Raw genomic sequence first — 57,671 nt, 5'->3', positions numbered from 1 at the left:
GCATTGGGTTTGATTCTTTCAAGGAATCAATCCGATCTTTAAGTTTTTCCGAACTAATTTGTGTCTGTTTGGAAACGACTTCAATTTCTTTTTCATCATGCGGCAGGAACTCATGAAGTGGCGGATCCAATAGTCTGATCGTAACCTCTTTATCGCGGGCCAACTTATAAATTTCGTAAAAATCCCCCTGCTGCATTTGAAGAAGTTTTTTCAAAGGGTCCTTTCGGCCAGCAGCATCTTCAGCCAAAATTAAACGACGCATTTGCAACAAGCGTTCCGGTTTGAAAAACATGTGCTCGGTCCTGGTTAAACCAATCCCGTCGGCATCGAAATCCAAAGCTTTTTGAAAATCCTTTGGTGTATCGGCATTTGTATAAACACCCATTTTGCTGGCTTCTTTTGCCCATCCGAGCAACACGGAAAGTTCGCCTTTGATCGTTGCATCAGTGGTCTTGATTCTGCCTAAATACAAGTTTCCGCTTGTGCCATCGACCGAAACCCAATCGCCTTCGTGAATCAATTGATTCTTAACCTTAGCAACTTTTTTTGATAATCGACTTCTAATTCGTGAGCTCCAACGACCCCAGTCGAAGCCATCCCACGTGCCACAACAGCTGCGTGCGATGTCATACCGCCCCGCGAAGTAACGATTGCCTGACTGACAATCATTCCCTCGATATCTTCCGGAGACGTGTCGGCACGCATCAAAACGACCTTTTTATTATTATCGCTAGCTTGTTTTGCGTCTTGGGCTGTGAAATAAACTTGTCCGCTTGCAGCCCCAGGAGAAGCTGGGAGTCCAGTTGTGAGAATCTCGTGTTGTCGAAGATCCTCTTCTTCAAATTCCGGATGGAGCATTTTCGAAACAGATTCCGGTTCAACCCTAAGCAAAGCCTCTTTTTTACTAAGCAAACCTTCATTAACCTGATCGACGGCAATTTTAACAGATGCCGTCGGTGTTCGTTTGCCACTACGAGTTTGAAGCAAATACATTTTTCCGTTCTCGATCGTAAATTCCAGATCCTGCATATCACGATAATGATTTTCCAGCTTTTTTGCGATATCCAACAATTGTTCATACAAGATTGGCATTGATTCCTTTAGAACAGAGACTGGTTTCGGTGTCCGAATGCCTGCAACAACATCTTCTCCTTGAGCGTTAAGCAAATATTCTCCAAAAAGGCCTTCCTCGCCAGTTGATGGGTTTCTCGTGAAAGCAACTCCCGTTCCTGAGTCCTCTCCATAGTTGCCAAAAACCATTTCCTGAATATTTACCGCAGTTCCGAGATCTTCTGAAATATTATTTTGGCGACGGTAAATCTGTGCCCGATGGTTATTCCAAGAATCAAAAACCGAATTAACAGCTGCTAGAAGTTGTTCTTTTGGATCCTGAGGGAAACCACCATGATCGTAATTTTCGTAAAGATTCTTAAACTTGGCTACAATTTCCTTCAAATCATCAATTGTTAAATCCAGATCCGATTCGTAATTATTGGCAATTTTCGTATCCGTCAAAATTTGATCAAAATCATCCTCCGGAATTCCATCGACAACGTTACCGAACATAGCCAGTAAACGCCGGTAGCTATCGTATGTGAATCTTTCATTACCGGTTAATTCTGCCAATGCAATAACCGTTTGATCATTTAATCCAATATTTAAAATTGTATCCATCATTCCAGGCATCGAAATAGCAGCGCCTGAACGGACTGAAAGTAGTAATGGATGATCTGATCCATTGAATTGTTTGCCCGTCAGCCTGCTTAAGGCACTTAGTGACTGATCAAGTTCTGCCAGAAGCTGTTCACTTAATTCCTGTCTGTGTTGGTAATCGTGACAGGCTTCAGTTGTAATCGTGAAACCGTGTGGAACTGGCAGATCCATATTGGTCATCTCGGCCAAACCGGCGCCTTTCCCTCCCAACAAGTCGCGCATTTTCATATTGCCTTCTGAAAAGTCATATATTTGTTTAGCCATATATTCGCTCCTTTTGAACAAATAATACGTATTATTGGTTCAATATATAATGTATAATATATTCAAAAAAATAGCAAGCGCTTACATTAAATTTATATCAAAAAGCCTTTAAACCGGTCTTATTTCTTAATATGACCTGAATATTGCTTTAATATTTTTTTAAATATGACGTATTTTATAAAAAATTAATGCTTAACAAATATTATAAAAAAGAGACAAAAAAGTCCCTTTTTATTTTATTTAAAATTCAAATTCAATTGTTTATTGTTTTCATACCGATTTCGATGAAATGTTGAAAAATTCTGTTTTTGGTTATTTTCCCAATCGCATGACGGCTTGACTGTTTCTCTACCACGGGCAAAGAATCAACCTTATGAAGTAAAAGCAATTTCCCGGCTTCGATAACCGACATATCAGGAGTTGCTGTAATAATATTCGGCATTCTCGTCATTATAATGCTGGCCATCATTGACTGAACATTACTATTATTCAAACTGGCTCGCAAAAGATCTTTTCGGGAAATTAAACCAACCAAATCACCTTTTTCATTGACAACATATAGAGAACCAACATCTTTTAAAAATAATTTCCCGACAGCCACCTGAAGTGTGTCACTAGCCTTAATTTCGGTCGTTGGCAGTAAAATCTCAGAAATAGGCGTCTGATAAATATGATCGTAATCAAAGTTCAATAATTGGTTGCCCTTAAACTCATAACCCACTTTTGGACGGGCATTCAAAATTTCAACCGAAGTTAGAAAACGCAAATCCGGTCTAATTGTCGAAACACTAAGTTCTAAATTACCAGCAATTTTTTCACTGGTCAAAGGGCTGGTTTGTTTCAGCATATTAATAATGCGAGTTTGTCGTTTCGTAAAGTCCATGCTAATAACTCCATAAATATTTTTAATCAAAAATTAGATTGCGATATTACAAGCATAACCGATCCACCTGTTTAATACATACTAGTTATAGCATTAGTGCGTTCTTCATAAAGATTCGAACTGTTTTTTTATTAAACATAATTCTCGGATTAAAAATTCATCCTTCGCTGATGCGCAAAACACAGGCGCCCTGCATATCGCCGTGCGACAAATGGCGCAGCGCTTCATCGGCTTTTTCAAAAGGATACTCAGTTGTTTTTGGATGAATCTTCAATCGATCGGCCAAAGTCAGGAATTCTTCACCATCGCGACGTGTATTACTTTCAACACTAGTAAGAACTTTTTCATGAAACAAATGATTCTGGTAGTTCAGCGAAGGAACATCGGTTAAATGGATACCGGCTAGTGCTAATGTCCCGCCGGCTGCCAAATTTTCCAAAGCTTTCGGCACGATATCGCCAACCGGAGCAAAAAGAATTGATGAATCCAAAGAGACCGGAGATGGGTCGTAAACGCCCTGGGCCGACGCCGCACCTAGTTCCAAAGCAAAACGCTGTGCGTCTTTTCCACGCGTGAATACGTGGACTTCAATACCTTGAGCAATGGCAATCTGAGCTGCCAGATGAGCAGAACCACCAAAACCATAAAGACCTAGGCGGCCTCCGGCCGGAACATTTGCCCGACGAAAAGCATGATAGCCAATGATGCCGGCACAAAGCAGCGGCGCAGCAGTGACCGAGTTAAAAGCAGACGGAATCCGATAAGCAAATCCTTCTGGAACAGTCACATATTCGGCATACCCTCCATCATGATCCCAACCAGTATAAAGCGAATTAGGACAAAGATTCTCTTTGCCGGATCGGCAATAAGTACATACGCCGCAGGTCCAACGCAACCAAGGAACTCCAATCCGATCGCCTAAATTAAAACGACCTGCTTGTGGGCCGTTCGCGACGACCCGCCCAATAATTTCATGGCCGGGAATTACGTGGGGATGATGAACCGGAAGATCACCTTCGGCAACATGCAGATCAGTGTGGCAAATACCGCACGAAATAACCCGAACCAACACTTCACTGGTTTTAGGGACCGGAACCGGATGTTTTACAAAATGAATGGGCGATGGCGAGCTATCAATTGGCGCTGGGCTAGCCACTTCCCAAGCCCGCATTTCGCTGGGAATTCTTTCAGAACCGCCAACATCAACAGATTCTTTTGAATTAAAAGTATTTTCAGGTTTCATAAGCATAACCTCTTTTTCAAATAAAACATCAACAAACTCATTTTGGCTTGAATTCATTTTAAATTAAGCCTAACGGTTCATACACATACATAATATATGCAATATTATGAAAAAACAAAAACAGTAATTATTAAACTAGACAAATAATATTATCGTTATGTAAGTTTAAAAAAAGAACTAATCAACAAGATTAGTCCCTCCAAATAGATATTTCAAAAATTATTATTCCAGTTAACCAATTAATCAGTTACAAAACATCATGGATGGTCACAACGCCAACAACTTTTTCGTCGTTATCAATAACTACCAAGTTTGAAATTCCATGATTGGCCATTAACTGCCAAGCGGTTCTATTACGCTTTTCCTGATTGATACTAACGAAGCCTTTCGTCATATAATCAGAAGCTACTGATTTTTTAACAGATTGAACCGACAGGAATTTCTTTCTAATATCTCCATCGGTAACAATCCCAATCGCCTTGCCGCTATCTTTATCTTTGACCAAAGTCATTCCGATACCATAATCGCTGATCTGATAAATAACTTCGTTAATCGGCGTGTCTTCGTTGGCATAAGGAACCTTTTCATGCATAACATGTTTAACTCTTTGCAGCAATAGCTTCCCAATTGTCCCACCAGGATGATACAAAGCGAATTGATTTCTATTAAAGGAAATACTCTTTTCCATAGCTGCCAGAAGAGCATCCCCAAATACCAGTGTTGCTGTCGTCGAACTAGTTGGAGCAAGCCCGGTAGTATCAGCTTCTTTAGAGACGCCAAGGTCAAAAGCCAGACCGGTATTAGTTGCCAAAGTGGAATCCAAATTGCCGGTCAAAGAGACTGTTTTAAGACCCTTTGGATAAATCGTCTGCAATGCAAAAAGAGTCTGGACAACTTCCTGTGTTTCGCCACTATTCGAAACGAAAATTAACAAATCATCATCTGATATCCGGCCAAGGTCTCCATGATAAGCTGTTCCGGCATCGACTGTAAAACTATGAATTGAAACAGATGAAAGCGAAGCAGAAATTTTTTCGGCAATAATTTGAGATTTGCCAATTCCAATGAACACAATCCGGCCATTGGTGTCGTTAATCAGATCGACCAATTTGTCAAATTTATCGTCTAAACGTTTAGCCACGCTTGCAAGCTCAGCCGATTCCTTTGCAAATACATCACGAGCGATCTCATAATAAGCCATCAGCGGACCTCTCCTCTTGGCTGGCCAGGTGTTCTTGAAAAATATGATTGGCAGAGACTAAAATCGGTTCAATCTTGCTCAAATATAATTGATTATCGGCATCGGAGATAGCTTCCGGCGGATTAGGATGAACTTCGGCGAAAATGCCGTCAACGCCGATTTCCAAGGCAGCCCGCATCAATGGAAAAGCATAATCCCGATTGCCACCGGAATGATTGCCATGAGCACTTGGAACTTGAACAGAATGAGTCGCATCGAAGATGATTGGAAAACCGGCTTCCCTCATCTCGATCAGACCGGTCATATCAACAACCAAGCGATGATAACCAAAGCTGGTTCCCCGCTCCGTGATCAGAATCTTCGACGTAATTGGGTCGATTTTGGAAGTTGCCGATTTAATATCTTCAGGTGCCATGAATTGGCCCTTTTTGATGTTAACGACTTTTCCGGTTTTTGCAGCCGCCAACAACAAATCGGTTTGTCGACTCAAAAATGCTGGTATCTGTAAGACATCGGCAACTTCGCTGACTGGCTGACACTGATATGATTCGTGGACATCGGTCACAATTGGTAAATCAAAATTCTTTTTGATCCTTTCCAAAATCGCGAGGCCCTTTTCCAAGCCGCTGCCTCTGTCGGAATCAGCGGAACTCCGATTGGCCTTATCAAAGGAAGACTTAAAAACATAATTGATATGGAGCTTTTCGGTAATTTCCTTCAGTTTCTCGGCAACTTGAGCGCAAGTTTCATATGATTCAATTGCACAAGGACCCGCTAAAAGAGTCAATTGAGAATCTTTAAAAGCAAAATCTTTAAAAACGGTAGAAATTTTTTCTGTCATAAACTTCTCCTTAAAATAAATTTTGAAAAGATGATCTTTCCTTCAATTTGAAGGAAAATGAAAAACAGTATGAAATTGTTAATTTTATACAAGTATACAGAAAAAAGATTAAATAAAAATTACTATTTGATTTCACGGAGTGGTTGCTTGCGTATTTCGAAAGAAAAAAATATTTTCCTAGGAAACGGTCAGAACCCAGATTAAACAACTATTTGCTAATTAAAAAAATTTTTCCAGGCATCATTGACTGCCTTATGACTTTTATCCCAAGGAAAAATCTTCGCAACGCCAAGAACGTGCGACTTTTTGACAAAACCAAAATATCTACTATCTTCAGAAACTGAACGATTGTCCCCCAAAACAAAATAATTGCCCTTTGGAACTTTAACAGCTTTTCCATCAATCCAATGAGATTTTCCGGAAACAAAAGCCGATTTGCCCGATGACAGATATGACAAATCCCAGTTCCCGGTTCCTGTAGTTCGGTTATAACGAGAAATATATGTTTGAGATATTTTTTTGCCGTTAACATAGATATTTCCGTTGGAAGCTTTAATTTTGTCGCCCGGGACACCGATTACACGCTTGACATAATATTTTTCTCTGGCTTTAATACCGGGGTCCTCTTTTTTAGCATTAAAAATAATTACGGAGCCGCGATGTATTTTTTCCAGCTTGAAAGCCCAAACTCTCTGGCCGTTTTGGAGGTTATTCAACATTGAATCGCCATCGACTTTAACCGGAACCAAAAAAAACGAATGAATTATAAATGCCAGTAATAACCCAATCGTTATCGGAAAAATCCATGAAAATATTTTTTTAATTTTACCCATAATAATCCGCCCAGTCTTTCTAACTAAATAGGCTACTACAAGACCTTGATCATTAAAAAAAAATTTTAAGAATATCCAAAGAAATCATATTATTTTTGAGTTGATTCAATCGGATTTTATATTGGAAAATTTAATCTTCTTTGTTGGTAATTGATATTTGTAATATCTGATTTAAATTATTATAATGGATTGATGTAAGCGCATCCATTGATGTTGCTTACAGTAATTTACACTTTCAATTTTTTATGTTTACATCAAAAAACGTTTATGCCCACCCACTTTTTGGGGCATTTTTTTAACTCAAAAATACTAGTCGATTAATTAGGAAGGCCTATTGACAAAAAAGCTGCCAAAAAAAAGGAATCGATCAGCGAGATCTCCGGAACAACAGCTTATGCGTGAAATTGAAAAAAAGATAAATTACAACAGTCGCAAGGAGGACAAGAAGCAAGTAGAGGGAAAAAATCGAAATAATAAAGACCCACACAGCATTGTTTTTCAATAACAGCGAATAGGTATCGTGGATTCCCTCATAATCAAACAATAGGTGCTTCGTGGCATCCAGAATCGTCAATAATGTAGTGATAAAAAAACCATATTTAAAACTTCTTTTTAGTACTTTAATTTTCATCGGTAAAAAATAATCTTAATAATTATACAAAAAAATAATGCTTAATATAAAATAAATCATAAAAGCGATCTGGACAAAAAAGTTCTTAAACAATTATCAATCGTTTGATATAACTATGAATTAAAAAACAGCCACAAATATGACTGTTTTTTAGAGAAAACTAAATTTTAAGAGAAGAACTTATACGAGGACGTTGTTATCAACGCCAAAGTTTATTATAATACATAAATGTAAGCGAATACAACAATGTTGCTTACAACTTCTTTCGATTTCAAATTACTTGATGTTTGAATTTGTGATTCTCTATTTTAAATAACTGCAATTGATGATAAAGATCGTGGTTATATTAATACTCTTATTGGATTGTAATTAATTAAAACTCCCGATTACTTGGATCGGGAGTTTTTTTAACTTAAATACTCAATGTGTATACGAATTTCGTTTTTAATATTTGACCAATAATCAAGTTATTCATTTTGCATCGTAAGCTTCTTGGAATATTTTAACGATATCCTCTTTAGTACCTTTACGTGGATTGGAAAATGCATTGCCGTCTTTTAAGGCATTTTCTGCCATTAAGTCGAAGTCTTCGGGTTTTGCGCCGATATCTTTAATCGAGTGTGATATACCAACATCTTCAGATAGCTGTTTCATTGCTTTAATTGATAATTCGGCGGCGTCTCTGGTTGACAATCCATCAGTATTTTCGCCCATAATCCGTGCCAGTTCGGCAAAACGTTCCGGATCGGCGATTAAATTGTATTCTTCAGCATAAGGAAGAAGCAACGCACAGCAAACACCATGTGGGGCATCATACTGGCCACCCAACTGATGAGCCATTGCATGTACATAACCGAGATTGGCATTATTAAAGGCCATTCCAGCCAACATCTCGGCTTCGACCATTTTGGTACGAGCTTGAAGATTGTGTCCGTTAGCAACAGCTTCACGTAAACTGCTTTCAATTAATTTAATCGCCTGAATGCATTGTGAATCAGTAATCGGATTATGATCAACCGAAACATAAGGTTCAACTGCTTGAACAAAAGCATCCATACCAGTTGCAGCTGTTAGTCCCTTTGGAATGTCTAACATCAATGTCGGATCATTAAACGACACAAGAGGAATATTTCTCCAGGAAACAACAACGAATTTGAGGTGCGTCTCTTCATTAGTGATAACAGCATGCCGGGTCAATTCCGAACCAGTCCCGGCTGTCGTGTTAACAGCAATCAACGGAGGCAGCGGATTTTTCAGCGTCTCGATGCCGGCCAATTTTGTAATGTCGTCGCCATTCGTCATAATGATGCCGGCACCTTTTCCGGTATCATGGGCTGATCCACCACCAACCGTAATAATTGAATCAGCGTCCTCCTTCTCGTACAATGTTTTGACTTCTTTAATGTTATGAATTTTTGGGTTCGGTTCGACTTCGTTATAAACAACATAATCGACACCGGATTTTTTTAAAGAAGCAAGTGTTTGAGCAACAGCACCATTTTTTAAATTCTCAAGAAACTTATCAGTTACAATAACCGGTTTCTTCATTCCCAGCATTTTTGCACGTTCGCCAATTTTTGAAATGACCCCCGGACCAAAGAAATTAACACTGGGCATCAAAAAATCATATGCACGCTCTACCATATTTTTAAGCCTTCTTTCTGGGATGGATAATACTATTTTGTGTTATTCATGATAAATATATCACAAGGAAACTTTTCGGTTAAATCAAAGGTCGTGAATGAATATTTATTGGAATATTTTTATTTAAATATTTTTATTTTTTAATTAAAATAATTTATTTTGGTTAAAATTAAAGTTGCTGAGTTCTTTGATCAAAAACAAATAAAGCTTATTGACGAGAAAAGCCTCATAGCTTTCTTAATGAATGATTAGCAAAAATAAAGGAGAACGGGTGTTGAATGGACAAAAATATAAACCTAGATCGTGCGATCGAACTTGCAATTGCATTGATGAACCTCAATTCTAATTTTCAGCAAAAGTATGATTCAATCGAGTTGACAAGAGAAAGCGACATAATGGAGCTTGTGAGGATGTTTAAAAAAGACTTGGACAACATGTCCTGAAAAAGTATTTTAAATCTAAAATCTCACTGACCAGCTAATTTTCAGGCAGAGTGTATAACGAACGCTTGGAAATATTAATTTTGAATTTATTTGAATAAATTATTTCACCCGTGACTAAACGAGCGGCAAAAACAAAATTTGTTTTCGAATAATCCAAACCGGTGAACTTTGCTGAAATAGATTTTTTAACGGTAGAAAAACTAATGTCTACGAAAAATCCGTCCAAACCGTCTAGTGAAAAAGGAACATAAACCATTTTATTAGCCGTCTTGGATATTCTTTCACCCTCAACAAGGAGCGTTCTAATATTTAAAACAATTTTATTTTTTGGAATAACTTTATTATTTTCCGATTTTGGTTCGACGATTAAATAGAGTCTATCAAAAAGAATTGGTACACCCTTCTCCTTTTTCAAGAGAACCCTTATATAGTTAGTTTCTCTTTTGCCATCATCACTCAAATTTTTTTTTGAAATTTTGCCGTTTTTAACCAGCAGTTTCCCTTTAAACACGGGCAGCCGATTGAAGGAAAAAGCAATAGCAACGAATAAAATGATGATCAAAAGTATAAATAATGTTTCTCTTAAAAACTCGTTGGAAAAATTTTGTAGTATAAATTTAATTATTTTAGTTAAAATTAGCCTCTTTTTACTATATCTAAATTAAAAACTTTATTCTCATTATGCCAAAATTTCTGCATGAAAATTTAAAATTAAATGATTCTTGAAAACAAAAACTTCAAAATTCGGTTTCAAGATTCAGGCCTAAGATTGTGTGCTTGAAAAACGTTTTCAAGTATAATGAGATGCAGCAATCATAGTTCTTGATGAAATACGAAACGTCTGATGACAGCACGCTATATTGAAATTTATCAACAATTCAAAACAGATATTATTCAGGAAAAGTACCCTGCCAATTCTTTTTTGCCGAGCGAAGCAAAAATAGCCAGTCAATTTTCCTGTTCTCGGGATACCGTCCGCAAAGCTTTATCACATTTGGAAGAGGACGGTTTTATTCAAAAGCAGCATGGCCGCGGATCACAGGTTTTGCAACATAGTTTAGTCAACTTTCCAATTTCTGGTTTAACAAGTTTCCAAGAATTAAAACAGGTTCAAAGGTTGGATGCAAATACAAAAGTTGTGTTGCTTAAGAGACTTCAATCAACGGCTATGAACCGACAAACGACTGGTTTTCCGGCCAAAACCAAACTATATCACCTCATTCGCGTCCGTTATATTAACGGTTTGGCCAGTGTCATTGACGAAGATTATTTCGATCGGAGCGTGGTGCATAATTTAACAGCTGAAATTGCTGCTGGTTCAATCTATGAATATTTAGAAAACACAGAGAAGCTTACTATTTCATATGCTGAAAAATCAGTGACAGCAGAATTAATCAGCAAGCAGGATCGCTTGTTAATGCCCGATCTTCCCGAACGGGAGAACCGTTTAATCCAAGTCGAAAGTCGTGTCCATTTAGCCGACACAACATATTTTCAACATACGATCAGTAGACACCGACCTGATAAATTTCAATTTAATGAATTCTCCCGACGCCAAAAAAAATAACGAAAAACCCGCTCTTAAAAGATCGGGTTTTATTTTAATATTTAATTGCAAGTGTCTCGTATGGCTTAAGAGTTAACTGCCTAGCAATCCTTTTATTCGAATAATTCGACAATATAATTTTCCCGCCAAGAGACTCTAACGGCAGTGATAAAGTAATTTTTTCTTCACCAAAATGGTTGATTACAAGTAATGAATCTTCCTGAAATTGTCGTTTAAAAGCAATTATTTCGGGAATGTCTGGAAAGAAAGGTTGATAATCCCCTTTAGCAATAACTTTTTCTTGTTTTCTCAATAAAATAAGTTGTTGGTAGAAACTAAACAATCCATTCGGGTCAGACAGATCCTTAGCAACATTGATATCTTTATAATTTCCATTAGCCAACCACGGCTTGTGTCGTGAGAAACCAGCATATTTTTCTGAATTCCATTGCATTGGTATTCTAGAATTATCACGTGACTTGCTTTTAACGATTTGGAAAGCTTCACTAGCTGAGGTCCCTTTTTTCAATAATTCTTTATAAGCATTATGGGATTCGACATCGACATAACTATCGATAGATTTGAAATCCGGGTTTATCATACCGATTTCCTCACCCATGTATATATATGGAGTGCCCCGATTCAAATGAACAACGGCAGCCAACATTTCCGCTCCCAAACGGTAATATTTCGGGTTGGAAACGAAGCGGTTAATCGCACGTGGTTGATCATGATTGTTCCAAAACCAAGCAGGCCAGCCGTTACCATCCGATAAGCCCTTTCCCCATTGATGCAGAACCTGTCGCAATTTTTGAAAATCATAAGGTATTTTGGTCCATTTATCGCCATTTTGATAGTCGACTTTTAAATGATGGAAAGTAAATGCCATCGACAGTTCGTGACGATCCGGTGCCGTGTATTCAACTGCGTTTTCAACGCTAGTTGAGCTTAGTTCGCCGACCGTCATAATATTATTTTCTTTAGCAAAAACGTCTCGATACATATTTTGCAAGTAATCATGGACGATTGGTTTATCCGTATACATAGTTTTACCGTCCCCGCCAGTCGGATCGTCTAATAATTGCTGATCCTTGCCAATTACGTTGATTACATCGAAACGAAAAGCTTTCACGCCTTTATCAAGCCAAAATTTCAACACATGATTTACTTCCGAAACAACTTCCGGGTTCCGCCAATTCAAATCCGCTTGGGAAATATCATATAAATGCAGATAATCCAAGTCAGTATCCCCAAACGATGCCCAGGCGCTGCCGCCAAATTTGGACTGCCAGTTATTTGGAGCGGAACCGTCAGCTTTTTTGGGTCTAAGAATATAATAAGCCTGATATTTTTTGTCCCCGGCCAAAGCTTTTTGAAACCATTGATGAGTTATCGAAGTATGGTTAAATACCATGTCCATCATAATGCTAATATTATGCTCAGCCGCTTTGGAAACAAGTTCCTTAAAATCATTCATTGTGCCAAAAATCGGATCAATCGCACGATAATCACTAATATCGTATCCATTATCGCGTTGAGGGGAAGGAAAAATCGGATTCAGCCACAAATAGTCAATTCCTAATTTGGCTAAATACGGTAAATTTTCAATAATTCCCTTCAAATCGCCAATACCATCATTGTTGCTGTCTTTGAACGATTTTGGGTAAACTTGATAGACAACTTTATTTGCAAAGTCAGACATAGTTCCGTCCTTCATAAATTAGTTAACTGCCTCCTTAAAGACATTCTTTCTCTCGACGTTTCTTACCATGTCAACGTCGTTATCCTTGAATCCCCAGAAGTAAACAGCTAGGAACGAAACAACCGTCGTTACAATACTTGCAATTACGAAAATCCAAATATTATTCGGGTTTGTCTTTGAGAAGAAGGAAGGAAAACCAATCCAGGATCCCGTGAACCCATACATATTTATTTTCATTAATCCAGCAGTAAAGGCACCAACAGCACTGCCAATACTTGCCATCCAAAAGACACGCCCGTATTTCAAATTAATACCATACATTGCTGGTTCTGTTACTCCGGCAAAACCAGATAATGCACCGGCAAAGGCCAGGTTTTTAAGATCTTCTTTCTTTGATTTTGCCCAAACGCCCAAAGCTCCGGCTCCTTGCGCAATCATTGTGAAATTAACTAATCCGTTTAAAACAGAATGTCCCGTCGAGGCAATATCGTTGGAAATAAGTGGAATAACCATCCAATGCAGACCGAAGATAACCAAGCACTGATAGAAAGCTCCGATAACCAATCCAGCAATTGCTTCGTTAGAAGTAACCAGAAAGTTAATCACAGCAGCCAAACCAGCCGAAATAAGAGAAATAACCGGGCCGACTATAGCTACAACAACTGTTGTAACAATAAACAGTGTGAATAAAGGTTGGAAAATCGAGCGTAAACTAAGCGGCAAAACTTTCTTCAACCAATTTCCGACCGGGCGTGCCAGCCAAGCCGCGAAAATAATTGGAAAAATTGTGTAAGAATAATTCGGAATGTGAATCGGCAAACCAAAGAAGGTTGCATTTAAAGGAATTCCAAATAAACTATTTATTCCCTTTGTCGAGGCCGCTGCAATCGCAATTACGGTTGGATGTACGAGTACACCACCGATGGCAGCGACAGTAATCGGATCGGATTTCAACTGCTTAGCAGCCGTGTATCCGACTAGAATCGGCAGGAAATAAAAGGTCGAATCGCCCATCGCGTTAATCAAGATATAAGTTGTTGATTTAACATCAATCCAACCTAAGTTAAATGTAAAAAGGGTCAAAAAACCTTTTAAAATACCGGAAGCTGCCAACAATCCAATGATCGGAATCATTGAGCCTGTGATCGTTCCAATCAATAATTGAAAGCCGTAGACAATCCAGCCCCAAGGATTAGTTGGCCGCTTTTTTCCTGCTGAAGCCTGCGTCTCGGCCACTGCTTGATTAGTCGCATTTTCATCGACAACTGATGTACCCAATTGGGCTACCACCTGATCATAGACATCCGTGACAGCAGGGCCGATAACAATTTGATACTGGCCAAGCGCCACATTGTAAACGGCCCCTGCTACCCCAGGCAAACTGGAAATTTTTTCTGTATCGGCTTTCTTTTCATCTTTTAAATAAAATCTTAATCGAGTAATACAATGAATAACTTTGTCAACATTATCCGCTCCGCCAACACCATCGATGATATCGGCAGCCAATTTTTTATAATCTTGCTTTGCCATAATAACCTCTCAAATAAAAATTACTTACTTTTAGCCCAACCAATAGACTCTCCGTGATCGGAAACTCCGTAATCGACAGAAAAATCGTCAAGCAAGTCCTTGGAATTAGTAATCAAAACCATTGTTGTTAAAGGAAAACCAGCTTTCTTGATTTCCGACCAGTCAACTTCGGCGACTTTATCGCCACCGGAAACAATATCGCCTACTTTGACAAAAAGTTTGAAGGGTTCCCCATTCATGCTGACCGTATCGATACCCATATGAAGCAAAACTTCCAAGCCGTCGGCTCTTTTAAATCCAACAGCATGTGGTTGAAGGACGGTGACCTCACCAGAGACAGGTGCTACAACTAGCTTGTCTTCCGGTTCGACAGCAAAGCCTTCGCCCATCATCTTCTGAGCAAAAACAGGGTCAGAAACAGTCGATAAATTGACAACCTTTCCGTTTACGGGAACATACAATTTTTGATCATCAACTAATACTTTTTTCTTTTTTCCGAAACCCAGCATCGTTACCTCCTTCACTTGTACGTACAACTTTGCCTTACTCCTTAATCATAATCAATCATTGAACTTTTTGCAAGTGTTTACATAAAGCGTTTTCAAAAAAAGCTTTCAGCAATGTTTTTATTTTTGAGATTTTTTCAATAAAAAAACATCTCAATTAAGAGATGATTTTCAGTAGTTTCAAATTCAAATTTTTCACGAATTCTCGGGGAAAGAAATAATTGATTCTGACTCTTTCTAAATTATGTTAAATAAGGCATTAAATTCTTAAGCACGATCTCAAAGCCGGCTGGCAGCATGTGTACTCCGTCAAAAGTTAAGTCGGAACGTAAATGGCCTTCGCTATCAGCTAGTCCTTCATTAACATTGATAAACTGATAGCCATTTTCCTCAGCTAATTGACGAACTTTTTCATTTGCTTTTTGCAGATCGCTGTTGCTTCTGTCATCAAAATCAGTGCCAGTGCCTGACATCGGATAATAAGCCATCACAAATACTTTGCTGTCTGGCAGTTTTTCTTTTATTCGTTTTAAGATGTTGTCGTAGTTTTCCAAAAAAATTTTTTCTGGTACATTAAACCCGACGTCATTTGATCCAATGTTGATAAAAATTTTACTGGGTACCAAATCAAAGATAAGTGTGTCGGTGTGTTGAAGCAAATCCGCTGTCGTTGTGGCACGAACACCACGATTGTAAATTATTTTGTTCAAACCGAGATCATGATCCTTTTGCATTTTCTCAATGGGAAAAAATTCCATTAATGACGAACCAACAAAATCAATCTGTCCTTTTTTTGCTTTTTTGTTATTTTCGGCATATTTCTTTCGAAGAGAATCTTGGAATTCTGTAATTCGGGGATCTAATTTTGTTAGTTTCTGTGTTTCTTTTTTCATTTCAATTACCTCTTTTAAATTATTTGGTAACAAATTGTTCAGAAACATACTCAGCATATAGCTCATGACTTTTTAACAATTCTTGGTGAGTACCAGAACCAGTCACTTCACCGTGTTCGATAAAGTAAATCTTGTCGGCGTCGACGATTGTTGACAAGCGGTGTGCGATAACCAAGGTTGTTCGATTTTTCATCAATTGTTCAAGGGCACGTTGCACCATTGCCTCCGATTCGGAATCCAAACTTGCTGTTGCTTCATACAACATCAAAATCTTAGGATTCCGCAAAAAAGCACGAGCAATTGCCAAACGTTGACGTTGGCCGCCGGAGACTTTTACTCCCCGTTCGCCGACTTGTGTATCCAATTTTTTGGCATGTTGTCAACGAATTTATCTGCATAAGCTAATTGCAAAACTTCCCACAATCTTTCATCAGAAAACTCTTTTTTTAATCCGTAGGTCAAATTATCGCGAATTGTACCAGCCATAATTGATGAATCCTGTGATACAAAGCCGATTTGCGAGCGCCATGAGTTGAGTGAAATATTTTCAATATTGTGATTACCAATATTAATAGTTCCCTGATCAGGCTGATAAAAACGTTCAAGTAATTGAAATATTGTTGATTTGCCACCACCTGAAGGACCGGCAAAGGCCACAATCGTATTCGGTTTTGCCTCAAAGGATACATTGTGTAAAATCGGTTGATCGTTTTCATAGGCAAAATCAACGTGATCAGCTGTTAGAGTGAGTCCCTCGACATCAACGCTTTTTCCTTTATTAAGTTCTTCAACCGGCTCATCCAACAAGTCAATCAAGCGATGTGTCGCACCTTGTGTCTTGGCAAAGGTCGAACCAAAGGTACCCACGCTTACCAGAGCAGGCATAATCTGAAATAGATACATAATGAAACTAAACAATGTTCCCATAGACGACTCGCCCTTGGCAACACGTAAAGAACCAACAACTAAAATCAAAGCAAACAAACCCATCATTACCATTGTCATGATCGGTCCCATTACACCATCAACAATAGCTTCGCGCCGCCCGAATTTAAACAAATTTTGAATTTGATCAACACCGCGTTTTAAAACATGCTGTTCAGCGCCGGAAGATTTCACCAAACGCATTTCGGCAAGAGTTTCTTGTGATCCACCTGTAAAATCAGCCATTGCATCCTGAGTACCACGGCCTACTTTTGAACCCAAAACCATGACCGGCGCTACTAATAGAGCTGTAACCGGTACAGCAATAAATATCCAAATTGCCATGTGCCAATCAGTTGTGAACATCAAAATAACCGCACCAACCATTGAAATCATACTTGTCAAAAAGTTTGGCAATGTATTAGCAACTAATGTTTTCACCTGCGAAGTATCACTTGTTAAACGGGAAGTTGTTTCTCCGGATTTTACACTATCAAAATACGGCATTTTGAAAATAACCAATTTATCCCAAACGATTTCGCGTAAATTACGCACCAGTTGTTCTCCTGCCACACCGGTCAAAAAATTACCAATGGCCGATACAATGGCGCCGCCAATAAACAGGGCCAAAACAAGCGCTATGGTCGTGCTATCAAGATGAATATTTTTTAAGCTTTGGCCGCTAAAGGAATTAATTAATTTTCCCGAATATTTTGGCGTCATTAAATTGAAGACCACGCCAATAACTGAGAACAATAGCCCCGGTATCATCCATTTGAATTGTGGATGCGCTATTTTAATAATTTTCCAAAGGCCCGAAATCTTTGCTTTTAGCGCTTTCTTACTTTTGCGGCTAGTGGATGTCGTACGCATGCTAAGCGTTCTTTCTGACATTAGTTTTTCTCCTTTGCTCTGACCGAAAATAGTTAAGACAAACTCTTGTCATTGCTAAAATTGATCGAATCCGACAGAACTATTTCATTTATATTCAATGGAATAGTCATGTTTTTTGTTGGTATTACTTCTTTAATTAAATACCCTCATTATCTTCATCGTTAAAAGGTCTTTGTTGTTGATGCTGCCGCATTTTTTTAAGATATCCAGTCTGATTTTCATGAAATTTTCGTGCATTGCTAACATTCACAAAATGATCGAAACCAAAGCGCATGTGTTTATCCATTTTGCTGCGCATATTGTCCAGATACTCATCCGACATTACGTGCTCGTTTAATTTACGCAAACTTTCGCCGAAGCGTTGGCGCTCATCGTCATCAAAAACATCAAATAATTCTGTCTGGAAATCACTTTGTTTATCTTCTAACAACTCCAATCGTTTACGACCCTTGGAAGTTATTTTCACACGAACCACCCGTGCATCGCTCTCATCTCTAACACGCTGAATATACTCGTCGTTCTCTAGTTTTTTAATAATTTGCGTCACCGAAGCCGGTCGTATTGCTAAAATATCAGCGATCGCTCCGGCAGTTAAATTATTATCCGTTTCCGCTAAAACTCTTAGTAAACGTCGACTGTTGTCTGGTCGCTGGTTGCCACCATGACCATAAAAGCTCCGGGCTGCAAACCAAATGGCGGGTTGGCGTGCCAATGTTGCCAGTTCTTCAAAAATCTCCTTATTATTCATTTTTCCGCCTCACAATTTATCTAATTAGTTAGTTTTATATTTTCTAACAAAATAAATTCTATATTTATTAGTTAGTTTTGTCAATATTAACTAACTAACTATAGAAAAGTACTTGCACTATTTAATTAAGCAAAAAAACTCTTATTCCAGTTCCAGATTATTAGAATAAGAGCAATAAAATCTTTCTTTTCTGACCTGAATCTAATTCCGGTTAATCGGATTTGAAAACTCGATCAAAAAATTTTAAGAATAAGTGGCTACAAAACATATACCATCGAGTAATCATCAATACCCAGTCTAGAATTATGATAGCGCGGACCAAGGTCTTTAAAACCATTTTTAAGATAAAAACCGTGAGCACTGGTTCTCGCGTTGGTTTTAATTTGCTTATAACCACGATTTCTTAAATCATCTATTGCGTACTTTAAAAGTCGAGATCCTAGGCCTTGTTTTTGAAAATCTTTTTTGACCGCGAAAGCTACCAAATGAGCAGTTAATAATTCCTCATCGAAAAGACTAAAAGTTGCGATCAAGTGTTTATGTATGGTGATCCCATAAAAAAGATTATTTTTTTCAATTTCGAGATCGTCATCAAAAATATTTTTTCCAATCGTTTTCCTTAAAACTTCGTTTCTTAAAATAAGATTTTCACGATAATATTCTTGATCTTCTGTTCCAAATTTAAAAAATTTAAATTGCTCCACCCTAGTTAACTTTCTCTAATAATATATGTTTGAATTTTAATGGCGATTAATCCGATTATAAATTACTTATCTTCTCTTTCGGAGAATATGCTGCCTTTGTTATCTCAAAATTATCTAGATCAAAAGCAATTCCTTTTTGTCGAAAGCTCTTTCAGTAGTACTAACATAATGCATACCAATTTTTTTAAGTACCTTCTTTGAACCAATATTATTCGGTACGAAAGAAGCAGAAATTTTATTAAGAGAATAAGATGAAAAACCTAATTTAAGCAAACATTCAGCTGCTTCAGTGGCAATTCCTTTTCCTCAATAAGGCTCATCAATTGAATAGGCAATTTCTCCTTTTTGCTGATTTTTATCAATACTCAGCTGACAATTACCAATCAATTTCTGTTTCTGATTTAGATAAATCCCAAAAAAGTTAGGCATTTGTCTATGCCTGTTAATAAAATTTTCCGCATCCTGAATATTTTGAAAAGCCTGTCTTTTTGTGTAAATGAACAGTTTAGGATTTTTAAAAAATTCAAACTTATTTTTTGCTTCTTGAATTGTTAAAGGAGACAAATTAATTTGCTTGTTTTTCAATATCGTCACCGAATAGCCTTTGCTGTTTAGTATAAACAAGAAACATATAGAAAAACAAAATAATCACATCATGTAGACCGCCGTATAGATATTCATTTCTATATATAATAAGCATGTCAAATTTCCTGACAGGACAAATTTGGTGATTAATTCTTTGTTTTATAATTTCCAAAAAGAGAGCAGAATGAGACACAGAATTATAGCAGTTAAGTTTTCTAAAGATGGGAAAAGAATTATTGCGGTCAAATTGAAATGGCCGATGCAGGTTTGGTCGCTAAAAGAAAAAAATGTACTTAAAGTTTTAGACTTATTCATGGAAATTGGGCAAGGAAATCATTTTTTCTATACAGATAAATGTGGTCGCGAAGCTGAAATTGAAGTCGTTGACCTGGATAATCCTAATGGCGGCTATATCATAACCAAAGCGAATGATAAAAAAGAAGATAATCTTCTAAATTTGATTCGTTTTTAAATACCTCAGAATCTTAATTATAGTTAACGAATACAACAATGTATGAACTTAATTGAGTTTTGAATAATAAAATTGATTCAGCCAATGTGAATTGGTGAATAAAGTGAAAGGATTGGATAAAAGTGTTCATAGAACCAAATATCAGTTTTCACTATCATATTCCAAATAATGAAACATCGCTTCGTTTAATAACTCCGGCAGATGTTCAACAAAAATTTATCGGTTCGACAAAAGTTTGCAAAAATACTTTGTCAAACGGGTTATGTTTCTTTCAAATCACAGATGAAAACTTCACTGATTTTTATTCAGATGTAAAACTTAATTTCAAAAGAATTGAATAAGCAAGAATTGAATATAATGAATTATCCTTCAAGGTGGAATAGTTGAACTCAAGATTTCCATCTTTTTTGTTTTTAAAAAATATGAAAGATATCTCAATTTTTTATAAATCCTCAGTTAGGCCTTCTCTTCACCTATGAAGGCAGAGATGGAGATATTGGCTCTGCTTCTACAATTCGGTTACTCTTTGCCTAATTCAGTACTCCCTTTTCTTCTGAGATAACTTGTTTATGTTCCAAATTCCATCTAAACACCTTTGAAGAATTTACTTTAAGTATGTAGGAAACAGTCCGATAGCTTAAGCCTTGGTCCAACAATTCAAGTGCCTTCGATTTTCTTTGAAGAAAATCCGGTACAATCGTAATACTGTTATTTTCTCTATCTTTATCCGACATTTCTTCCCACATAGCTTTAACTTCGTCAGCCAACTGCTTCAAACCGTGTTCCCGATTAAACTTGTCTACTTCTTGATAAGTCAAAATTTGTCTACTGATACCGGCTTCATTTTGTAAATCAATTAATTGTCCAGCCAATTCTGTTAATACAGTCATTTCATTTCTTCCTTAATCTACTAAATAAATAATTCCTGTATTAATAAATGTAATTTCGTTGTTTAACTTTACAATTTCAGTTTCATTGATTTAAGCAAGTCTTAAAAATATGCGAATAATATTCGAAAATTAATCTTTTTATAAGCCAATTTATCCTTAATTATGAACTTTTTTCCAAAAAATATTCATTAATGTTCGGCTATTATCAGAAAATCAATTTTTCGATAAGAAAAGTTTTGGTATAAATAGCTTGCTTGAATTATCCCTACTTTTATAATAATTGCGATACTAAAAAAATCCTTATTAAATTAATGAATTAACCGAATTCTAATTGCGAGAACGCCAAAATTCCTTTCTTGTGCCGGCGAATATATTTTGTAAGTATCATTAACCATTTTTTCTAAAGAATCATTAGTGGCACTTCCAACTTCGGTAGAGGTAAAAGACTTATACAATTCACAAAAAGTTTTAAATTTATATATTTTTTTAACAATTACCTCAATTTTTTTATCAGTCTTTAAATCTATAAAGGTAATCAGTGATCCCTCTTTTAAAAAGGAACGTTTTCGATCATTAAGACGGATTTCAACCGATTTGTCCCCCTGCTGCATTAACAAAAACTGTGAATGATTAAGACCCATTATCATAATTAAAATAAACTCCTTATTCAAAACGGAAAACAATTAATCAGAAAATTCATTTAGCCTGATTAATAACTTTAAGAATTTTTTGGGCATTTTCCGGGTACTCCGTACCTGTTACATTGATTTTAAAAGAATGCACGGATTTATACATTGGAATTCTGGCAACAGCTTCGCTAAGATCCTTTTCTTCTCTGATACCAGACCTGATATCCTTGATAAATCTTTTTCTTAGTTCAGAAACCGATGGCCTCAGAGAAAAAGAATAAAAATCGTAATCGCCCTTAAGCCCTCTTAAAATTTCATCGATGATTTTTTGTTGATGCATGACCCAAACAAAGACGATATTTTCCAATTAGCTGTTCGCAATAAAAGAATTCAAGAGATACTGAATGTTTTTAACGACCATTTTCTTATTTTCGTCATTAAAATTCCAAGGATTCATGTACCAACACCAATCGCCATCTAAAAAAACGGCATTGTCTAATTTATGTTCAACCAAATATTGTCCAAGAGTTGTTTTGCCAACACCCATCGGGCCGCCAATGAAAATCAAGCGTTTGTTTTTCATATATTTTATATTAACAGTCCAATAAAAAAACACCCCCAAATCTAATTAAGGGTGCTGGAACAAATTACTATTTTATTAATGTAAACGGTATCTGGATACCAAACATCGGTATCCATAATTATTATATTTGATTCCCTGCTTTTTGAAACGAAATTTGAATATTCAACAAAATCAATTTAATCAAAAGCCAAACAAATGACGCTGATATGCAGATATTTATCGATATTCCGTTAGGATTCATGAAACTCGGAACAAAAAAACGCTTGGTAATACTTCCAAGCATCAAAAGTTCTTTATTTTATTATTAAATGTTTATTAATTAGTTTGTTTATCGACATTCATCCTCATCATTAACCAAGCAACAATCGCAACAACGATCACTGCACCAATCAATGATGGAATAATGGCAATTCCGGCAAGAGTCGGTCCCCAAGTACCGAGTAATGACTCCCCAACCCAAGAACCAACTAAGCCGGCGACAATATTGGCTATCCAACCCATTGCCTGCCCTTTGCTGGTTAAAGCACCAGCTATTGCGCCAATAATGGCGCCTACAATTAATGTCCACAGTAAATGCATCACAATCCTCCTTATAAAACGGCCAATTGCTAAATGCCAATTAACTACCTTAAGTGTAGACTTAATAGAACATTTAATCTTCGGCAGACCCGAAGCTTATATCTACAAACGACAATTGCCGGCAATGCAACTAATAAATAATAATTATTTTGCCGATTTTTATAAATAAGGTAAATCAATATCAAATGATAAATTTTAGAAGATTCTCAATAAACAAAAGTATCTACAAAATGATTAAAATATCCATTATTCATATTCTGCAATGGCGGAATACCGTTATATTTACTTAACAGTACTTGTTTTTGTATCAAAATAACTTTGAAATTAATATATTCTTCTTCTGTGAAATAGTCGTCGCCAGTTTAATAATTCGATTTTCTTCTCAATATCAAAACCGACCTTATATTTAAGCATCAACAATTCATTATCAGCTTTGTTTAAATTGAACAATTTTATTTTTTTAAAAAGGCTAACTGGCCTGTTTAGTTAGCCTTCCGGCCGCATGCTTAACTAAAAAGGGAGCAGACAAGGTAACTAAAATAATTGCCATGATCACAGCTGTGTATCTACCAGCGGTTAACAAATTGGCAGAAAAACCAATCTGAGCGACAATTAAGGCCATTTCACCCCTGGCAACCATTCCCGAACCGATTAGATAGGAGTGTGGATAGTCAAATCCGCAAAACTTTGAAGCAAATCCAGCGCCAATGATTTTGCTTAAAATACCAATTACGGTTAAGGATAAAATCAACAAAAAATCATTTGTAAATCCTTCGAAACTGACATTTAAGCCGATGCTTACAAAGAAAAAAGGAATAAAGACCGCATAACCAATCGGATTAATGTTTTTAACGATTTCGCTCTTGGAATCGGTAGTGCTTATCGCCAAGCCTGCAAAGAAAGCACCAATTACATCACTCAACCCACATAGTTCACTTAAACTAGCCATCGAAAAACAAAGAACGATAGAAACAACTGTCTCAGACATAGGAGAAAACAATTTTTTTGTATAAAACATAATGTAATTAATAAGCCAATGAATAACGACAAATGCAAAAACAAAATAAGCAACTAAACCCAAAATCTTATAAACTATATTCATTGCATTTTCATTTGATTGGCTTCCGGTAAAACTAATCAGTAAACTCAGCACAAAGACTGAAATAATATCATCGGCCACTGAGGAACCTAAGATTGTGATCCCTTCGTTGCTCGCTAAAAGATTCATTTCTCTTAGAATCTCAACTGTTATCGATACCGAAGTTGCGGAAAAGATAACGCCAAGAAAAGCAGCTTGAGAAAAATTGAAGCGAAATGCTCTAGCCACAAAATAAGTCATTATTAAAGGAAAAATCGTACCGGAAAATGCAATTGTAATACTTGGTTTAAAAAACTTTTTCAATCCCTTAAGATCACTTCCAAGTCCAGCTAAAAACATCAACAGAACAACACCAAACTCGGAGAAAGTTTTAATAAACTGGTTTGGCTCAATCCAGCCCAAGATGCCAGGACCCAATGCCACCCCCACGCAGAGCTCTCCAACAACAATCGGCAGACCGATTCTCTTAAAGAAATTCCCAATTAAAGTTGTAAATATAAGAATTAAAGATATAGAAATTAAATTATTCAATGTACTAATTATAGTGAAAAACAATTACCGTTCGATGTCCAAAAATCATTATCGTTATTGTGCTTCTTCAATATTTTTTGTGCACAATACAAATGAAGATATTTTTCATCCAATTTTGAGAAATCTGTTTTTTGCTAGTAATGAGCCCCGAGACGTTATGATCTTAAAATTCTTTAATCGCTCCTTTGGTAGAATAGACTTGTGAAAAAAGAACTAGCTGCTTCCTCATTAAAAATGTTTGAGTTTATCTGCAATAATTCCGACGTAACCGGACGTCTTTGGTATAGCAAGCTGCCAATGACATCTACTTTCCACAATGATTGTCGAATCTTGATCAACCTTGGCTTAATTGAAGTTAAATCGGCTCAGACTCATCCAACTTATATTCGCTTGACAAATAAAGGCTCAGATCTCTCCAAGGGCCTTAATGTTTAAACGAACTAGTGCTTGTTTTTATTTTTTACCAGCAGGAAAAGCTGTCTCAAACAATTAAAATCGGTAAAGCAGTATAAAAAGCTTGATATATCGGGTTTTTAATAGGTATCATTATGGTTAAAATACGGTTTTTATATCTCAAAATAAATTGTAACAAGTTTCCATCGGTGGTAAGTTAAATTTTAATAATTAATAGTTTCAGGAGAGTGAAAAGTGAAATTGAATGCTTTATTCATATTGGTTTTATTTTGGGCAATTTTTCGTGTAACCAGTAAATCCCTTAAATTTGAAAAACTTACTAGGTTTACAAGTGTCGTTATTCCCATTTACTCAGTGATCATGTTTATCGTCACCATGATTTGGAACCTTAAAAATTTCATTGTTTTACTCTTTTTATTCATAGTATCGATATTTATCGCAATTTTTCAAGTTTCAAAAGTCGAATTTAAAGAAACAACAGAGTTGGACAAACATGACCGCCCTGTTGTATACATTCGGAAAGGATACCCTTATCTTTTAGGTTGGATAATTATCATTTTAGTAGGAGTTGGATGTTCGGCTTTGTTTGAGTCGTTGACTGCAAGTTCTATCTTTAAAGAAATTTTTTCCGAAATCAAAGGAGAATTGTTGGTTTACTCAACATTCAGTCAACAAAAGAATTGGTATATTTGGCTATTGAGTGGAACAACATCTTTTCTATACACCGAGTTTTTAAAAAGGAAAAATCCACTTATTAAAGAAGCTTTGCAAAAAAATAAAAATTTAATCTATAGAAGCACAGCCGACTAAATCAAATTGCAGGGCACTCTCATCAATTATTTTGTTAACATAACCATTTATCGGTTTCATGGTCAAAGATTGGATTTTAGAATATGAATCAGTTACTGTTCATAAGCCGGTTCGGTATGGCTTCAAGTTCACGATGAACAAAGCATATCAAGCTTCAAACAGGCAAACCAAATTCACAATGTATTTACTTTTTTAAAAACTTGTCTAAATAGTGATAACGGCAGGCGCAGATATCCAAGCAGAGGAAATCTTATCCAGTGGGAAACTCTTCAACTCCATACTCAGTTTTCCCTGATTTGCATAATCGAATATTTCAGTTAAATGTTTTTGCATATAAACCTGAACAGCATTCGGATCAAGACTACCAATTCCAGAACCGATCAATTCTAAATCCTTGCTGCGTAACAGCTGTGAAGGAACAGATATTCCTTCGCCAGCCAAACTGCCGATTGAAATATATTTAAGAGAATTAAGAAATCTAATACGACGTAAAGCCTCTATGATTAATTCTGCTGGATGCCCCCACAAATAATCTAAAATCAGATTAAAGGGTGATTGGTTATATGCATTAATTAATTCTTTGACAAAACTATTATCCGGTTGGTTAGTCGTGATTGTTAAATCTGCTCCCAGATCCTTTAAGTGCTGCAATTTAATTGGATCGCGACCGGTAACGATCACTCGTTTTGCGCCACGCAGTTTTGCCATTTGGACGGCTAATGATCCAGTGAGACCAGTAGCACCATTAATAAAAACTACATCTCCGGTTTTTATTTTTCCTCTTTCCAACAAAGCCAAATCGGATCCGATCAAAGCATTAGGCAACGCAGCCGCTAATCCGGCGTCTAATCCATCAGGTAAAACAGTCATTGTTCGCTGATCAATCAAAGCTTTTTCTGCCATCATTCCAGTAATTCCCATCGCATATACACGAGAATTGTTATCCAGTTTAGCTACTCCATCCATGCCCATCACGGCCGGCAATTCAGAAAACTTAGTATAATGTTTTCCTGCAGCCCTGATAACATCGAGCCGTTTAACAGAAGAAGCAATTGGAGTTACTAGTAGTTCATCATAATTTTTCGGTTTAGGTTCTGGAAACTCTTGGTATTCAGGGAGGGTCCCATAGTTCTTTAATACAGCTGCTTTCATTATGAAAATGTCTCCTTTTTTAAAATGTTAACTACAATTATTGATACCGACAACGCAAAGACAATAATAATACATTATGAATTGTATTTCTTTTAATAAAAAAACAAAGTTCATCACATGAAAGCACCTTGAGAATTCCAAAGGAAGACAATATCGTTCTAAACTATTCACATTCCTACGTATTGATATTCCCGTTAGAAAAGTTTAATGACACGAAAGGCTAATGTTTGCCGGATTATGTATTATCAAAAAAATACTCTCGTCTTTAAAAAAATGAAATTAAAGTAACAAGGATATTGTGATTAAACAAAGTTTTTAAAGTTTTTATAGAAAATAATAAAAGATTAGCGATCATTAATCATAGCTACAAACACCATACAAAGGCATTTAAGCAAAAAAAGCTCTATATCACCTTTGTCGATATAGAGCTAAAATGCGGCGATGGGAGTCGAACCTTGTCTTAATTTTTGCCGCTATTATAAGTTTTACAACCACATAATTAATTAATAATTGTCAAAGTCATGACAACTGAATACGATGACTTGAAATCTCGTCAGTTTGTGGTCTTACGTAAGTCTTGATAAACATCTCAGTAGAATGCCCCATGAATTGAGCCGCAACCTCCAATCTATCAGGTAATTGATGAAAAAGTTCAGTCGCTACCGTGTGCCTCAAAAAATATAGACTAATTTTATCTGCATTTTCAAATTGATACTTCCTAGCAAATATTTTTAAGGTCTTATTTAAAGCAGCCTGCGTGATTGGATATCCCATTCCTGCTTTTTGATAATCATTTATATTCAAGAATATTAATTGACCAGAATTTTCAGTTTTAATTTCTTTTAACAACAAAGTTTGAAAATTCATATATCGCTTAATCAACTTTATAATTCTCGGGTTAATAGCCAATGTCTCACGATCATAACCTGTTTTAGTCCGACCATTAAAGATATGATGCAAGTCGTCATAACTATCGTGTATATGGAAATAATAGTTGTGACCATCAAATTTTAAATCGGAAAATTTTAAAGCCAAGACTTCAGCTGGCCTAAGACCAGTAACTGCATCAATTAGAATAGCCAGTCGGCTGGTCATATAACGAAAATTTTCATAAGTCAGATTAGTATTAGTTAATTGGTTTCGCAAACAGTGTATGTCTTTACTGGTGAGTACTCTGTCAAGCACACTTTTTTTATGGTGATTTTCGATATTGAAACGGATGCCACCTCCAAACCAGATTCGCAAATAATTTTTTGGAATGAAATTGGTCGAAAGTATTCCACGATCTACCAAATAATCGAAAAGCTTATGAAACTGGCCAAGATGCTTCGCAATTGCAGATCCCGCCGATTTTGATTTGCCTGTGCTGTATTGAATTGCAAATCGCTTAAACATCGTTTCGTTTAAATCTCCAAGTGTTTTGTTTTTAAAATAGTGACCAATAAGTCGCAATTCATAATGATAAAAATCAATTGTTCTAGGCTCTCTTCTAGGAGCCGAGTTTGAAAGATAAAAACGATAATATGCATCAGCGAAAGTGGATTTAAGCGTAATGCTATCGGACAAGATGGATTTTTTATAAGCAGTAAAATCAGCAATGAACGATTTCTCCTGATCTTGGGCCTGTTGCAAGGAATCAAAGCGAGAACCAATATAATTCTTTCTTTTACCAATCAAAGACGCTGGATCCCGAGGCTGATAAACAGCTTGATAAAAAAGAACTGTTTTATTTTTATTGTCAATGTGCGTAATTATTTTTTTTATCATTCTTGTATTCCTTTATAGATCTTTACAAAAATGACCTGACAAATCAATTTTAAGTCAGATCACCTTTTTGAAACAAAATTCAATGATTATTTAATTTTTTTGATCGCCTCATTTAACTCTTTAACAGAAATCAAATATTTTCTAAAACCAATCTTATGAGCCGGAATAATACCTCTCCTAATTAATTTCGTCAGAGTATTATTGCTCATATGAAGATATTGGCAGGTCTGCTTTTTGTTCATCCATATGTTTCCTTCCTGATCTTTGCTTTTATCATTATGAACAAATGGATTGATATAAACCTTGTCTCCAGGCTGAACAAGAGGGGTGTCAGAACTGAGAACCTCGAACCCTTCCAAAGCGCAAGGAGTTCTTTTTTTATTTGTTTCGTTACTTACTGTCATCCTTTTTTTCTCCTTCATCGGTTTTTTTTATCTGGAAATTTAGCAAATCAGATAAAGAAAAATTTTCCGATTGATTTTTGATCATTTTGCCGATCGGATTTTTGATCGGCTTGGAATTATATACGGGAATAAACCTATTCACACCATTGAATTTCATCTCATAGATGAAATTCCGATCAACTTTAACAGTCATTGAAATTCGACGATTAAGTTGCTCGAATGGATCCATAAAACGAACGAGATCCTTCGTGAATCGATAAAAAAAATAAGGATCATAAGGAGTCGTTATGATAAAAAGCTGGGCTTGAAGCTTTGAGTTGTGATATCGAGAATGTGTCGCTGTATCCCAACTATAAGGATCTAGTATTCTTAACAGATCAGGATATTCTATTATTCCAGGTCGCAGTTCATCTAAAATTACGGCTCTTTCTCCCTCGTAATCCTGAAAAGGGTCGTTAGATCCGCCGGAAAAATAAACACTTCCCGGATAACTTTGTGATGCTATTTTTTTGGCTAAAAGCGACTTCCCGCAACCTGTTTCACCGAAGATAAAGATGGTTGTTTTAACGAAATGATTGCCTATCATCATTTTTCGCCAATTCATGTAATCAATTTCTGCTCTTTCCTTATCCAGATTTTGGAGTTTGGTAGAATTCTGAGCAAGAATATGGCCACCTAATTTTTCTAGCCGAATACGAGCAGTAGCCTTATTAATTAGACCATCACCGAATTGATCTAAAATAAAATTCACGCTTTCTCGCTCACTTTTTGGATTGGATTTTTTAGATCGTTTGATTGCTTGTTCCGTTTGTTTTATCAAATCCAAAAAATTAAAATTGGCTTTTACGTCATTAGGGTCGTAGCGTACCTTGCCTACCTTGTCGATTGAATTTTGAGTACGATGCACTAAATAATTGAAGCCGTTTATGATTCCGAATTTATTCCTGCCTTTGGTCATATTTTCGAATCGCTCCGGAGTCGTTGAAAAGTGTTTTGCCAAAGTGATTGCAGTTACGGCCGATTTAAAGGACATCATCAGATGTATGTGAGCTGGAATAGGTTCTCCTTGCGCATTAACGTCTTTGTCATGGATAATATAAGCCCATTTTTCCGGTCCAGCTTTGCGAATTCGATTTTGAATTTGACTTGTACGAAAATTTAGCGACTTAAGCTGTTCGACAAACATCCATCCTCTTGAACGTGTCGGCCTAGAATTACCTGCCATAGGATGCCTCCTTCTTAAATGATTTTTGACACTAAAAATTTTTGCTAACGGCGTTAAAACTTGTCAACTATGAGTTAAGCGAAGATGCCAACAATCAACAAGCTGGATAATAACAGGCCCCTATCCAGCTTGTTGATTTCTCTTCAAGAGTTTTCGACACTTAACCGAATGAAAAATAAAAAAGTTGAATAGCTGCTTTCTGGTTCACGCCGGCCAACCGGCGTTCACCCAAAGCAGCAGTCAGTGACTTGGTATCATCGTCAAATATTTCAAATCGTCTTGGTGATCACCTTTGCAAGAAATTATGCATTGTTCCCATAAGCGCAAGGGATTGATAAATGGAGCTTTGAAAGCGCGCAAGAACCCTTGGCCAAAACCTTGAATCCAGATAAGTCCCTCACCTTGGCCAAGTTCCTCAGCAGGCAGCTGAATGCCCGAACCGAAAGTGGAACGATAGTAGTCGGAACTAGCATTTCCCATATGGGCAACCATACCGAATTGTTGTTTAACTGCAGTCGACAATCCTCCATTTACAACTGAAGATTGCTGCATCAAACAAATTAAGCCAAATCCAAATTGGCGACCCATTAATGCAATCTGGCTCAATAGAGCGTCGTGTTCTTTACGTTCCTTGCTATTCAATAAAGATGTTAAAGCTCCGAACTCGTCGTACACAAGATAATATAGCGGAATGCCGAGGCTAGCAGCCGTTGCACCGAACGGCTGAGTAAGAACAAAATTTGCGCGTTTTTTCATCAATGCAAGATAACGATCAAGCAAAGCAAAAATCTCTTCTTTATCGGACGCCACCCGATTTGGCGGCAGGATCTTGGAAAAACGCGATAGGTCTGAGCGCTTAGGGTCAATGACAAATAATTGAGTCGGCAATGAAAAACGAATTAAACGAACTATTAAATACAACGCTAAAAAACTTTTGCCCGAATCGCGAGCACCCGCAATAAGACAATTGATCTGTTTTAAAGCATGCCAATTTATCGATTTCGTTATTTTAATAGTGTCGTCCATTATCTTTCTCCCCCTTTTTTTCTAATTGGTCTAAATGAAAGTCACGTTCTAATCGATAGAAGACCCAACCGCCTCGCATGAAGGCTTCGGTGACTTTTAGTGGGCTGCCAGATCTTGACAAATAGGCTGAAAGCGAATCCTTAAAATTGGCTGATAAGAGTTTTTCATTTAAGTCGCCGATGGATTCAATCTCAAATCCGCCTCGTGCTCGTCTGGTGTCGGGCATCTCGATAAAATTAATAGATCGAGTCGATTTTTGGTAAGCTTCGGCTTGATAAAGAAAAGAAGCGAGTCGATGCCCCGTAAGAGGATATAAGTTCAAAAAAACAAATTTTCCAACCAAATAGCGTCGAATCCTACCTCTGGCTAATAAACAAATCATTAAGACAAGTGAAATTAAGGCAAGCGCAATGGCCATACATTCAAATTGATCAAGCCAAGCCAGAAGCGTAGCTGCTTGTCCCTGCAAAAATTTCTTATCTAGCAAATAGCCAGTCACAACGATAGCAATGCTTGACAAAAATAGGCCATCGGGAATTTGCATTTTATTCTTATCCTTCGGTAGAGGATAGTAATAGCTCATTATGCTACCTCCTTGATTGATTGTGCTTTTATGCTTAAACCAATATTGTCGTTAAATACGTAAACTCGGGCGGACACGTTTTCAAGTTCTACCTGAGAAAGACTTTTAAGAGATATCTTTTGTCCTTCAACTTTGACATCGAATAAATCGGAGTATCCTGGAACGATCAAAAAATATTTATAACCAATTATTTTTTGGCTTCTTTGGCCATCAACATATTCGTAAACCGCCTCAGGATCTGCTCCAGAGTTAATCGCCCCTTTACTTAAAGCAGCTTCTAAATTCTTTGTAACTATTTTATTTATGGTTTTTAAATTTGCCATCATACATTCCTTTAATATCCACTCATTTAACCGTGAGTTTATTTTTTCGGCATAAAGTTAAATAACTTTTGCAGAAACAAGGAAATTTGGCCACAATAAAAGCGCCTAAAAAACATTCTTTGTTTCTCTGACTTCAGGCGCTTGTCTTATAATAAAGATGCATTGACCGCTAAATTAATGCAAGACCGGCACCCGTTGTCGGTTTTTATTTAACCTTATGTTTCAAATATAAAACGGTTTAATCTGCCTGTAAATTTAAAGGGGAAAAAAACGGTTTTTTGTTGAAATCCCCTAATTTGTCTGGAGCGCAAGATGGATGAAATAAACGTTGAAAATTACTATCTAGAAAATCAGTGGTTCGATTATAATGATGTCTATTATATTCTGGCTAATCGTATCCCACGTGTTCCATATGCCGAAATGATAGATAATTTAAAAAAATTCAAAGGATCGGAAGATACTTTGAAAAGAAAAATTAGACATCTTTACAAGAATCCGCTATCTAATTATTTTAAAGAAAACGCAAGAATTGAAGATTTTAATATTAATAAGCCTAAACCGATGTTTCATAATCCCGAAAAATTTTTTGGAAACATGCCGCAAACTTACGAGAAAAACACGAAACTTCGCGCGCGACCAAAAAAAATTATTAATTACGCAATGTTGCAAGAAGTTTGTTTGGCTCTTAATTTAATTAAGAAACATAATTATTCTGACGATGACCTTGCGGATCCAGAGATAGCAGCAATGGAACTAAAAGAATTCGAGACCACTACAGGCCGAAGGGAATTATTAAAAAAAAATGATCTAAACCCAATCACTATCGAAAGAGGCTTGCTAGGCCTGCTCGGAGCTGAAAAGAAGCAAGTCAAAGACTACGCAGCTCTTTTAAGCAATCGCGTCAACAATCTAGCATTAGAGATTTGTAAGCTTGAAGCACAGGAAAATCAAATTTTAAGCCAATCACATGGCGAAAAAATGTGCAGAATAAGGCATCGTTACAAGATATTGGTGGATGCGTTAGGCTATGCCGACGAGCTGGTCAGCATAATAACTAAAGATATCCCGGACCCCGTAGATGATCCAAAAAATAAACTCACTGACGAGCAGAAATTCATCGGCGAATTAAGGTATCGTATGCAAATCTTGAGCAAACGCGCTAAAAAGATTGCGGAATCAAGTGAATTTATCGAAGAAGAATATCAAAATGGAGCTAGAACGCTCATGAGATCAACTGAATTTATTGAAACAACATATATAAATGATGTGAAACTCTCTATCGAAGAAACGAACAAATTGAGGCATTGTTACAAGTTAGCTATGAAAGCTTTAAGCTATGCAAATCAGTTATCCGACATACTAACCAAAGATATCCCAGACCCCATAGATGATCCAAAAAATAAACTCACTGACGATCAGAAATACATCGGCGAATTAAGGTATCGTATGAAAACATTAATCAAACACGCTCAAACGCCGATAGACCCAGGCGACGTTTTTTCTGAAGAAGAATTAGATGATCCCAATGATTATTAATTAAACTAGTGCCAGTTTAATTAAAGAAAAAAGCTGTTAATCAACAGCTTTAAATAGATCCCATTTTCGAAATAAAGTAATCAGTCGTTTTCAGACCAACTGACATCTTCCTGATTGACTATTTTATTGTTTTTTAGTTCCCAATAGGAATTTGATTCATACGAGCTTTCTTTATTAGAGTCGGAGCTGAATCCTGAAATGTCTGCCCCAGTCGCTTTGATCTTGACTCCAAGAAACATCTTATTTTTGTTTCCACCGCTGTAAGTTAAATCTATCTTTTTAATTTTCGCTTTGGTAAACTCTGCCAAAAAGCTTTTTTTAATTGCAGACAAATCAATTTTCTTCGGATCAACCAAGCCAGAAACATTCAAAGTTAGATTTTTGTCGCCTTTATAAATGGTCTGTTGGCTACTGGCTAATTTAGCGAGTTTGGATCCTAACAAAGTTATTTTGTCTCCGTTAGACAAAGAACCGTTTGTCTCTCCTTTAACAACGTTGTCGTTATTATCATTTGAACCATGAATAATTTCTTGTTTCTTTCCTTTTTCAATAGCTTTTAGAACTAAAACTCCTTGGCCGCTTAGCCCTTCGAATTTGGCGGAAAGACTAGAAAAAGTCGACGATACATTTTTGACTGTCGGTTTTTTTAATCCGCTAACTTTGAATGTTTTGTATGAGGTTTTAATTGGATTTCCAGAATCCTTTTTAACGTAGACCACATAATTTAAATCTTGACCATTTTTTAGATTTGTCTCGCCCAAGGTACCGTAATTGTCCCAATTGGAACCTGTAGAACGAAATGCCGATTTTTTTATACTGGCTATTAAGCTTTTAACGGATTGCTTGTTACTAACGGCAATTGAAATATCCTGCATATACTCGATGTATTTTTTTACTTTATTAGCATTTTCAGTCGTTAATGAAGAATCAGAGACTAATTTTGCCGCCGTCTCTGTTGAAAGAGAATCTGTAATATGAGCTTGGTCTTCGATTAATTGATCTGCGTATACACTGGGTAGACCAACGGATTTTGCAATTTTCTTAGCGATTTTACTAGGTATATTGCCCTTGAAAGCTACCGTACCGCTTTGACTATAACCGGAGAATTTGGCCGATAAATCTTTAGTAGGAGAATAGCTACTATTTTTTATCACAATGGTAATTCCTGCTATTATGACAATAATCGCAATGATTATTGTCGAGATTATGCCAATTTTCTTGTTTTTGTTGAATTTCATGTTTATCCGCTTCTCTTTAATAATTAATTAAGTAAATCCTTTATTCCTGTTTTCTTTTGCGATCTAAAACGTAGCTGCCGGCAAAGGCCATCATGAGACTTAAACCAACTGTTTCTAAGAAGTGGTTTATTGACTCTGATTTAGCGCTGTTGGCGTCTGTTTGCGGCAAGGTTTTGCTATTATCCGAATTCGAGGAATCTGTTTTTACAGCTTTATTTAAAAGATCAGTTTTCTTGCTTGTTAGTGATGTACTATCAAAGTTTTCATTGACAGACAAACGCTGAGCTTTGGCATCATAGATCGGTGCGGCTGGAACATAGTTTGGATCGAGAACTAAGGTACGTTTGCCGTTTGCACTGTAAACATAGTGGAAGTATTCGACTTTGCCGGTCTGATCGTTATAGCGAGAATAGATCGGACTAGTTTTAACTGAACTGCTTGAAGCAGTCGAAGTAGAGCTTGCAGAACTGGAACCAGTCTTTGACGATCCGGTAGAAGAACTTGATCCCGTAGTCGATGAACCAGTCGATGACGAAGCCGGCTTGATTGAAGCCAGATAAGCATCGGACTCGGCTTTAGCTTCATCGTAAGCGGCTTGATTTTCGGCTTTTAATTCGGCCAAGGCTTCGGCATCAGAAGACTTCATATCATCGATTTGGGCGTCTAATTCAGCTTTCAAGGCTGCTAGAGCAGTGGCTTGAGTTTGGGCTAATTCGGCCAAGCTGGTTGTATGATCGGCGATCATTGCCTTTAAGGGCGCTTCGATTTCAGCCTTTAATTCAGCCAAGGCAGCAGTGTCCTGGTTCTTTTGGGCCGTTAAGGCGGCGTTATCTGTTGAAACCAGGCTGGCAAGTTTAGCGGCGTCAGTCGATTTAAGCGTATCAAGATCGCTGGCATCAGTTGAGACTAGGTCAGCTAAGGTTTGAGCGTCGGCTGTCTTCTTTTCGTCAAGAGCGGTAGTATCGGCATCGACTAAGGCCTGCAGATCTTTTGCGTCGGCAGTCTTTAAAGCGGCCAAAGCCGTTTGATCGTTTTCTAGCATTTGAGCTAATTGAGCTTTATCGGAAGCGACCAGATCGTTATAGGCTTGGCTATATTCCGAAGCGATTTGTGCGATCGTACTGTTATAGTTGGATTGGATTGTGGCCAATTGAGTGGCTAAATCGTCATCGATTTGCGTGGATGCAGTGCTTTCGGCAGTTTGGATCGCCTTTAAAGCAGCCTGATGTTCGCTTAGCAGTTGAGCTTGACTGGTAGCCAAGTTGTTAGCGATTGTTTGCAGATTAGAAGCTAAGCTGTTGGATAGAGCAGTGTCTTCTGATTGGTGGGCAGCGTCCAAGGCTTCTTGGGCCGTAGTATTATTCGCTTCTACTTGACTTAAAGCTTCAGCGTCGGTAGTTTCAACCGAAGTAACATTGGCTTTTGCAGCGATAACGGCCGCGTTGTCATTAACGTAGTCGGTTAAAGCGTTGGCAATTGTCGTCGAGGCGGTAACCGGGATTTCTGTGAACGATACCGAATCGTCGACAGGACTGGTGAAGTCCATAATTAACTGGATTGGATCGGAATCATCGGTTGTCCAGCTGGTATTGTATTGAATACCGAAGGCCATTTCTGTGGCATTTTCGAAGTTGGTCAAGTGACCATTACCGTTACTGCCGTCGGAATAGATCATGATATAGATGTCGGTATAAAGATCGGTTTCAATTGAAAGTACCGTGGCATAACCTTTAGCGTTACTTTCCGGCGTATCATCGCCGTCAGTTCCAAGAAGTGAAGCCGAACCGGCGTTTTCAGCGCTCCAATAGAGATCTTCATTGGTGTAATCGGTTTGCGGTTCACTGGTAAAGCCGGTATGAGTCAAGCCGTTTTCACCGATATTGTTGGCGTTACGGTAAGCAATGATTGCTTCCATTGCCGTTTGATCGGCAGTGGTCCATTTCAAGGCGGATAGACCTTGGCTGGCACGCCAGTTATTGATCAAAGTTAAGGCATAACTGCCGATTTCTTCGACAACTGATTCGGTTAGATCACTTTGAGAACTGATAACGGTACTGGTATCTTCATCGCCACGATAAGTAAGTATTCCGGAAGTTGAACTTATCGAAGTTGGTAATTGCGAAGTAGCATCAATATAACCACCACTGGCCGGAGTCGATCCGGCAACTTCAGCTGCTGATTCAGCTGCCGATAAAGCAGCCGCAGCTGATGATTCGTTAGCGGCGTTAGAAGATTCTTGGTTAGTGATTGCATCGGAAGCAGCGACAGCAGCCGATGAATTTTCAGCCGATTGAGCCGCTGAAAGCGAACTGGCCGACGATGAATAATTGGCCTGAGCCGCGCTGGAAGCAACGGCAGCCGATGAATTCAGGGCAGCCAAAGCACTATCGTAACTGTCATTTTCCGAAGAAGTGGCGTTAGCTGCTGACGATGCATTATCGGATTGAGCCGACGAAGCAGCCGAGACAGCAGCAGAACTTTGTTCGCTGGCTGTTGAACTGGCAGCGAAAACAGTAGAGCTTTGTCCGGCAGCAGCCGAACTGGCGGCATCAGACTCGGCTTGTGAATTAGCGTTTGACTGTGCTTGTTCGGCAGCTGACTGAGAGGCGGCCATTGAAGACTCGGCTTCTGATTGAGCAGCGGATTTAGCAGCTTCCGATTCGGCGTTAGAGGCAGCGGCTGATGCTTCGGCTTCTGACAAGGCTTCTGATTCGGCAGCTTCTTTAGCGGCATTGGATTCAGCTGCAGAGGCTTCAGCCTCCGAGTTGGCAGCGGATTGGGCAGCTTGGCTTTTAGCAGCAGCTTCGGAAGCTTCGGCTTCTGAGGCAGCATAACTGGATTCGGCAGCTGATTCGACTTCGGCGTCTGAGGAAGCGACTGGGTCTTCTTCAGAACTATAGCTGGAAGCCTGTGAATCGTAGGCCGATTGGTTGGCGCTGGATTGAGCGGCAACTTGACTGTCGGCATTGGATTGGGCATCTGATTCGTTAGCGGCGTTTGAAGCGGCTTGAGAATTTTCTTCAGCTGCTTGACTGGCTGTCAGACTGCTTAGGCTTGCGGCTTCCGAAGATTGAGCGGCGGCGTAATCCGATTGGGAGGTTGCTGAACTGCTGGTCGATTGAGCAGTGGTGTTTTGGGCTGAACTATTAACTGTGTCGGCAAAAGCGTGGCCTGAAAGACCGGTTAAAGCCGCGGCAGCAGCTGTAGCGGCCGTGAATGTTTTTAGTGTATTTTTAGACATGACAAATTGCTCTTTTCTTGTTTTTAATAGAGTGAAATACATATTAATAGGAAATAACTAAATTACTTTTATGTAGGCTTTCAAATAGTGGAAATGTTAGGAGGAAGAGTAAGGAATATTCAAAAAAGCCACACTACGAAGAATCACAATCGTAAATATGGCTGATAGGTTATTGAGTACGATTTCCATTTTTTCCCCATTCAAATAATCAAATATACCAAAATAATAGCATAATTACCTAATTATGCATAGTATAACTACATAATTATGCCGTTCAAAGAATAGCCTCTTTCCTTTATGTTGGCTTTAGCAACTTACAAGGACAGAGATTTTTATGAAAAATAAGGTTAATATCGGCGCTAATATAAAAAGAATCAGAAAAAGTGAAAATTTAACTCAAGAACAGTTAGCTGAATTGAGTAATTTATCTACTAATTTCATTTCGAGAATTGAAAGATCGGAAAGCCAGAATATCGGTGTTAATCATCTGATTGCAATTGTCGATGCCTTGCACGTGGATATAAAAGAATTATTTCAACAAAAAAACCAATGAAAGTACACAAAAACTATCTATACTACATAGTAGGATTCTTGTCGAAAAACTGTCTCAACTAGATAAACAAACATCAGATGAAATTAGCGAAGCAATACTAAAAATTTTGAATTTGACAACTGATAATGATAAAAAGTGATTATGAAATAGTTCTTGAATAGACACAAGTCTAGTCTTTCGTTTATCCATTATGCGATTAAATTGTAGATGAAAATGGCATTTTGTAAATTAGAAAAATGAAAACTCGTATAAATACTCTAAAAACTTTAACTTTAAAAAGTTCAAAAAATTTTATTTTTTATAACTTTCCTTTGAATATTTACCTAATATAGTATTTATTCAGGGTTTTAAAAAATGTGAAATTATTCTATTAAAAAATCAATCATATTCATGTACCTTTTCTAATAATATATCTGTCCAAATTTTATCCTGATCGCCTAGGCGGTCTCCGTTAACGATAATATATATGATGTTGTTTCTGTTAATAACTTTTAATTTCTTGGCAAGATTTTCTTGTTTTTTTAAGGCTAATGCATTTCGCTTATCTGATTCCTCAACTGAATCAATATCTATAACATATAATCTTTTGTTATCTCTGTCTATAATTGTTCTTATTATTCCATTAACATGTTCATCATCTGGATTATATGCAAAGCCAACAGAACAAACAGCATCTGAGTTTTTTAATTTGTCGTAAAAATCAACGTATTTTCTAGACATATCAATCGAAGTCATAGGTTTAGTTCCACTTTGTGTAAATATCAGAGGTACTATGAAATGTTTTTCAATACTATCTAAACTCTTTTTGTTGCCAATTGAATTAAAATACGGATCATAATACTAATCCACTCCACCATTCAAATAAACTACATTATCATCAAGTTTTTCACCAATGAAAGAACTATAGTTTGTAGTGGCAATAACGCTTTTAATTATAGAAGAATCATTTAAATCGTCATAATATCCACTTTTAGTTTTATCAAGTTCTTCCGACTTTTCCTTTATATATTTCTGTACTGTATACAAAAAAACGGAAATTTTGCAAAATTTTGCCCATTCATTATAAGGGTTATAAAGATAGTGCCAATTGGAGTCAATTAACGTTTTATAGTCAAGAACATCTGAATAAATTCTTTCTATTACATCGTAAGCAAAAGCAATGATAGGACTCAGTGATTCATTACCATGATTCTTAGAAAGAAGTTCTAAGCCCCTCACTCCTGCACTTTCATAATTAACATTTAAGCTACCGCCAAGATCATCAAAAATATCAAGTTCTAACTCTTCTTTTGAGAAAATATTATCTTCTAAGTTTCTAGAAATGTTTTCACTCATAGCACCAATTTGCAATTGAAAAATTGCTTTTATGAGCTCACCTAATTCAGTTTTCTCTTCCAATTTATCAAAAGTAAATTTTTTATAGTATTCTAATAAGACAGCAAAATAACGATTACTAAATAGCTTATCACCATCTGTAAAAAATTTTGAATATTTTATTTTTTGGTTTACATTAATATTTACAATACTTGTTTGGAGATCCTTTTCGATTATTTCATTAAGATCAATATTTTTTTCATAATTGATTTCCGATAAGGCATCAAGGGCGACACTGTCAAAACAATTAATTTTATCTATGATTTTGCCTCTATTGTTACCTACAGTATCTCTAATAATAGAATCAAAGACTCGAGTCCCAAATACTCGAATTCTGTTTTTATCAAATCCGTCTGGCAACCAGTTCGATGCATATGAAGTAGATTTATCTATAGAATCTCGCATCTTTTTAATTTCTGCTTTCCCAAATTCCGGATTCTCTCTAAAAATATCTAGTGCAAATTTTCCTCCAGATGGCATTCCATAACTTCTTTCTGCACCTGCTCCAAACAAAAAACCGATTTTTGTTTCTTTTTTATTAATTTTCATTTTTTCTCTCCATCTAACATCCCATTTATTAAAATAATAGCTCTTAATGAATTTAATATGGCATAAGCTAAATACACATAGCACTTTTTGAAAATAAATTTGCGATCATTTGATTAATGAAAGATAATCTTACTTAAGACTATCTTTTCCTTCGTTAACAAAATGAAGGTTTTCTTTAAAATATTTCTCCTTTACATAGTTAGCAATACTATCTTTATCTTGAAAAAGACTTTTCCTGTTTACATTCAGATCGTCTAGTTCTTTCAAAATTGATTTTTTACATTTACTTTTGATTCTTATGACGTAATCAGGTTGGCACTCCGAGGCTATCCTTAGATTCTTTGTTTTAATTATTTTAATATCAGGATTGGAATCTAATATTTCATTGGAATTAACTCTATAGTTTTGAACAATAAATTGGCCACCCTGAGACTGAATTCGACCCCAATCAGAAGTTGTTCTTGTAAAAAAACGTATATTCTTTGGATAGAAAGGAACTTGGCTGCCATTGAATGTTTCTCTTCCTAAGTAAATAAAGAAAACATAAATCAATACATCATCGATAAGGCGTTGCCCTGCAATCCATTTGTCATTGGCATTATCATAATTTGTAATTACACCAACGAACCGCAAATATTTCATATATCCGTTGAATAGTTGAGAAGGATGCGCTTTCTTAAATTCTGAAACAAAATATTCTATTAATCCGGCAAAATTGTTAAATTGGCGAAGATGTTCTATATATTGTCGATAGGGATCTTTTTCAATATTTTTTGTGTAAAGATTAAATTCACTAATTATGCTATCTTTTAATGAATGCCAATAATCGATTTGTTTTCGGTTTGCATCAAACTTGAAATTATAAATTGTCTTAATAATTTCCTTTAAATCAGAAAGTGGGTCATAAGAAAATCCTTGATTAGTTGAAAAAACATCTTTAAATTCTAGACTTTGATTATTAATTTCAAAAAAATTATTTTTATCAAAAATATATAAAAAAGCATCCTCGTTATCAGAACTTCCAATACAAGCAAAATAAAGTGCAGACAAAGGAAATGAAGATACATCCAGCAGAGGAGTCGGTATACCATGGTGTTGGCAAAAAGCCATGAAGTTTCTTTTAACCGTGTTAGAAATATCAGGAATTTCACGATAAAAAGCTTGGGAGGCTTTTGCATAACTCGTATATGAATAATACATTGCCCGATATTCATTTCCTTCTGGATCTTTTTTAATTTTTTCAATCGAACTTAAAATAGGTCGAAACAAGCCAGCAGTTAGTCGATTATCTTTAAAATCACTATTTTCTCCTCTGAAGAAAAATCCCTCGCTATCAATTTGTTTTGTTTCCAAAAATTTAAGTAACTCAGATACTTTTGAAATTGTTTTTTCAGAGTTCATTAAATTGATTATCGTACAAAAAGAAATGAAAGAATAAAATTGTCAAAAAAAGATTGTCAAAGCTAAAAATAAAAAATCAAACCCATGATGATTCCTTGATATAAAAGAACTTCACGAATAAGGTCAGGCCATTTTTTTAGAGCAGCTGTCTAGCTTTGACAATTCCATGACAATCAAAGACTTTCATTAGCATTCACTTATAATCAAAAACCGCATTATTGCAGTTCTTTGAATATCTATGCATACCTGTATATGCGGGCGATGGGAGTCGAACCCATACGGTATTTCTACCACAGGATCCTTAATCCTGCGCGTCTGCCAATTCCGCCACGTCCGCGAACAAAAAATATTATACTAGAAAAACGGACGAACTGCTTGAAAAAAAGCGAAAAAGAGACAAATTTAGCAATTAAATCAAATAAGAGCATGAATAATCTTATTAAATTTAAAATAAACGAAAAATCGGCTTCTGAGTGTTAGACTAGTTTAAAATTTAAGTAGGAGGAAATTATGATTGAATATCAAATTCGTGGTGAAAATATGAGTACAACGGATGCTATCAATAACTACATCAAGCTTCGCTTGGAAAAACTTAACAATTATATTGATCAAAAAAACAATCCCATAGCTCATATCAATGTTCGGAAATACAATGAAAAAACTTTTAAAATCGAAGTTACAATTCCACTACCGTATCTGACATTACGTGCCGAAGAGACGCAAAGTGATTTCTATAATGCTGTTGACTTGGTTTCCGCCAAACTGCTGCGGCAAATCCGTAAGTTCAAGACAAGGGTTAACCGTAAATCCCGAGAAAGAGGTTTTAAAGGAATCGACTTCAATGAAGCGATTGATCCGGTTCCTTCCGATACGAATGAAGATAAGAAAATCGATGTTATTCGTAGAAAGAACCTGTCATTGAAACCAATGGATATTGAAGAAGCGGTGTTGCAAATGGAAATGCTTGACCATGATTTCTTTTTATTCCTTAACTCCGATACAAACCAATTGGATATCGTCTATAAACGTGATGATGGAAAATATGGCTTAATCGAAACAGAAAATGTTGAAAGTTCCAAGTGAGTGATAATAAAAAACCAGCCCTCGACTGGTTTTTTAATTACTTTAAATGGCGCTCGGACACTAATTTTAGTGTCGCCCCATCGATGCTGCAGCGCATTTTCCGCAAATTTATTCTTCTGTTCCGCAGATATTTATGACACTGAGGGCCATTGCACTCATAAAGATAAAAAGACTTCTGTCTGGTATGAAGCGGTGAATATCTTGGTGCGCCAAGTTTTTTTAATAAAGCCTGAAAATCACGATCGTTTTCGCGATGTAAGCCTTTATGCAAATAAATATAATAATGTGCCAGTTCGTGTTTGACAATTCCCGGAAGATCTTTATCATCAAGTTTCGGATTAATTTCCATATAAATTTTACTTTCCAATATCTGACGACCACTTTTTGGAAACACAACCCGTCCGCCAGTGGAACGCAAGTGATTGTTAAATTTAACAGCGTGCCCGAAAGATAAATGAAAATATGTAGTTGAAAGGCGCTCAACGAGCGCCTTTAATTGACCGTTTGAAATTGCCGTCATAATCAGCCTTGAAGACCTCTCGACATTAAAATTCGATTAACATTACGATTGACCTTATGCATTAAATCATCTTGATCCTTTTCTGATTGAGAAAATTTAGCCAGATCAACCGATTTTTTATCTAAATTCAAAGAATTTGTCATATCTTTCGTCGCATTAACATAATCCTGAAAATAAGCGACAAGATTCATCTTCAGACCGATTAAATGAACCGGTGCCGACAATCCCTTTAAATTATCGACAGCCTGCTGATATTGCTCATTGGCATCCATAAACTCAGCAGCAATATTCTTAAACTTGCTGTCAGAAAGATCAGGCAACTGGTCACTATCCAGAAATTTTTTGAGTTCGCTGTAAGAAGGACTGACTTTCGTATTAATCTGATCGATTTTTTTCAAAAAATCCTGTAGTCCCAAAGCAAATTGTTGTGGTTTAACTGGTTTCATAATTATCTCTTCTTTAAAACAAGGTGCTCGAATAATTTTACTACTTCAACAATTAAAATGATTGAAAAAGAGGCAGCCAAAACAATTAACCACTGACCCAAATTTAAATCGGAAACGTGAAAAATATCGTTTAGACCCGGCAAAAAAACGACAATCGCCATCGAAAGCAAGCTGAACAAAATAGCTCCATTAAAGTATTTATTTGCAAAAGGTCTGATTTTAAAAATCGACTGGTAGACGGATTTAACATTAAAGGCATTAAAAAGCTGCATCAATCCAAGCGTCATAAAAGCCATCGTCAAAGCATCCCGATGAATAAGATTTATATTGCCCGCATGATCCGGATAAGCAATTGCCAAAGCATAAACTGCCAAAACCGTCAGAGCCTGAACGATACCCTGCCAAATGATTGCAATACCAACCCCATCCGACAAAAAGCTGGATGTTTTACCGCGAGGTGGACGATTCATGATACCTGTTTCCGATGGTTCCAGACCAAGTGCGATTGCCGGAAAAGTATCAGTTACCAAATTAATCCAAAGAATCATGACAGGCGCGAAAAGTTCCCATCCCAAGATAGTCATAGTGAACAAGGTCATAACTTCAGCCAAGTTGGAAGAAAGCAAATACTGTAATGCTTTTTGAATATTAGCGAAAACAGTCCGGCCTTCCTTGACTGCATTAACGATCGTAGCAAAATTGTCATCAGCCAGAACCATATCGGAAGCGCCCTTTGAAACCTCTGTCCCGGTAATTCCCATGGCCACACCGATATCGGCTGTTTTCAAAGCCGGAGCATCATTAACACCATCCCCAGTCATCGCGACAACCTTACCGCGTTTTTTCCAGGCATTGACAATTCTGACTTTATGTTCCGGAGCAACACGCGCGTAAACACTATATTGAGTAACACTGTCCTGAAATTTATCATCAGGAATTTGATCCAGCTGGGCTCCAGTGATTACGGCCTCGGGTCCCTGATCGGCAGTCAGAATTCCCAGACGTCTTGCAATTGCGGCAGCCGTGTCCTTATGGTCCCCAGTGATCATAATCGGCCGAATACCCGCCCGGCGAGCTTCTTTAACGGCCTGAGCTACTTCTGGACGTTCCGGATCGATCATCGCGACAAAACCAACAAAAACAAGATCTTTTTCAACTGCCTTGCTCGTTAATTTTCCAGGAACTTCCTTAACATTTTGATAGGCAAATGCCAAGACACGCAAAGCCTGTTTTGCCAATCGATGATTAATTTCTAACAATTTTTGTCGGTTTTCATTTGTTAAAACTGAGACTTTTCCGGAAATTTCAATTTTTGATGTCCGGCGCAGTAACTCGTCGGGTGCACCTTTGACAGTAACAATATATTGGTTGGAATTCTTATTAACGGTTGTCATTAATTTTCGTTCCGAATCAAATGGTATTTCGGCAACTCGCGGCATCCTGTTAAACAAATGATTCAAGTCCTGGCCCTGCTTTTCGTTAAATGAAATAAGAGCAGTTTCAGTTGGGTCGCCCAATAAACCCTCCTCAGTCATTTTTGTATCATTATTCAGGGCCATTACAAGTGCTAATTTTTCGGCAGTTGGATCCTTTTTAATCGGCTGGTCCGCATCTACAACTTGATTACTGACAACATATTTTTCAACGGTCATCTTGTTCTGTGTTAAGGTGCCGGTTTTATCCGAACCGATTATTTCGGTCGATCCCAAGGTTTCAACCGCCGCCAAACGTCTCATTAAAGCATTTTTCTTTGCCAAACGACCGGTGCCCAGCGCCAACGTAATTGTAACAATCGCTGGTAAGCCTTCTGGAATCGCCGCTACAGCAATACTAATTGCTGTCAGCAACATGTTGACCCAGGATTCCGCTCCTTTGATTATTCCAATCACAAAAACAATTATCGAAATAACAAGAATTAAATAAGTCAGACTTTTCCCGAGTTGTTTTAAATTGGCCTGCAGCGGAGTAGCACTCTCTTTTGTCTGCTCCAGCATACTGGCAATATGACCAACCTCGGTTTTCATCCCCGTAGCCACAACTATCCCAACTCCACGCCCATATGTGACGTTTGTGTTCATGAAAACCATATTATGACGATCGCCGAGACTTGGTTTTTTAGACCTTAAAACAGCCGCAGATTTTTCAACCGGAACAGATTCGCCGGTTAAGGCTGCTTCTTCGATTTTTAAAGAATTTGCTTCGATCAAACGCAGATCGGCCGGGACAATGTCACCAGCTTCCATTAAGACAATGTCGCCGGTCACAAGTTCCGTTGCCGGCAATGAAACAACTTTGCCATCACGGCGAACATTGGCATTCGGAGTCGACATCTTTTTTAAAGCTTCAATCGCATCTTCTGCTTTTGATTCCTGGAAGACACCAAAAATTGCATTCAAGACAACGACCAGCAAAATAAAAATCGCATCGACCAACTCGCCAGTCATTGCCGCAATGACGGCTGCAACCGCCAAGATCGCAATCATAAAATCCTTGAATTGATTGATGAATTTCTGCAATAAAGTAGTTCGCTTAGCTTTATTTAAAACATTTGGACCATCTGTTTTTAATTTCTGATTGGCGACGGCTTGGCTGAGGCCTCTACTTTTATCGGAAGCAAATTGGTCAACAACTTCCTTGATATTTTGGTTGTAAAAGTTTTTTTTAGGCAAAATAAAAGACTCCTTCTCTTAAAAAATTAAGATGAGTCTCACTGATTAAGGGTCACCAGAACAATTCGTTCGTGCAACTTGGATTTCCCGCGAACGAAATCGTTCGCCGTTACTCCCTCATTTAATAAGTTCATTATACAGGATAATTGAAGGAACTTTTAGTAAGAAAGGAAAAACAGTATTTAACTAACTTTTTGTCATTATATTGAAATAAAACTGTTACACAGTATCTTTTGCTACGTCTACAATGTTCTCGATGTCTTCAGAGAAAATTGCTATTAAACGTAAATATTTATATGGTGTTGATTTGATGCGGCTTTTGTTTATTCTTGGTGTTTTGATAATTCACACTTCAACCGTTTTTACATATAAATTTCAGGTTGGATCGGCTTCTTTTCTTACGCTGGGATCTTTCCACATGCCAATGCATTTCACAAGAATGGGTTTCATGTTCATCTCCGGGCTGGTCCTGTTTTTAAACTCCTACAATCGGCCGATGCATTTAATCAAGTTTTGGAAACGGCGGTATTTTTGGGTTCTGATACCTTATTTTTTCTGGAATTTTATTTATCATCTGGTCGAACACGATTTTGAAAAAATTTCAACCGGCAATTGGTGGCTGCAATATTGGGATTTATTGATCCATGGCAATGGATACTATATGTATTTTTTAATGGTGATGCTACAACTTTATCTTTGTTACCCATTAATGCGTTTCCTGTTCAAAAAAACCGAAGGTAAACATTTAATCGTCTTTTTCTGCTCAATTGCAATTCAATTATTAATCACAATTTTTACAAAATTTATATTCCCTCATTTAGCAACCGAAAACTGGCCCTACCTATTTAAAAGTTATGGGATGTTCGTCCTCACTTACGAAGGTTATTTCATTGCCGGAGCTTTGGCAGGTATTCACTATTCTGACGTCGAAAAATGGATCGTTTCCCATATAAAACAGCTTTTCATTGCAACTTTAATCGGTATTCCGACAATGGTGCTTTATTATTTTTATAATATTTACATCCTAAAATTGAGTTACAACAAAGCTTACGAAGTTCATCAACCATTAATAGTAGTTTATGCATTGATTGTGATATCAAATATTTTTTACGTTGGTTACCTCTATGATCGTTTCGTAAAAAACAACAAGCACCCAAAATTAATCGCCTTTGTCTCAAAAGCACAAAAAATTGCTTTCGGATTATATCTTACGCAGACAATCGCTTTATCGATTCTGCGTATGATGATAATTCCGATACCAAACGGTTCTTGGTACATCTGGTTGATATGGCCTCTGGCAACGATTTTTGTTATCGGGTTTTCAGGGGCACTGTGCTGGATCCTATACAACACACCAATCGCACACTATGTCATAGGAAGACCTTTAAATAAAAGAGGAACAAATGTCAGAATATAATTCAGATCTAGTTAAAAAAACTTTTTTTGGATTAAAAAAAATCCGAATAAAAAGAAACTATACGATGCCGACTTAAATCTTTGGTTGACTAATGGCCAACTTTTGGAAGCCGTTGATCAGGCGGTCAAAACTTTCAACAAGGCTGGACTTAAAGTCGGAGATTTATTGTTATTGGCTTTACCAAACTCAACCGCTTACGTCATTAGCTATTTAGCGGCGATGCGAACCGGGTTGGCTATTTATTCTATGAATCCGAAAATGCCGGAAAAGCAGGCCAAAAATGAATTCAGAAAAAGAAATTACAAAGCAGCAATTTTAGATGACGATTACCAAGAACTTTTTAATCAGATTGTTAAAAATCCAAAAATTAAAACTCTAAGTAATTACGGCGATTATTCAATTAAATTAACATCTTGGGAGACAATCAAAGCAAATAATGATGTCAATGATTTTGATGAAATTCCCAAACACTCGGGAATCGTTATTTATACTTCCGGAACAACCGGAAAACCGAAAGGTGTTTTATTAGACCATAGCCAAATGTATACAGCCGGCGATAATGTTGTTCAAAGCCATAAGCTAACAGAAAATGATCGTGTTTATATCGTGCTGCCTTTTTACCACATAAATGCCCAAAACATTGCTTTAATGTCGGCTTTAATTTCAGGCGGTTCCATCGTTGTTCAGAAACATTTCTCCGCCCATAAATTCTGGCCGGTTGTCGAAAACCAGGAAGTTACTTGGGTTTCGGCGGCTCCGGCAATTATTTTAATCCTGTTGAACACAGAAATTAATCCAAATAACTTGCAAAAGTTGCGTTTTATACGCTCAACCTCGGCGCCTTTAGCAATTGCAGCAATGGATCAATTCGAGGAACGTTTTAAAGTACCGATCTTAAATTCCTATGGAATGACTGAGGCTCCCAGTCAAATTGCCGTAGATCCAATGCCCCCTCTCCATAGCCCAGCTGGTTCATCAGGCAAACCTTTTAACATCGCGATAAAAATATCTGATAAAAAATTAACCAAGGAATTATCAATTGGAGAAGACGGGGAAATTTGGATCAAGGGTACAAATACAATTACCAGCTATCTCCATAATCGAGACCAGGAATCTTTTGTTAACGGATGGTTTAGAACCGGTGATGTCGGTCATTTGGACAAAGACGGCTTTATTTTTCTCGCTGGAAGAAGCAAGGAAATGATTAACAAGTCCGGCGATAAAATCAGTCCTTATGAAGTTGAAGACATCATAGATAAATTGCCCTTCGTCGATTCGGCGGCAGTAATTGGCTATCCGGACAAAATATACGGAGAGACAGTCGCTGCCGTAATTATTTTAAAAGATTCAACAGACAAAAAAACGGCATTAATTGATTTTGCCAAGCAAATCCGAAAAATAGTTTCCCTGCAAGAAGAGAAATTTAAAGTTCCACAATACATCTTTTTTATGAAGGATATCCCACGGGGAGCGACTGGAAAAATCCAAAGAACTGCATTAAAAAATAAAATAATCGAAAATAAAGAAATAGATAAATATTAAAAAAACATACCTAGCAAAAAGAATTGGCCAGGTATGTTTTTTAATAATATTTGAAACTTTTAAGCCAATTCATATTCGATGAAAAGCTTAATTTTTCATACCTGTTTTTCATAAAAATTACCCAAAGTATGATCAACCTTCCACATTGAAGCAAAAGCTTTTTTATCAGCTGCTTCGATTGCTTCGCGTAATTCATAACGCTCTTCAAGAGTTATAACGGTAAAAATCACGTGTTTGGAATCATGTAAATAGCCACCTTTGGCATCATCGACGACCGTGATACCGCGACGAAGTCGGGACTGAATCTCCTGAATCATTTTATCTTTATTATTAGTGACAATCATAACTTCCATTTGCTGTTGCTGAGTATAAGCAATCGAGGTCATCCAAGCAGAAACAACAATTCCGATAATGGAATAAAAAGCATATTTCCATCCATGTTGGAAACCGGATCCAATCATAATTATTGAATTGAAAGCAACATTTATTGGAAAGACTTTAATATTCCATAAACGTTTCCCAATGATTTCAAAAACGTCCAAGCCACCGGTTGCGACACCGTTTTTTAACGCAAAACCGGTTGCAAATCCGTTCAAAGCCCCTCCAAAAATGGCACACATCAAAGGATCGGAAATTAAAGGTTTTGCCGGTGCAATAATTAAATCAATAAATATAGAAGAACAGGCAATTGCAAAGATCTCAAAAAAAGCCAAACGGCGGCTAATCATGATCCAGGCCAAAATTGTCATTGGTATGTTAACAAGCAAAATAATTACAGGTAGAAGATTGGTTGAAAAAAAGAAACCAACCAATTGGCCTAATCCATTGAAACCACTGGAATATATGTTGCCCGGCTTCCAAAAAAAATTCATGGCAAAGCCAACCAAAACACCATATAAAATCGCCGCCCCTGCCCGAGCGACGATAGCATGTTTCGACAAATAATTTCTCAACTGATCCATCAAACTAGATTATATCCCAGTTATTCAATCGCCCAATGATTAATCGGCCCAAATTTATGGCCGACGCCAATTGTTTTAACAATCGCTTGGTGAGTTGCCTTTTTGGCTATTTCAATAGAATTCTTAACAGTTTCTCCTTTTGCAATCTCAGCCGCGATAACCGCTGAGAAAGTGTCACCCGTTCCATTGATATGGCTTGTATCAATGTACTCTTCACTTAAAAAGTAACCATCGCCATTTTCTAATAAAACATAATCAGAAACCTTTTTTTGTTTGGAACCGATTAAATGTGCACCTTTAATAACGACATTTTTAGCACCGAATTTTTGAATTTTTTCAGCAGCCTCAACCAGCTCATTCTGGTCTTTAAGTTCTGATCCGGTTATCACTTGAGCCTCTGAAAAATTGGGTGTAACAACTTCAGCTAAAGGCAGAAGTCTTTCTCTTAAAGTGTCAATTGCTTCATCCTCGAGCAATTTTGCTCCATGTTTCGTCGTAATAACAGGATCGACAACCAAAGGGCCAAATTGAACCTTTTGATAGTTTTTTACAATATCCAAAATAAGTTCGCTATCGGCCAACATACCGGTTTTAGCAGACTTAATATGAAAATCATCAGCCAGGGCTTTGAACTCTGCATCGATAAAATCTAAAGGAAAGTTGTGTCCTGCACTGATTCCGTATGAATTTCCAGCAACCGCCGCAACAAGAATCGACATACCATAAATATGTCGGGAAAAGAAGGCATGTAAATCAGCTTGTGCGCCAGCTGATCCATCCGAATCCGATCCTGCTATTGTCACAGCTTGAGGAAATGAATTAATTGATATTGCTTCCATGAAATTTATAACCTATTAAAATCCTATTCTTCCTAAATTAATATTTGTTTCCACCATCTAACTCTAAATATTCCATAGCACTCGAGGCAACCAATGCTGCAAGAATATCATCAATATAAACATTGATAGAATCTGTTTTATCATTTAAAACGCCAATCAAGCCGGGCTTTTCGTTATCGAGCCAACCATAATGAACCGTTGCAGCTGCACCGAATTGAGAGGCCAAGCCAATCGCCAAAATTTCATCAACATTGTGGCCATTCGCATCGCGAGAGAGTCTGCCCTTCAAAGGTTCGCTATCCGGCATCGTCTCAGCAGCCTCGTCCATATAAAGCGCTGTAAGAATAATATCATTGACTTCATCTCGTTTTAAAACGATCGACAAAGCTTTAACTATCCGTTCATTCTTAGCTGAAAAATGATAATGTTGCAGCAAAAAATCACTCGTTAATTTATAAATATCATTCAGAGAAACTCCACGTTTAAGAAGCCTTTTAATACTAGCCTGCGCTAGTTTTGAATAATCACTCATGTATAGATAATAACCTTAAAGGGGCAATCTGTCATTTCGCCCTCGTATACCTGCTTAATTATAATGATCGAGTCAGTCGGCAGACAAATCCTGTGAGGATAATTAACACGAATCAAAGCAATCGTTAAAGTCGTAGGCTGGGCAAAAAAAAACACCCAAACGGGTGAATTGCATCGCATCGACCTAACCTTGCAACAGGCGTTCCTGTAACTACTTTGGGCCCTGACAAGCTTAACTTCTGTGTTCGGAATGGGAACAGGTGTGACCTCATCGGAATTAACACGACACTCAGTACTTGCGCGCTGATAACCGAATAGTAATTTAACACTGTTAATCAAGCAATTGAACCAAACCACTTACTTGGTTAAGTCCTCGACCTATTAGTACTAGTCCGCTCCATGCATCACTACACTTCCACTTCTAGCCTATCTACCTGATCGTCTCTCAGGGGTCTTACTTCTGACGAATGGGAAATCTCATCTCGAGGTTAGTTTCTCACTTAGATGCTTTCAGCGATTATCTAATCCATACGTAGCTACCCAGCGGTGCTCTTGGCAGAACAACTGGTACACCAGAGGTATGTCCATCCCGGTCCTCTCGTACTAAGGACAGATCCTCTCAAATTTCCTGCGCCCACGACGGATAGGGACCGAACTGTCTCACGACGTTCTGAACCCAGCTCGCGTACCGCTTTAATGGGCGAACAGCCCAACCCTTGGGACCGACTACAGCCCCAGGATGCGATGAGCCGACATCGAGGTGCCAAACCTCCCCGTCGATGTGGACTCTTGGGGGAGATGAGCCTGTTATCCCCGGGGTAGCTTTTGTCCGTTGAGCGATGGCCCTTCCATACGGAACCACCGGATCACTAAGTCCTACTTTCGTACCTGCTCGACTTGTCAGTCTCACAGTCAAGCTTGCTTATGCCTTTACACGCTACGAATGATTTCCAACCATTCTGAGCAAACCTTTGAGCGCCTCCGTTATCTTTTAGGAGGCGACCGCCCCAGTCAAACTGCCTGCCAGACACTGTCTTCGATCAGGATAACTGATCAGAGTTAGAACGTTCATACAACAGAGGTAGTATCTCAAGGGTGACTCAATCGAAACTAGCGTTCCGACTTCAAAGTCTCCTACCTATCCTGCACATGCAGCACAAACATTCAATATCAAGCTACAGTAAAGCTCCACGGGGTCTTTCCGTCCTGTCGCGGGTACCCAGCATCTTCACTGGAATTTAAATTTCACCGAGTCTATTGTTGAGACAGCGCCCAAATCATTACGCCTTTCATGCGGGTCGGAACTTACCCGACAAGGAATTTCGCTACCTTAGGACCGTTATAGTTACGGCCGCCGTTCACTGGGGCTTCAATTAAGACCTTCGCCGAAGCTAAGTCCTCCTTTTAACCTTCCAGCACTGGGCAGGCGTCAGCCCCTATACTTCATCTTACGATTTTGCAGAAACCTGTGTTTTTGATAAACAGTTGTTTGGGCCTATTTGCTGCGGCTGGTATAAAACCAGCAGTCCTTCTTCCGAAGTTACGGACTCATTTTGCAGAGTTCCTTAACAATAGTTCACTCGCTCACCTTAGTGTTCTCCACTCGAGTACCTGTGTCGGTTTGCGGTACGGGCAATATTTTCTTCCTACGAAACTTTTTTCAGCAGCGTGAAATCACACAATTTCCAAGTAAACTTGGTACATTCACAGCTTATCCTTAAACATAAAAGCATTTGACTCTTATGAAGACTAACTGTTTAAAACCACATCCAATAGTGGCCTGTGTTATCCTTCTGCGTCCTTCCTTCGGCAATTAAATATCGGTACAGGAATATCAACCTGTTGTCCATCGACTACGCTTTTCAGCCTCGCCTTAGGTCCCGACTAACCCCCCGCGGACGAGCCTTCCGGGGGAAACCTTACTCATTCGGTGGATAGGATTCTCACCTATCTTTCGCTACTCATACCGGAATTCTCACTAGTTAACGCTCCAACATGTCCTTACGGTCATCCTTCATCGCGTTAATTACGCTATCCTACCATGCTTACGCATCCACAGTTTCGGTAATATGCTTAGCCCCGGTACATTATCCGCGCAAGAGCACTCGACTAGTGAGCTATTACGCACTCTTTAAAGGGTGGCTGCTTCTGAGCCAACCTCCTAGTTGTCTATGCACCTTCACAACGTTTTCCACTTAGCATATATTTAGGGACCTTAACTGGTGATCTGGGCTGTTCCCCTTTTGACGATGGATCTTATCACTCACCGTCTGACTCCTGCACATACTTAGCTGGCATTCGGAGTTTATCTGATTTTGGTAACCCTTGAAGGGCCCCTAGACCAAATAGTGCTCTACCTCCAGTAAGCTAATTGCAAGGCTACACCTAAATGTATTTCGGATAGAACCAGCTATCTCCGAGTTCGATTGGAATTTCACCGCTATCCACAGTTCATCAAAGGGTTTTTTAACACCCACTTGTTCGGTCCTCCAGTAGGTATTACCCCACCTTCAACCTGACCATGGATAGGTCACTCGGTTTCGGGTCTACAACTACGTACTGATTCGCCCTATTAAGACTCGCTTTCGCTACGGCTCCAGTCTTTGCACCTTAACCTTGCACGCAATCGTAACTCTCCGGTTCATTCTACAAAAAGCACGCTCTCAGCCATTAACGGCCTCGAACTTCTTGTAAGCACACGGTTTCAAGAACTATTTCACTCCCCTTCCGGGGTTCTTTTCACCTTTCCCTCACGGTACTTGTTCGCTATCGGTCACTAGTTAGTATTTAGCCTTGGGAGATGGTCCTCCCAGATTCCGACCCAATTTCACGTGCTGGGCCGTACTCAGGATCCTGATTAGAGAGTACAAGATTTCGCATACGGGCCTGTCACCCTCTTTGGAACAGCTTCCCAACTGTTTCTGCTATCTTATACCTTTGTAACTCAACATCAGTCCTACAACCCCTGGATGCAAGCATCCAGGTTTGGGCTCTTCCGCGTTCGCTCGCCGCTACTGACGGAATCGAAATTTCTTTACTTTCCTACTGCTACTTAGATGTTTCAGTTCACAGCGTTTGCTTCATCTAATCTATGAATTCAAAAAGATGATGATCATTAAGATCGGGTTGCCCCATTCGGAAACCCCCGGGTAAGCTTACTTACAGCTAACCGAGGCATATCGTAGTTAGTCACGTCCTTCATCGCCTTCTAGTGCCAAGGCATCCACCATGCGCCCTTATTAACTTAACCTATCGATTAAAAATCGACGATTAACTAATAAATTATTTATGAGATCTATCTCTAGATTTTATTAGCGGTAACTTTTCAGTTACTTTTATCGAAGTGAATTTCTCGGTTCAATTTACCTGATGTCTCGATGTCGTAAGAGACATCAGGATTTTAATTAACAAGAAATTAAATTACTATTCAGTTATCAATGTGCAATTGGCAAAAAAATGCCAATGGAGAATATCGGGTTCGAACCGATGACCCCCTGCTTGCAAAGCAGGTGCTCTCCCAGCTGAGCTAATTCCCCAGTTGCTTGTGTTTTCAGGGCGGCGCTCTGAAAACCGAACAGAACTCAAACAAACAAACCTTGATATTTAAATCAGTGTAGTATTCCGATTATCCTTAGAAAGGAGGTGATCCAGCCGCAGGTTCTCCTACGGCTACCTTGTTACGACTTAATCCCAGTCATCGATTTTACCTTAGGCACCGGCCTCTAAAAGTTAGCCAAGCGACTTTGGGTACTTCCGACTCCCATGATTTGACGGGCGGTGTGTACAAGACCCGGGAACGTATTCACCGCGACATGCTGATTCGCGATTACTAGCGATTCCGCCTTCGTGGAGTCGAGTTGCAGACTCCAGTCCGAACTGAGAGAAGTTTTAAGAGATTAGCTTACCGTCGCCGGTTTGCGACTCGTTGTACTTCCCATTGTAGCACGTGTGTTGCCCAGGTCATAAGGGGCATGATGATCTGACGTCGTCCCCACCTTCCTCCGGTTTATCACCGGCAGTCTCATTAGAGTGCCCAACTAAATGCTGGCAACTAATAACAAGGGTTGCGCTCGTTGCGGGACTTAACCCAACATCTCACGACACGAGCTGACGACGACCATGCACCACCTGTATCCAATGTTCCGAAGAAAAGCTTTCATTACAAAAGCGATCATTGGTATGTCAAGACCTGGTAAGGTTTTTCGCGTATCTTCGAATTAAACCACATGCTCCACCGCTTGTGCGGGTCCCCGTCAATTCCTTTAAGTTTTAGCCTTGCGGCCGTACTCCTCAGGCGGGGTGCTTAATGCGTTTGCTACGTCACTAGGAGGCGGAAACCTCTTAACAACTAGCACCCATCGTTTACGGTATGGACTACCGGGGTATCTAATCCCGTTTGCTACCCATACTTTCGAGCCTCAACGTCAGTTACGATCTAGCAAGCCGCTTTCGCCACTGGTGTTCTTCCACATATCTACGCATTTCACCGCTACACATGGAGTTCCACTTGCCTCTATCGCACTCAAGTAAATCAGTTTCCAATGCAGTTCCGAGGTTGGGCCTCGGGATTTCACATCAGACTTAATAAACCGTCTGCGCTCGCTTTACGCCCAATAAATCCGGATAACGCTCGGGACATACGTATTACCGCGGCTGCTGGCACGTATTTAGCCATCCCTTTCTGGTAAGGTACCGTCAAGCTGAAAACTTTCTCTGAATTCAGTTATTCTTCCCTTACAACAGTGCTTTACGACCCGAAAGCCTTCATCACACACGCGGCGTCGCTCCGTCACACTTTCGTGCATTGCGGAAAATTCCCTACTGCAGCCTCCCGTAGGAGTTTGGGCAGTGTCTCAGTCCCAATGTGGCCGGCCAGTCTCTCAACTCGGCTACGCATCATTGCCTTGGTAGGCTTCTACCCTACCAACAAGCTAATACGCCGCAAGACCATCCTCTAGCGATCCAAAAGGACCTTTCAAACAGATCACATGTGTGATTTGTTGTTACGCGGTATTAGCATCTGTTTCCAAATGTTATCCCCCACTAAAGGGCAGGTTTCTTACGTGTTACTCACCAGTTCGCCACTCTAGTCATTGCCTCACTTCACCCGAAGGATCAATTCAGCGGCTAGCGTACGACTTGCATGTATTAGGCACGCCACCAGCGTTCATCCTGAGCCAGGATCAAACTCTCAATTTAAAAAGTTTGAACTTAGCGTTCATAATGAATTACTGACTGTTTGTTTTACCAAACGTTGTTACGTAATTTATTGTTTTTGTATTACGAATTGACTTCGCAAATTAATTAATTTGTTCATATCTATTTGCATAAATATGAATCCCTACACAATTTGTTTGTCTTTGTTCTGTTCAGTTTTCAAAGTGCTGCGTCACTTCAAAAGCAACCTTTATATCNTGCCAGAGAAGCAAGCGAATGTCAAGACTTTTTCAACAATTTCTTGAGAAAAGAAATCTTTTAAGTCCGCCGCGCTCCCTGAGCTGACTTAAATATATTACAGCCATTTAAACCGAAGGTCAATAGGAAAATGAAAAAAA

At 38.0% G+C, this 57,671-nt stretch carries 48 protein-coding genes, 2 tRNA genes, 3 rRNA genes and 2 pseudogenes (1 of these 55 running past the window's edge); 9 read left to right on the top strand and 46 right to left on the bottom strand.

Translation table 11 applies throughout. The annotated features are described in order from the left end of the window. The 8 genes and pseudogenes from ppdK to A3G9_RS0108205 form a co-directional block, all read right to left on the bottom strand. Positions 1-1,977: pseudogene (gene ppdK / locus A3G9_RS01000000109645) on the bottom strand (pyruvate, phosphate dikinase) (it extends 665 nt beyond the left edge of the window). A 253-nt stretch (positions 1,978-2,230) separates the two neighbouring features. Beyond that, positions 2,231-2,860 carry a CBS domain-containing protein gene (locus A3G9_RS0108245; RefSeq protein WP_002819218.1) on the bottom strand — a complete coding sequence of 210 codons (630 nt, stop codon included), beginning with the start codon at positions 2,858-2,860 and terminating at the stop codon, positions 2,231-2,233. A gap of 157 nt (positions 2,861-3,017) precedes the next feature. Further along, positions 3,018-4,103 (bottom strand): zinc-dependent alcohol dehydrogenase family protein, encoded by a 1,086-nt coding sequence (locus A3G9_RS0108240; RefSeq protein ID WP_044888989.1) that lies wholly within the window; start codon positions 4,101-4,103, stop codon positions 3,018-3,020. Positions 4,104-4,350: 247 nt separating this feature from the next. Next, positions 4,351-5,304, bottom strand: coding sequence for a KpsF/GutQ family sugar-phosphate isomerase (locus A3G9_RS0108235; RefSeq protein ID WP_002819220.1), 954 nt, complete (start codon positions 5,302-5,304; stop codon positions 4,351-4,353). Next, positions 5,291-6,145: a 3-deoxy-8-phosphooctulonate synthase gene (gene kdsA, locus A3G9_RS0108230; protein ID WP_002816795.1), complete on the bottom strand. Its 855-nt coding sequence runs from the start codon at positions 6,143-6,145 to the stop codon at positions 5,291-5,293. Before kdsA ends, A3G9_RS0108235 begins: the two co-directional genes overlap by 14 nt. Before the next feature lie 215 nt (positions 6,146-6,360). Next, on the bottom strand, positions 6,361-6,978 hold the full coding sequence (gene lepB, locus A3G9_RS0108225; protein ID WP_002819226.1) for a signal peptidase I: 618 nt from the start codon (positions 6,976-6,978) through the stop codon (positions 6,361-6,363). Positions 6,979-8,080: 1,102 nt separating this feature from the next. Beyond that, positions 8,081-9,253, bottom strand: coding sequence for an iron-containing alcohol dehydrogenase (locus A3G9_RS0108215; protein WP_002819228.1), 1,173 nt, complete (start codon positions 9,251-9,253; stop codon positions 8,081-8,083). A gap of 477 nt (positions 9,254-9,730) precedes the next feature. Next, complete coding sequence (locus A3G9_RS0108205) at positions 9,731-10,258, bottom strand: hypothetical protein (protein WP_002819230.1); 528 nt, start codon at positions 10,256-10,258, stop codon at positions 9,731-9,733. Positions 10,259-10,540: 282 nt separating this feature from the next. On the opposite strand from A3G9_RS0108205, the gene treR reads away from it, so the two are divergent. Beyond that, positions 10,541-11,263, top strand: a complete 723-nt coding sequence (treR, locus tag A3G9_RS0108200) for a trehalose operon repressor (protein ID WP_002819231.1) — start codon at positions 10,541-10,543, stop codon at positions 11,261-11,263. Between the two features lie 34 nt (positions 11,264-11,297). Here the strand turns inward: treR and treC are convergent, their stop codons facing one another. The 9 genes and pseudogenes from treC to A3G9_RS0108155 form a co-directional block, all read right to left on the bottom strand. Then, positions 11,298-12,944 carry an alpha,alpha-phosphotrehalase gene (gene treC, locus A3G9_RS0108195; protein WP_002819232.1) on the bottom strand — a complete coding sequence of 549 codons (1,647 nt, stop codon included), beginning with the start codon at positions 12,942-12,944 and terminating at the stop codon, positions 11,298-11,300. A gap of 18 nt (positions 12,945-12,962) precedes the next feature. Further along, on the bottom strand, positions 12,963-14,474 hold the full coding sequence (locus tag A3G9_RS0108190) for a PTS transporter subunit EIIC (protein ID WP_002819233.1): 1,512 nt from the start codon (positions 14,472-14,474) through the stop codon (positions 12,963-12,965). 20 nt (positions 14,475-14,494) lie between these two features. Then, the gene (locus A3G9_RS0108185) at positions 14,495-14,983 is read right to left on the bottom strand and encodes a PTS sugar transporter subunit IIA (RefSeq protein ID WP_002819234.1); all 489 of its coding nucleotides are present in this window, start codon (positions 14,981-14,983) and stop codon (positions 14,495-14,497) included. Positions 14,984-15,222: 239 nt separating this feature from the next. Next, on the bottom strand, positions 15,223-15,873 hold the full coding sequence (locus A3G9_RS0108180; protein ID WP_002819236.1) for a GDSL-type esterase/lipase family protein: 651 nt from the start codon (positions 15,871-15,873) through the stop codon (positions 15,223-15,225). 19 nt (positions 15,874-15,892) lie between these two features. Further along, positions 15,893-17,670 (bottom strand): annotated as a pseudogene (locus A3G9_RS01000000109640) (ABC transporter ATP-binding protein). 157 nt (positions 17,671-17,827) lie between these two features. Then, the gene (locus tag A3G9_RS0108170) at positions 17,828-18,439 is read right to left on the bottom strand and encodes a MarR family winged helix-turn-helix transcriptional regulator (RefSeq protein ID WP_002821398.1); all 612 of its coding nucleotides are present in this window, start codon (positions 18,437-18,439) and stop codon (positions 17,828-17,830) included. A 257-nt stretch (positions 18,440-18,696) separates the two neighbouring features. After that, the gene (locus tag A3G9_RS0108165) at positions 18,697-19,143 is read right to left on the bottom strand and encodes a GNAT family N-acetyltransferase (protein ID WP_002819243.1); all 447 of its coding nucleotides are present in this window, start codon (positions 19,141-19,143) and stop codon (positions 18,697-18,699) included. A gap of 114 nt (positions 19,144-19,257) precedes the next feature. Beyond that, positions 19,258-19,440: a GNAT family N-acetyltransferase gene (locus tag A3G9_RS1000000109995; protein WP_075646597.1), complete on the bottom strand. Its 183-nt coding sequence runs from the start codon at positions 19,438-19,440 to the stop codon at positions 19,258-19,260. A 9-nt stretch (positions 19,441-19,449) separates the two neighbouring features. Continuing rightward, positions 19,450-19,737, bottom strand: a complete 288-nt coding sequence (locus A3G9_RS0108155; protein ID WP_372726486.1) for a GNAT family N-acetyltransferase — start codon at positions 19,735-19,737, stop codon at positions 19,450-19,452. Between the two features lie 133 nt (positions 19,738-19,870). Between A3G9_RS0108155 and A3G9_RS0108145 the strand changes: the two genes are divergently transcribed. Beyond that, the gene (locus tag A3G9_RS0108145) at positions 19,871-20,200 is read left to right on the top strand and encodes a DUF3892 domain-containing protein (protein ID WP_002819247.1); all 330 of its coding nucleotides are present in this window, start codon (positions 19,871-19,873) and stop codon (positions 20,198-20,200) included. Positions 20,201-20,730: 530 nt separating this feature from the next. Here the strand turns inward: A3G9_RS0108145 and A3G9_RS0108135 are convergent. From A3G9_RS0108135 to A3G9_RS0108105, 6 genes are all read right to left on the bottom strand, one after another. Further along, entirely contained in the window at positions 20,731-21,090 is a 360-nt protein-coding gene (locus A3G9_RS0108135; protein WP_002819249.1) for a hypothetical protein, read from the bottom strand. A gap of 308 nt (positions 21,091-21,398) precedes the next feature. Then, positions 21,399-21,737 carry an ASCH domain-containing protein gene (locus A3G9_RS0108130; RefSeq protein ID WP_002819250.1) on the bottom strand — a complete coding sequence of 113 codons (339 nt, stop codon included), beginning with the start codon at positions 21,735-21,737 and terminating at the stop codon, positions 21,399-21,401. 49 nt (positions 21,738-21,786) lie between these two features. After that, complete coding sequence (locus A3G9_RS1000000110585; RefSeq protein ID WP_002819252.1) at positions 21,787-22,086, bottom strand: hypothetical protein; 300 nt, start codon at positions 22,084-22,086, stop codon at positions 21,787-21,789. Then, positions 22,087-22,302, bottom strand: coding sequence for an AAA family ATPase (locus tag A3G9_RS1000000110580; RefSeq protein ID WP_002819253.1), 216 nt, complete (start codon positions 22,300-22,302; stop codon positions 22,087-22,089). It lies immediately after the preceding gene. Positions 22,303-22,617: 315 nt separating this feature from the next. Beyond that, positions 22,618-22,881 carry a GlsB/YeaQ/YmgE family stress response membrane protein gene (locus A3G9_RS0108110; protein ID WP_002819257.1) on the bottom strand — a complete coding sequence of 88 codons (264 nt, stop codon included), beginning with the start codon at positions 22,879-22,881 and terminating at the stop codon, positions 22,618-22,620. A gap of 469 nt (positions 22,882-23,350) precedes the next feature. Then, positions 23,351-24,511 (bottom strand): cation:proton antiporter, encoded by a 1,161-nt coding sequence (locus A3G9_RS0108105; protein ID WP_002820760.1) that lies wholly within the window; start codon positions 24,509-24,511, stop codon positions 23,351-23,353. Between the two features lie 201 nt (positions 24,512-24,712). On the opposite strand from A3G9_RS0108105, the gene A3G9_RS0108100 reads away from it, so the two are divergent. Together A3G9_RS0108100 and A3G9_RS0108095 are read left to right on the top strand one after the other, a co-directional pair. Continuing rightward, positions 24,713-24,946, top strand: a complete 234-nt coding sequence (locus tag A3G9_RS0108100; protein ID WP_002819260.1) for a hypothetical protein — start codon at positions 24,713-24,715, stop codon at positions 24,944-24,946. Between the two features lie 213 nt (positions 24,947-25,159). Continuing rightward, positions 25,160-25,735, top strand: a complete 576-nt coding sequence (locus A3G9_RS0108095; protein WP_002819261.1) for a hypothetical protein — start codon at positions 25,160-25,162, stop codon at positions 25,733-25,735. 204 nt (positions 25,736-25,939) lie between these two features. Here the strand turns inward: A3G9_RS0108095 and A3G9_RS0108090 are convergent, their stop codons facing one another. From A3G9_RS0108090 to A3G9_RS0108060, 7 genes are all read right to left on the bottom strand, one after another. After that, positions 25,940-26,887 carry a quinone oxidoreductase family protein gene (locus A3G9_RS0108090; RefSeq protein ID WP_002821395.1) on the bottom strand — a complete coding sequence of 316 codons (948 nt, stop codon included), beginning with the start codon at positions 26,885-26,887 and terminating at the stop codon, positions 25,940-25,942. 519 nt (positions 26,888-27,406) lie between these two features. Then, positions 27,407-28,654 (bottom strand): tyrosine-type recombinase/integrase, encoded by a 1,248-nt coding sequence (locus A3G9_RS0108085; RefSeq protein WP_002821394.1) that lies wholly within the window; start codon positions 28,652-28,654, stop codon positions 27,407-27,409. Between the two features lie 86 nt (positions 28,655-28,740). Then, positions 28,741-29,058: a helix-turn-helix domain-containing protein gene (locus A3G9_RS0108080; protein ID WP_002821393.1), complete on the bottom strand. Its 318-nt coding sequence runs from the start codon at positions 29,056-29,058 to the stop codon at positions 28,741-28,743. Next, positions 29,045-30,283 carry a Rep family protein gene (locus A3G9_RS0108075; protein WP_002821392.1) on the bottom strand — a complete coding sequence of 413 codons (1,239 nt, stop codon included), beginning with the start codon at positions 30,281-30,283 and terminating at the stop codon, positions 29,045-29,047. Before A3G9_RS0108075 ends, A3G9_RS0108080 begins: the two co-directional genes overlap by 14 nt. A gap of 240 nt (positions 30,284-30,523) precedes the next feature. After that, the gene (locus A3G9_RS0108070) at positions 30,524-31,309 is read right to left on the bottom strand and encodes an FtsK/SpoIIIE domain-containing protein (RefSeq protein ID WP_002821391.1); all 786 of its coding nucleotides are present in this window, start codon (positions 31,307-31,309) and stop codon (positions 30,524-30,526) included. Beyond that, positions 31,293-31,892 (bottom strand): hypothetical protein, encoded by a 600-nt coding sequence (locus A3G9_RS0108065; RefSeq protein ID WP_002821390.1) that lies wholly within the window; start codon positions 31,890-31,892, stop codon positions 31,293-31,295. Before A3G9_RS0108065 ends, A3G9_RS0108070 begins: the two co-directional genes overlap by 17 nt. After that, the gene (locus tag A3G9_RS0108060; RefSeq protein WP_002821389.1) at positions 31,892-32,215 is read right to left on the bottom strand and encodes a hypothetical protein; all 324 of its coding nucleotides are present in this window, start codon (positions 32,213-32,215) and stop codon (positions 31,892-31,894) included. Before A3G9_RS0108060 ends, A3G9_RS0108065 begins: the two co-directional genes overlap by 1 nt. Before the next feature lie 312 nt (positions 32,216-32,527). Here A3G9_RS0108060 and A3G9_RS0108055 point away from each other — a divergent pair, with 312 nt between their 5' ends. Continuing rightward, positions 32,528-33,751, top strand: coding sequence for a hypothetical protein (locus A3G9_RS0108055; RefSeq protein WP_002821388.1), 1,224 nt, complete (start codon positions 32,528-32,530; stop codon positions 33,749-33,751). A gap of 80 nt (positions 33,752-33,831) precedes the next feature. Here A3G9_RS0108055 and A3G9_RS0108050 read toward each other — a convergent pair whose 3' ends face one another. Both A3G9_RS0108050 and A3G9_RS0108045 read right to left on the bottom strand, forming a co-directional pair. After that, positions 33,832-34,989, bottom strand: a complete 1,158-nt coding sequence (locus A3G9_RS0108050; protein WP_002821387.1) for a hypothetical protein — start codon at positions 34,987-34,989, stop codon at positions 33,832-33,834. Between the two features lie 40 nt (positions 34,990-35,029). After that, on the bottom strand, positions 35,030-38,230 hold the full coding sequence (locus A3G9_RS0108045; protein ID WP_002821386.1) for a hypothetical protein: 3,201 nt from the start codon (positions 38,228-38,230) through the stop codon (positions 35,030-35,032). 334 nt (positions 38,231-38,564) lie between these two features. Between A3G9_RS0108045 and A3G9_RS1000000109750 the strand changes: the two genes are divergently transcribed. Continuing rightward, entirely contained in the window at positions 38,565-38,783 is a 219-nt protein-coding gene (locus A3G9_RS1000000109750) for a helix-turn-helix domain-containing protein (protein WP_018025291.1), read from the top strand. A gap of 378 nt (positions 38,784-39,161) precedes the next feature. On the opposite strand, the gene A3G9_RS0108035 is transcribed toward A3G9_RS1000000109750, so the two are convergent. From A3G9_RS0108035 to A3G9_RS0108020, 4 genes are all read right to left on the bottom strand, one after another. Next, entirely contained in the window at positions 39,162-39,518 is a 357-nt protein-coding gene (locus A3G9_RS0108035) for a hypothetical protein (RefSeq protein WP_002821384.1), read from the bottom strand. A gap of 105 nt (positions 39,519-39,623) precedes the next feature. Further along, on the bottom strand, positions 39,624-40,706 hold the full coding sequence (locus A3G9_RS0108030) for a hypothetical protein (RefSeq protein ID WP_002821383.1): 1,083 nt from the start codon (positions 40,704-40,706) through the stop codon (positions 39,624-39,626). A 129-nt stretch (positions 40,707-40,835) separates the two neighbouring features. Next, positions 40,836-42,107: an FRG domain-containing protein gene (locus tag A3G9_RS0108025; protein ID WP_002821382.1), complete on the bottom strand. Its 1,272-nt coding sequence runs from the start codon at positions 42,105-42,107 to the stop codon at positions 40,836-40,838. A 253-nt stretch (positions 42,108-42,360) separates the two neighbouring features. Next, a tRNA-Leu gene (locus A3G9_RS0108020) sits at positions 42,361-42,444 on the bottom strand. A gap of 173 nt (positions 42,445-42,617) precedes the next feature. Between A3G9_RS0108020 and hpf the strand changes: the two genes are divergently transcribed. Continuing rightward, complete coding sequence (gene hpf / locus A3G9_RS0108015; RefSeq protein WP_002820361.1) at positions 42,618-43,190, top strand: ribosome hibernation-promoting factor, HPF/YfiA family; 573 nt, start codon at positions 42,618-42,620, stop codon at positions 43,188-43,190. Between the two features lie 37 nt (positions 43,191-43,227). Here hpf and A3G9_RS0108010 read toward each other — a convergent pair whose 3' ends face one another. Genes A3G9_RS0108010 through A3G9_RS0108000 form a run of 3 tightly spaced genes read right to left on the bottom strand, consistent with a single transcriptional unit; the run spans position 43,228 to position 46,825 of the window. Beyond that, positions 43,228-43,710, bottom strand: coding sequence for a SprT family protein (locus A3G9_RS0108010; protein WP_002819267.1), 483 nt, complete (start codon positions 43,708-43,710; stop codon positions 43,228-43,230). 2 nt (positions 43,711-43,712) lie between these two features. Continuing rightward, positions 43,713-44,156, bottom strand: coding sequence for a hypothetical protein (locus A3G9_RS0108005; RefSeq protein ID WP_002816552.1), 444 nt, complete (start codon positions 44,154-44,156; stop codon positions 43,713-43,715). Between the two features lie 2 nt (positions 44,157-44,158). Then, a complete protein-coding gene (locus A3G9_RS0108000; RefSeq protein WP_002819269.1) occupies positions 44,159-46,825 on the bottom strand; it encodes a cation-translocating P-type ATPase in 2,667 nt (888 codons plus the stop codon). Between the two features lie 247 nt (positions 46,826-47,072). Between A3G9_RS0108000 and A3G9_RS0107995 the strand changes: the two genes are divergently transcribed. Continuing rightward, entirely contained in the window at positions 47,073-48,242 is a 1,170-nt protein-coding gene (locus A3G9_RS0107995) for an acyltransferase (RefSeq protein WP_002819271.1), read from the top strand. 84 nt (positions 48,243-48,326) lie between these two features. Further along, a complete protein-coding gene (locus A3G9_RS0107985) occupies positions 48,327-49,784 on the top strand; it encodes an AMP-binding protein (protein ID WP_002819272.1) in 1,458 nt (485 codons plus the stop codon). Positions 49,785-49,879: 95 nt separating this feature from the next. Here A3G9_RS0107985 and A3G9_RS0107980 read toward each other — a convergent pair whose 3' ends face one another. The 7 genes from A3G9_RS0107980 to A3G9_RS0107950 all read right to left on the bottom strand — a co-directional run bounded on the left by A3G9_RS0107980 (position 49,880) and on the right by A3G9_RS0107950 (position 57,315). Further along, positions 49,880-50,746: a YitT family protein gene (locus A3G9_RS0107980; RefSeq protein WP_002820364.1), complete on the bottom strand. Its 867-nt coding sequence runs from the start codon at positions 50,744-50,746 to the stop codon at positions 49,880-49,882. 20 nt (positions 50,747-50,766) lie between these two features. Next, positions 50,767-51,585, bottom strand: coding sequence for a bifunctional hydroxymethylpyrimidine kinase/phosphomethylpyrimidine kinase (gene thiD / locus A3G9_RS0107975; RefSeq protein ID WP_002820366.1), 819 nt, complete (start codon positions 51,583-51,585; stop codon positions 50,767-50,769). A gap of 37 nt (positions 51,586-51,622) precedes the next feature. Then, the gene (locus A3G9_RS0107970; RefSeq protein ID WP_002820367.1) at positions 51,623-52,117 is read right to left on the bottom strand and encodes a phosphatidylglycerophosphatase A family protein; all 495 of its coding nucleotides are present in this window, start codon (positions 52,115-52,117) and stop codon (positions 51,623-51,625) included. A gap of 170 nt (positions 52,118-52,287) precedes the next feature. Further along, positions 52,288-52,404, bottom strand: a 5S ribosomal RNA gene (rrf, locus tag A3G9_RS0107965). 73 nt (positions 52,405-52,477) lie between these two features. Further along, positions 52,478-55,366, bottom strand: a 23S ribosomal RNA gene (locus A3G9_RS0107960). Positions 55,367-55,579: 213 nt separating this feature from the next. After that, positions 55,580-55,652 (bottom strand) — tRNA-Ala (locus tag A3G9_RS0107955). A 99-nt stretch (positions 55,653-55,751) separates the two neighbouring features. After that, positions 55,752-57,315, bottom strand: a 16S ribosomal RNA gene (locus tag A3G9_RS0107950). Together the 16S, 23S and 5S rRNA genes with 1 tRNA gene alongside form the textbook arrangement of a ribosomal RNA operon. Positions 57,316-57,671: the final 356 nt, after the last annotated feature.

Source organism: Oenococcus oeni DSM 20252 = AWRIB129 (genome assembly GCF_000372485.1).
GTDB lineage: Bacteria > Bacillota > Bacilli > Lactobacillales > Lactobacillaceae > Oenococcus > Oenococcus oeni.
The sequence above is the reverse complement of the archived record's forward strand: the minus strand, read 5'-3'. Positions and strand labels throughout refer to the sequence as shown.

What these genes read in the sequence shown, in the direction of transcription:
- A3G9_RS0108060 (WP_002821389.1), bottom strand. Translation starts at nt 32,215, where the DNA reads ATGGCAAATTTAAAAACCATAAATAAAATAGTTACAAAGAATTTAGAA.
- A3G9_RS1000000110580 (WP_002819253.1), bottom strand. Translation starts at nt 22,302, where the DNA reads ATGAAAAACAAACGCTTGATTTTCATTGGCGGCCCGATGGGTGTTGGC.
- A3G9_RS0108055 (WP_002821388.1), top strand. Translation starts at nt 32,528, where the DNA reads ATGGATGAAATAAACGTTGAAAATTACTATCTAGAAAATCAGTGGTTC.
- A3G9_RS0108185 (WP_002819234.1), bottom strand. Translation starts at nt 14,983, where the DNA reads ATGCTGGGTTTCGGAAAAAAGAAAAAAGTATTAGTTGATGATCAAAAA.
- A3G9_RS0108075 (WP_002821392.1), bottom strand. Translation starts at nt 30,283, where the DNA reads ATGGCAGGTAATTCTAGGCCGACACGTTCAAGAGGATGGATGTTTGTC.
- A3G9_RS0108085 (WP_002821394.1), bottom strand. Translation starts at nt 28,654, where the DNA reads ATGATAAAAAAAATAATTACGCACATTGACAATAAAAATAAAACAGTT.
- A3G9_RS0108130 (WP_002819250.1), bottom strand. Translation starts at nt 21,737, where the DNA reads ATGATAATGGGTCTTAATCATTCACAGTTTTTGTTAATGCAGCAGGGG.
- A3G9_RS0108235 (WP_002819220.1), bottom strand. Translation starts at nt 5,304, where the DNA reads ATGGCTTATTATGAGATCGCTCGTGATGTATTTGCAAAGGAATCGGCT.
- A3G9_RS0108135 (WP_002819249.1), bottom strand. Translation starts at nt 21,090, where the DNA reads ATGACTGTATTAACAGAATTGGCTGGACAATTAATTGATTTACAAAAT.
- hpf (WP_002820361.1), top strand. Translation starts at nt 42,618, where the DNA reads ATGATTGAATATCAAATTCGTGGTGAAAATATGAGTACAACGGATGCT.
- A3G9_RS0108050 (WP_002821387.1), bottom strand. Translation starts at nt 34,989, where the DNA reads ATGAAATTCAACAAAAACAAGAAAATTGGCATAATCTCGACAATAATC.
- A3G9_RS0108180 (WP_002819236.1), bottom strand. Translation starts at nt 15,873, where the DNA reads ATGAAAAAAGAAACACAGAAACTAACAAAATTAGATCCCCGAATTACA.
- treC (WP_002819232.1), bottom strand. Translation starts at nt 12,944, where the DNA reads ATGTCTGACTTTGCAAATAAAGTTGTCTATCAAGTTTACCCAAAATCG.
- kdsA (WP_002816795.1), bottom strand. Translation starts at nt 6,145, where the DNA reads ATGACAGAAAAAATTTCTACCGTTTTTAAAGATTTTGCTTTTAAAGAT.
- A3G9_RS0108070 (WP_002821391.1), bottom strand. Translation starts at nt 31,309, where the DNA reads ATGGACGACACTATTAAAATAACGAAATCGATAAATTGGCATGCTTTA.
- A3G9_RS0107995 (WP_002819271.1), top strand. Translation starts at nt 47,073, where the DNA reads ATGTTCTCGATGTCTTCAGAGAAAATTGCTATTAAACGTAAATATTTA.
- A3G9_RS0108035 (WP_002821384.1), bottom strand. Translation starts at nt 39,518, where the DNA reads ATGACTTCGATTGATATGTCTAGAAAATACGTTGATTTTTACGACAAA.
- A3G9_RS0108065 (WP_002821390.1), bottom strand. Translation starts at nt 31,892, where the DNA reads ATGAGCTATTACTATCCTCTACCGAAGGATAAGAATAAAATGCAAATT.
- A3G9_RS0108110 (WP_002819257.1), bottom strand. Translation starts at nt 22,881, where the DNA reads ATGCATTTACTGTGGACATTAATTGTAGGCGCCATTATTGGCGCAATA.
- A3G9_RS0108045 (WP_002821386.1), bottom strand. Translation starts at nt 38,230, where the DNA reads ATGTCTAAAAATACACTAAAAACATTCACGGCCGCTACAGCTGCTGCC.
- A3G9_RS0107970 (WP_002820367.1), bottom strand. Translation starts at nt 52,117, where the DNA reads ATGAGTGATTATTCAAAACTAGCGCAGGCTAGTATTAAAAGGCTTCTT.
- A3G9_RS1000000109750 (WP_018025291.1), top strand. Translation starts at nt 38,565, where the DNA reads ATGAAAAATAAGGTTAATATCGGCGCTAATATAAAAAGAATCAGAAAA.
- thiD (WP_002820366.1), bottom strand. Translation starts at nt 51,585, where the DNA reads ATGGAAGCAATATCAATTAATTCATTTCCTCAAGCTGTGACAATAGCA.
- A3G9_RS0107980 (WP_002820364.1), bottom strand. Translation starts at nt 50,746, where the DNA reads ATGGATCAGTTGAGAAATTATTTGTCGAAACATGCTATCGTCGCTCGG.
- A3G9_RS0108170 (WP_002821398.1), bottom strand. Translation starts at nt 18,439, where the DNA reads ATGAATAATAAGGAGATTTTTGAAGAACTGGCAACATTGGCACGCCAA.
- A3G9_RS0108010 (WP_002819267.1), bottom strand. Translation starts at nt 43,710, where the DNA reads ATGACGGCAATTTCAAACGGTCAATTAAAGGCGCTCGTTGAGCGCCTT.
- A3G9_RS0108245 (WP_002819218.1), bottom strand. Translation starts at nt 2,860, where the DNA reads ATGGACTTTACGAAACGACAAACTCGCATTATTAATATGCTGAAACAA.
- A3G9_RS0108090 (WP_002821395.1), bottom strand. Translation starts at nt 26,887, where the DNA reads ATGAAAGCAGCTGTATTAAAGAACTATGGGACCCTCCCTGAATACCAA.
- treR (WP_002819231.1), top strand. Translation starts at nt 10,541, where the DNA reads ATGACAGCACGCTATATTGAAATTTATCAACAATTCAAAACAGATATT.
- lepB (WP_002819226.1), bottom strand. Translation starts at nt 6,978, where the DNA reads ATGGGTAAAATTAAAAAAATATTTTCATGGATTTTTCCGATAACGATT.
- A3G9_RS0108080 (WP_002821393.1), bottom strand. Translation starts at nt 29,058, where the DNA reads ATGACAGTAAGTAACGAAACAAATAAAAAAAGAACTCCTTGCGCTTTG.
- A3G9_RS0108030 (WP_002821383.1), bottom strand. Translation starts at nt 40,706, where the DNA reads ATGAAAATTAATAAAAAAGAAACAAAAATCGGTTTTTTGTTTGGAGCA.
- A3G9_RS0108215 (WP_002819228.1), bottom strand. Translation starts at nt 9,253, where the DNA reads ATGGTAGAGCGTGCATATGATTTTTTGATGCCCAGTGTTAATTTCTTT.
- A3G9_RS0108240 (WP_044888989.1), bottom strand. Translation starts at nt 4,103, where the DNA reads ATGAAACCTGAAAATACTTTTAATTCAAAAGAATCTGTTGATGTTGGC.
- A3G9_RS0108025 (WP_002821382.1), bottom strand. Translation starts at nt 42,107, where the DNA reads ATGAACTCTGAAAAAACAATTTCAAAAGTATCTGAGTTACTTAAATTT.
- A3G9_RS0108005 (WP_002816552.1), bottom strand. Translation starts at nt 44,156, where the DNA reads ATGAAACCAGTTAAACCACAACAATTTGCTTTGGGACTACAGGATTTT.
- A3G9_RS0108190 (WP_002819233.1), bottom strand. Translation starts at nt 14,474, where the DNA reads ATGGCAAAGCAAGATTATAAAAAATTGGCTGCCGATATCATCGATGGT.